The 57671-nt window shown below is 60.1% G+C and carries 44 protein-coding genes and 1 pseudogene (2 of these 45 cut by a window edge); 18 read left to right on the top strand and 27 right to left on the bottom strand.

The window, feature by feature from the left end; all coding sequences use genetic code 11:
- From ACIPZE_RS10245 to ACIPZE_RS10200, 10 genes are all read right to left on the bottom strand, one after another.
- On the bottom strand, window positions 1-890 hold the 5' end (the start) of the coding sequence (locus tag ACIPZE_RS10245) for a multidrug efflux RND transporter permease subunit (protein ID WP_129395301.1). 2146 nt of this gene lie to the left of the window's left edge; only the first 890 of its 3036 coding nucleotides appear in the window; it begins with the start codon at window positions 888-890; the stop codon falls past the left edge of the window.
- A 13-nt stretch (window positions 891-903) separates the two neighbouring features.
- Window positions 904-2052 (bottom strand): efflux RND transporter periplasmic adaptor subunit, encoded by a 1149-nt coding sequence (locus tag ACIPZE_RS10240; RefSeq protein ID WP_283439301.1) that lies wholly within the window; start codon window positions 2050-2052, stop codon window positions 904-906.
- Between the two features lie 264 nt (window positions 2053-2316).
- Window positions 2317-3417 (bottom strand): DUF1513 domain-containing protein, encoded by a 1101-nt coding sequence (locus tag ACIPZE_RS10235; RefSeq protein WP_283439300.1) that lies wholly within the window; start codon window positions 3415-3417, stop codon window positions 2317-2319.
- A 14-nt stretch (window positions 3418-3431) separates the two neighbouring features.
- Entirely contained in the window at window positions 3432-4496 is a 1065-nt protein-coding gene (locus ACIPZE_RS10230) for an imelysin family protein (RefSeq protein WP_129395298.1), read from the bottom strand.
- A 27-nt stretch (window positions 4497-4523) separates the two neighbouring features.
- Window positions 4524-5951, bottom strand: a complete 1428-nt coding sequence (locus tag ACIPZE_RS10225) for a di-heme oxidoredictase family protein (RefSeq protein ID WP_400772707.1) — start codon at window positions 5949-5951, stop codon at window positions 4524-4526.
- Window positions 5952-6270: 319 nt separating this feature from the next.
- Window positions 6271-7617, bottom strand: coding sequence for an imelysin family protein (locus ACIPZE_RS10220; RefSeq protein WP_400772705.1), 1347 nt, complete (start codon window positions 7615-7617; stop codon window positions 6271-6273).
- A 227-nt stretch (window positions 7618-7844) separates the two neighbouring features.
- Window positions 7845-9896 carry a bifunctional diguanylate cyclase/phosphodiesterase gene (locus ACIPZE_RS10215; RefSeq protein WP_283439297.1) on the bottom strand — a complete coding sequence of 684 codons (2052 nt, stop codon included), beginning with the start codon at window positions 9894-9896 and terminating at the stop codon, window positions 7845-7847.
- Window positions 9897-10332: 436 nt separating this feature from the next.
- A complete protein-coding gene (locus tag ACIPZE_RS10210) occupies window positions 10333-10929 on the bottom strand; it encodes a superoxide dismutase (RefSeq protein ID WP_400772704.1) in 597 nt (198 codons plus the stop codon).
- A gap of 176 nt (window positions 10930-11105) precedes the next feature.
- A complete protein-coding gene (locus ACIPZE_RS10205) occupies window positions 11106-11708 on the bottom strand; it encodes a LysE/ArgO family amino acid transporter (RefSeq protein ID WP_283439296.1) in 603 nt (200 codons plus the stop codon).
- A gap of 5 nt (window positions 11709-11713) precedes the next feature.
- On the bottom strand, window positions 11714-12115 hold the full coding sequence (locus ACIPZE_RS10200) for an ACT domain-containing protein (protein WP_129395292.1): 402 nt from the start codon (window positions 12113-12115) through the stop codon (window positions 11714-11716).
- A 96-nt stretch (window positions 12116-12211) separates the two neighbouring features.
- On the opposite strand from ACIPZE_RS10200, the gene ACIPZE_RS10195 reads away from it, so the two are divergent.
- The 4 genes from ACIPZE_RS10195 (at window position 12212) to ACIPZE_RS10180 (ending at window position 16289) form a co-directional block, all read left to right on the top strand.
- The gene (locus tag ACIPZE_RS10195; RefSeq protein WP_283439295.1) at window positions 12212-13111 is read left to right on the top strand and encodes a LysR family transcriptional regulator ArgP; all 900 of its coding nucleotides are present in this window, start codon (window positions 12212-12214) and stop codon (window positions 13109-13111) included.
- 97 nt (window positions 13112-13208) lie between these two features.
- On the top strand, window positions 13209-14201 hold the full coding sequence (locus ACIPZE_RS10190; RefSeq protein WP_283439294.1) for an NAD(P)-dependent oxidoreductase: 993 nt from the start codon (window positions 13209-13211) through the stop codon (window positions 14199-14201).
- Window positions 14202-14327: 126 nt separating this feature from the next.
- On the top strand, window positions 14328-15185 hold the full coding sequence (locus tag ACIPZE_RS10185) for an ATPase (RefSeq protein ID WP_400772701.1): 858 nt from the start codon (window positions 14328-14330) through the stop codon (window positions 15183-15185).
- A 255-nt stretch (window positions 15186-15440) separates the two neighbouring features.
- Window positions 15441-16289: a cache domain-containing protein gene (locus ACIPZE_RS10180; protein ID WP_400772699.1), complete on the top strand. Its 849-nt coding sequence runs from the start codon at window positions 15441-15443 to the stop codon at window positions 16287-16289.
- An 83-nt stretch (window positions 16290-16372) separates the two neighbouring features.
- Here ACIPZE_RS10180 and ACIPZE_RS10175 read toward each other — a convergent pair whose 3' ends face one another.
- Together ACIPZE_RS10175 and pobA are read right to left on the bottom strand one after the other, a co-directional pair.
- Entirely contained in the window at window positions 16373-17890 is a 1518-nt protein-coding gene (locus ACIPZE_RS10175) for an MDR family MFS transporter (RefSeq protein WP_283439291.1), read from the bottom strand.
- Window positions 17891-17969: 79 nt separating this feature from the next.
- Window positions 17970-19163, bottom strand: a complete 1194-nt coding sequence (gene pobA, locus ACIPZE_RS10170; protein ID WP_400772697.1) for a 4-hydroxybenzoate 3-monooxygenase — start codon at window positions 19161-19163, stop codon at window positions 17970-17972.
- Between the two features lie 177 nt (window positions 19164-19340).
- Here pobA and ACIPZE_RS10165 point away from each other — a divergent pair, with 177 nt between their 5' ends.
- Entirely contained in the window at window positions 19341-20225 is an 885-nt protein-coding gene (locus ACIPZE_RS10165) for a helix-turn-helix domain-containing protein (RefSeq protein ID WP_129395285.1), read from the top strand.
- A gap of 138 nt (window positions 20226-20363) precedes the next feature.
- On the opposite strand, the gene ACIPZE_RS10160 is transcribed toward ACIPZE_RS10165, so the two are convergent.
- Complete coding sequence (locus tag ACIPZE_RS10160) at window positions 20364-20540, bottom strand: hypothetical protein (protein ID WP_164979450.1); 177 nt, start codon at window positions 20538-20540, stop codon at window positions 20364-20366.
- A 106-nt stretch (window positions 20541-20646) separates the two neighbouring features.
- Window positions 20647-21552: a LysR family transcriptional regulator gene (locus ACIPZE_RS10155; RefSeq protein ID WP_283439289.1), complete on the bottom strand. Its 906-nt coding sequence runs from the start codon at window positions 21550-21552 to the stop codon at window positions 20647-20649.
- 114 nt (window positions 21553-21666) lie between these two features.
- On the opposite strand from ACIPZE_RS10155, the gene ACIPZE_RS10150 reads away from it, so the two are divergent.
- Window positions 21667-22545 (top strand): MBL fold metallo-hydrolase, encoded by an 879-nt coding sequence (locus ACIPZE_RS10150; RefSeq protein WP_400772695.1) that lies wholly within the window; start codon window positions 21667-21669, stop codon window positions 22543-22545.
- Between the two features lie 262 nt (window positions 22546-22807).
- A complete protein-coding gene (locus ACIPZE_RS10145) occupies window positions 22808-23422 on the top strand; it encodes an NAD(P)-dependent oxidoreductase (protein WP_283439287.1) in 615 nt (204 codons plus the stop codon).
- 113 nt (window positions 23423-23535) lie between these two features.
- On the opposite strand, the gene ACIPZE_RS10140 is transcribed toward ACIPZE_RS10145, so the two are convergent.
- A complete protein-coding gene (locus tag ACIPZE_RS10140) occupies window positions 23536-24417 on the bottom strand; it encodes a LysR substrate-binding domain-containing protein (RefSeq protein WP_283439286.1) in 882 nt (293 codons plus the stop codon).
- 229 nt (window positions 24418-24646) lie between these two features.
- Between ACIPZE_RS10140 and ACIPZE_RS10135 the strand changes: the two genes are divergently transcribed.
- Window positions 24647-26284: a 5-guanidino-2-oxopentanoate decarboxylase gene (locus tag ACIPZE_RS10135; protein WP_400772693.1), complete on the top strand. Its 1638-nt coding sequence runs from the start codon at window positions 24647-24649 to the stop codon at window positions 26282-26284.
- Window positions 26281-27732, top strand: a complete 1452-nt coding sequence (locus ACIPZE_RS10130; protein ID WP_400772691.1) for an aldehyde dehydrogenase family protein — start codon at window positions 26281-26283, stop codon at window positions 27730-27732. Before ACIPZE_RS10135 ends, ACIPZE_RS10130 begins: the two co-directional genes overlap by 4 nt.
- 194 nt (window positions 27733-27926) lie before the next feature.
- Here ACIPZE_RS10130 and ACIPZE_RS10125 read toward each other — a convergent pair whose 3' ends face one another.
- Window positions 27927-28856: an AraC family transcriptional regulator gene (locus ACIPZE_RS10125; RefSeq protein WP_129395279.1), complete on the bottom strand. Its 930-nt coding sequence runs from the start codon at window positions 28854-28856 to the stop codon at window positions 27927-27929.
- A gap of 370 nt (window positions 28857-29226) precedes the next feature.
- Between ACIPZE_RS10125 and ACIPZE_RS10120 the strand changes: the two genes are divergently transcribed.
- Window positions 29227-29580: an antibiotic biosynthesis monooxygenase family protein gene (locus ACIPZE_RS10120; RefSeq protein ID WP_129395278.1), complete on the top strand. Its 354-nt coding sequence runs from the start codon at window positions 29227-29229 to the stop codon at window positions 29578-29580.
- Between the two features lie 44 nt (window positions 29581-29624).
- Complete coding sequence (locus ACIPZE_RS10115; protein WP_129395277.1) at window positions 29625-29867, top strand: hypothetical protein; 243 nt, start codon at window positions 29625-29627, stop codon at window positions 29865-29867.
- 4 nt (window positions 29868-29871) lie between these two features.
- Here the strand turns inward: ACIPZE_RS10115 and ACIPZE_RS10110 are convergent, their stop codons facing one another.
- Window positions 29872-30501, bottom strand: a complete 630-nt coding sequence (locus ACIPZE_RS10110) for a flavin reductase family protein (RefSeq protein ID WP_129395276.1) — start codon at window positions 30499-30501, stop codon at window positions 29872-29874.
- 180 nt (window positions 30502-30681) lie between these two features.
- A complete protein-coding gene (locus ACIPZE_RS10105; RefSeq protein WP_400772687.1) occupies window positions 30682-30915 on the bottom strand; it encodes a hypothetical protein in 234 nt (77 codons plus the stop codon).
- Between the two features lie 352 nt (window positions 30916-31267).
- Between ACIPZE_RS10105 and ACIPZE_RS10100 the strand changes: the two genes are divergently transcribed.
- Window positions 31268-32023: a hypothetical protein gene (locus tag ACIPZE_RS10100; RefSeq protein ID WP_129395274.1), complete on the top strand. Its 756-nt coding sequence runs from the start codon at window positions 31268-31270 to the stop codon at window positions 32021-32023.
- A 149-nt stretch (window positions 32024-32172) separates the two neighbouring features.
- Here ACIPZE_RS10100 and ACIPZE_RS10095 read toward each other — a convergent pair whose 3' ends face one another.
- The 7 genes from ACIPZE_RS10095 to ACIPZE_RS10065 all read right to left on the bottom strand — a co-directional run bounded on the left by ACIPZE_RS10095 (window position 32173) and on the right by ACIPZE_RS10065 (window position 48861).
- On the bottom strand, window positions 32173-33492 hold the full coding sequence (locus ACIPZE_RS10095) for an MFS transporter (RefSeq protein WP_129395273.1): 1320 nt from the start codon (window positions 33490-33492) through the stop codon (window positions 32173-32175).
- Window positions 33493-33875: 383 nt separating this feature from the next.
- Window positions 33876-35204 (bottom strand): sigma-54-dependent transcriptional regulator, encoded by a 1329-nt coding sequence (locus tag ACIPZE_RS10090; protein WP_400772685.1) that lies wholly within the window; start codon window positions 35202-35204, stop codon window positions 33876-33878.
- Window positions 35204-36964 carry an ATP-binding protein gene (locus tag ACIPZE_RS10085; protein ID WP_400772683.1) on the bottom strand — a complete coding sequence of 587 codons (1761 nt, stop codon included), beginning with the start codon at window positions 36962-36964 and terminating at the stop codon, window positions 35204-35206. Before ACIPZE_RS10085 ends, ACIPZE_RS10090 begins: the two co-directional genes overlap by 1 nt.
- Window positions 36965-37042: 78 nt before the next feature.
- Window positions 37043-39874 (bottom strand): RHS repeat domain-containing protein, encoded by a 2832-nt coding sequence (locus ACIPZE_RS10080; RefSeq protein WP_400772681.1) that lies wholly within the window; start codon window positions 39872-39874, stop codon window positions 37043-37045.
- Between the two features lie 43 nt (window positions 39875-39917).
- Window positions 39918-42662: an RHS repeat-associated core domain-containing protein gene (locus ACIPZE_RS10075; RefSeq protein WP_400772679.1), complete on the bottom strand. Its 2745-nt coding sequence runs from the start codon at window positions 42660-42662 to the stop codon at window positions 39918-39920.
- Window positions 42659-47131: a SpvB/TcaC N-terminal domain-containing protein gene (locus ACIPZE_RS10070; RefSeq protein ID WP_400772677.1), complete on the bottom strand. Its 4473-nt coding sequence runs from the start codon at window positions 47129-47131 to the stop codon at window positions 42659-42661. The genes ACIPZE_RS10075 and ACIPZE_RS10070 overlap by 4 nt, the downstream gene beginning before the upstream one ends.
- Before the next feature lie 206 nt (window positions 47132-47337).
- A complete protein-coding gene (locus ACIPZE_RS10065) occupies window positions 47338-48861 on the bottom strand; it encodes a fumarate hydratase (RefSeq protein ID WP_034153454.1) in 1524 nt (507 codons plus the stop codon).
- Between the two features lie 662 nt (window positions 48862-49523).
- On the opposite strand from ACIPZE_RS10065, the gene ACIPZE_RS10060 reads away from it, so the two are divergent.
- From ACIPZE_RS10060 to ACIPZE_RS10050, 3 genes are all read left to right on the top strand, one after another.
- The gene (locus ACIPZE_RS10060) at window positions 49524-50630 is read left to right on the top strand and encodes a diguanylate cyclase domain-containing protein (protein WP_400772675.1); all 1107 of its coding nucleotides are present in this window, start codon (window positions 49524-49526) and stop codon (window positions 50628-50630) included.
- Complete coding sequence (locus ACIPZE_RS10055) at window positions 50623-51558, top strand: iron-sulfur-binding ferredoxin reductase (RefSeq protein ID WP_400772673.1); 936 nt, start codon at window positions 50623-50625, stop codon at window positions 51556-51558. The genes ACIPZE_RS10060 and ACIPZE_RS10055 overlap by 8 nt, the downstream gene beginning before the upstream one ends.
- A gap of 163 nt (window positions 51559-51721) precedes the next feature.
- Complete coding sequence (locus ACIPZE_RS10050) at window positions 51722-52471, top strand: enoyl-CoA hydratase-related protein (protein WP_400772671.1); 750 nt, start codon at window positions 51722-51724, stop codon at window positions 52469-52471.
- 263 nt (window positions 52472-52734) lie between these two features.
- On the opposite strand, the gene pyk is transcribed toward ACIPZE_RS10050, so the two are convergent.
- The gene (gene pyk, locus ACIPZE_RS10045) at window positions 52735-54186 is read right to left on the bottom strand and encodes a pyruvate kinase (RefSeq protein WP_400772669.1); all 1452 of its coding nucleotides are present in this window, start codon (window positions 54184-54186) and stop codon (window positions 52735-52737) included.
- Window positions 54187-54358: 172 nt separating this feature from the next.
- Here pyk and ACIPZE_RS10040 point away from each other — a divergent pair, with 172 nt between their 5' ends.
- Entirely contained in the window at window positions 54359-54745 is a 387-nt protein-coding gene (locus tag ACIPZE_RS10040) for a tol-pal system YbgF family protein (RefSeq protein WP_400772667.1), read from the top strand.
- A gap of 229 nt (window positions 54746-54974) precedes the next feature.
- Entirely contained in the window at window positions 54975-55334 is a 360-nt protein-coding gene (locus ACIPZE_RS10035) for a PilZ domain-containing protein (RefSeq protein WP_283439273.1), read from the top strand.
- Between the two features lie 113 nt (window positions 55335-55447).
- On the opposite strand, the pseudogene ACIPZE_RS10030 reads toward ACIPZE_RS10035, so the two are convergent.
- Window positions 55448-55639 (bottom strand): annotated as a pseudogene (locus tag ACIPZE_RS10030) (DUF6124 family protein); the annotation flags it as partial.
- Between the two features lie 287 nt (window positions 55640-55926).
- Here ACIPZE_RS10030 and ACIPZE_RS10025 point away from each other — a divergent pair.
- A protein-coding gene (locus ACIPZE_RS10025; protein ID WP_400772665.1) for a hypothetical protein crosses the window boundary here: on the top strand, window positions 55927-57671 show its 5' portion. It continues 1615 nt past the right edge of the window; the window shows 1745 of its 3360 coding nt (coding positions 1-1745); its start codon is at window positions 55927-55929; the stop codon falls past the right edge of the window.

Raw genomic sequence — 57671 nt, 5'->3', positions numbered from 1 at the left:
TTGATCACGTCCAGCGGGTTGGCGCCCGGTGTCGCCTTGATGCCGATGTACACCGACGGCGTGCCGCCGAACGAGCTGATCGAATCGTAGTTTTCCGCACCCATTTCCACCCGCGCGACATCGCTGAGCAGCACGCGGCTGTCGCCACTGACCTTGAGCGGAATCGCCGCAAAGGCTTCGGCGGATTTCAATTCGGTGTTGGCGTTGATGCTGGTGACGACGTACTCGCCTTTCACTTCGCCAGCGGCGGAGAGGAAGTTGTACTGGCGCACGGCGTTGGTCACGTCGCTGGCGCTGAGGCCGAAACCGGCGAGTTTTATCGGGTCGAGCCACAGGCGCATGGCGAACACCTGATTGCCGAGAATCTCCGCTTCGGCCATGCCCGGCAGGGTCGCCAGTTTTGGCTGGATCACCCGCGACAGGTAGTCGGTGATCTGCGGGTTGCTTAAGTCCTTGCTGAAGAAACTGATGTACATCAGCGCCGAAGCGTCAGCGGATTCCTTGCTCAGCACCGGGTCTTCGGCGTCCTGCGGCAGCTTGTTTTTGACCTCGTTGGCCTTGGCCAGCAACTCGGTGAACAAGCGGTCGGTGTTGGAGCCGATGCGCGCGTAGATCGAAATCACCGAGAAGTTCTGCCGGCTGACCGAGGTCATGTAGTCGATGCCCTCGGCGCTGGCCAGACTCTGCTGCATCGGCTGGGTGATGTAGCCCTGAATGGTTTCGGCGTTGGCCCCGGGATAAGCGGTGGTCACCGTGATCAGGGCGTTTTCCATTTGCGGGTATTGGCGCAGCGGCAACTTGCTCCAGGCCTGAAAGCCGAGCAACACAATCAACAGGCTGACCACAGTGGCGAGCACCGGGCGGCGGATGAACGGATCAGTAAAAGCCATGGGGATTCCTTGATCAGTCGGCGCGAGGCGGACTGTTCTGCTCGCCGAGGGTCTTGTCGTCGCTGATGGCAATGTGTGCGCCGTTGTCCAGTTTGATCTGGCCGGCCGTCACCACTTGTTCGCCGCTCTGCACGCCCTTGTTGATCATCACCAGGCCATCGCGGCGTTCACCGGTTTCGATGAAGCGGCGTTCAGCGATCAGCACCGGTTGGCCCTTGTCGTCTTTTTCGACGCTGCCGTCCTCGGCTTTTTTCTGCCCGACCACGTAGATCGAGTTGCCGTAGAGGGTGTAGGTGATCGCGCTTTCCGGCACGACGATGTGTTTCTGCGGATCGGGCAGCAGCACTTCAAGGCTGGTGAACATGCCCGGCAGCAGTTTGCCGTCGGGGTTGCCCAGGGTGGCGCGGATCAGAATGTTGCGCGTGGTGCTTTCGACGATCGGGTTGATCGCGCTGATCTTGCCGGCGAAGTTTTGCCCGGGGTAAGCCGAAACCGAGATCTGTACGGGTTGGCCGATGGCCAGTTTCGGCACCGATTGTTCGGGCAGGTAGAAGTCGGCGTAGAGGCTGCTCAAATCCTGCAACGTAGCGATTTTGGTGCCGCTGGCGAGGTAGTCGCCGATGTCGACCTGACGGATGCCGATGGTGCCGCTGAACGGCGCGAGAATGCGTTTTTTTGCCAGCGAGGCGTTGAGTTGATTGACCGTAGCTTTGTTCTTTTGCAGCACGGCGGAGAGGCGGTCGAATTCGCCTTTGGAGATGGCGCGGCTGTCGACCAGTTGCGCACCACGGCCGAAATCCAGTTGCGCCAGACCGAGGTCGGCTTTTGCGGTTTCGAGCAGGGCGGTCTCGACGGCGCTGTCGAGTTGCAGCAGCGGCTGGCCGGCCTTGACCTTCTGTCCGGATTCGAACTTGAGTTCGGTGACAGTGCCGGCCACTTCCAGGCTCAGCTCGACGCCTTGCAGCGCCTTCAGTGTGCCGACGGTGGGCAAACGCATCTGCCACGGTTGCTCGGTGGCATGGGCCACGGCGACGCTGATCGGCGGTTTCGGCTTGGAAAAGCCCTGGATCATCGTGTAGATCGAAAAGGCTTTGTACCCGCCCAGCACGAGGACGATCAGCAAAACAACACCCAACATGATCAGCATGCGGCGACGCAGCATATTTCCAGTTCCTTGGATAAATCAGGTGAGACAGGCGCGAACATTACTCCGAGACAGGCAGGGAATCCAACTGCCACTTTTTACACTTCAGACGACATGACCCCTGTGGCGAGGGGATTTATCCCCGTTGGGTGGCGAAGCCGCCCCAAAACCTGCGAACGCGGTCTGTCTGCTAAACCGCGTCGGATGGTTTTGCGACTGCTGCGCAGCCGAACGGGGATAAATCCCCTCGCCACGGGGACGGTGTTAACTTTGACTAGCGGTTCAGGCCATCAGGTGCAGATGGTTGTCCCAGAGCCCCGCCGGCAATTCCAGCGGCTTGGCCAGCAGCTCATCCTGACGGCAATCGTAGTAGCGGCAACGCCCTTGGCCGGACGTCACAACGAAACCGTCCTGCACCGCACCGACACCGGCGCAATCCGGCAACGGTGCATCAAGGCGCACTTCGCCGCTGTCCAGATCCCAGATAAAGAAGCGGTTGCCACGCGGCGCCGTCAGCGCGACCAGACGCAAATCGCTGTGCACCGCCACACTGGCGGTGTAATGCCCCATCGACTGCAACTGCTGCTCCGGTACCGGGAACGCCACGAACGGTTGCCCCGGACGCTTGATCGCCAGTAACTCCGAGCGCTCATGCGACGCGCCCATGAATTGCTGGCCGGCGACGATGGTGCCGTCGCTGGCGATACCCAGATGGCGCACGCTGTTCATCTGCTGGGCGAGGGTTTCCTTGCTCAGCAACGTACCGTCGCGCTGCATCAGCACCAGACTTGGCTCCATGGCACTGAGGTTCATCTCGACGCGGCTTTCCGCCTCGGTACGAATCCCGCCGTTGGCCACCACCAGCGTCTCGCCATCGGGCATCCACGACACCTGATGCGGGCCGAGGCCGTGGGTGGAAATCTCGCCCGTGTGCACCAGCCGCTCGCCTTCGAACTTGTACACACCGAGCAATCCACGGCCAGGGTCGGTGGTGTCGTTCTCGGTGGCGTACAGGTATTCGCCGTCCTTGTGCACCACGGCGTGCCCGTAGAAATGCCGGTTCGGCTGCGAGGTCAGCGTCTGCAGCAACGTGCCGTCGCGCAGGTCGATCAGGTAACTCTCGGTACCCGGACGACGCGCGACGAACAGTGCAATCGGCTGCGTCGGGTGGTTGATGATGTCGTGGCAACGCTGGCCGACTTCGGTGGCGAACACGCGCGTGCCGTCCAGCCGATAACCGACGGCGTAGTGCTTGCCGTCGGTGTCGTCGCGCGCCGACAGCAGCAGCGGGCTCTGATCCTTGCGTTTGAACAGCGTCCAGCCGCCCAGCGTCACTGCTCCCAGCAGCGCACTACCTAAAGCCAAAGCCTGGCGTCGCAGCATGGCACTTGCCCTCATCAGTCACCGTCGTTGGCGTTAAAGCCCAGTTGAATGCCCAGCGCCTTGGCCAGTTCGCCTTCGTGCAGGCGATGGACGACGTTGAGGCTGTCGTAGATGTCGTTGAGTTGTTGACGACCGGCGTCGTCTTCAAGCATTTCGCCGAGCGAACGCTGAGTGCTGCCGAACAGTTTCAGCGAAGCGGCATAAGCGGCATCGATCTTGTCGGCCAATGGCTTTTGCTCCGCTGGCAACAGACCTCGCAGGCCTTTGTTGTCGACGCCTTCCCACACGGTTTTGGCGGCGGCGAGACTGGCTTCCAGCGCGGTCAGGGACGACTGGCTGCGCCAGGCATCGGCCTGGAACGGCTGCGGCACGCCCTTGCTCTGGCGGCCCATTGGCGTGCCGAGTTTTTTCTTCAGGGTGTCCAGCGCGGTCACTTGCACACGCAGCAGATCGGCGATCGCTTCGTGGGAATCGGCGTAACGCTGGTTGGGGAACTTGGTCATCTGCGCAAGCATGCCGTCGCTGTTGTTCCAGCTCGCCAGAATCTCTTCGGCCAGTTGCTTCTGACGTTCGCCGATGGCGATCAGCAGAGGGCAGTACTTGGCTTTCTGCTCGGCGTTGGCGACGTCAGGCTTGGCGTCGAAGAGGATGTATTCGTAAGCCGACAGACCTTGCACGACGACGCTCGATTTGGCCAGACCGGCGGCATCGATTTGCGGCTGCGCGACCACCAATTGCTCGACCTGACGGCCGACGAGGTTTTTCTTGTCCGGCCAGAACTGCACCTGCCACGAGCGGTTGCCTTCAGCGAGCGGTCCGATCAGCAACGGCTGCAGCTCGGCCCAGGCTTTCTGCGCGTGCAGGAAGTCGGCGCGGGCAGTCTCCAGGGTTTCTTTGCCCTGGCAGTAGGCGAGGGCGCTGACCGCCAGTTGCTTGTCGGCCTCGACCCAACGGGTGTAGGTCGGCAGGATCACCGATTTGGCGATGGCCGCCGAGGTGACCGCTTGCGGATCCTGCGGCGAGCAGGCGCCAAGGGCGAGCGCGGCAAGGCTGGTGAACAGTAGCTTGGGACGGAACATGTCGGGCTCCCGATTCTTTATCAGTGTTTAAAGTGAGTTCAAAAACGCCAGCAGCGCGGCACGCTGCTCGGCGTTGAAAGCTAAAACCTGCTGCTGCGCGGATTTTGCTTCGCCGCCGTGCCAGAGCACCGCTTCGAGCAGATTGCGCGCGCGACCGTCATGCAAAAACTGGGTGTGACCGCTGACCGCTTGTGTCAGGCCAATCCCCCACAACGGCGGCGTGCGCCAATCGCGGCCGGAGGCCTGGAATTCCGTGCGGTGGTCGGCCAGACCGTCGCCCATGTCATGCAGCAACAGATCGCTGTACGGGCGAATCACTTGATTGGCCAGTTCAGGTTCGGCCGCGTTGGCGGCGGTGGTGTATTTCGGTGTGTGACACGAATCGCAGCCGGCCTGGAAAAACAGGTTCTTGCCGGCCAGTACCTGTTCATCGTTGATGCCACGACGCGCAGGTACGGCGAGGTTACGGCTGTAGAACAGCACCAGACGCAAAATGTTATCGCTGACTTCCGGTTCACCGTCCGGGCCATTGCCGTTTGGCGCCTGTTTGCAGGCGGTTTGCGCGTCGGTGCAGTCATCGAACGGTCTCAGGCTGGTCGTGAGGCCCATATCACCCGAAAACGCGTGAACATTCTGTTGATTGAGGTTCGGTTGCCCGGCCTTCCAGCCAAACCTGCCCATGACGGTTTTTTGCAATGCGTCATCCCAGACCTGATTGGGGCGACCATTGATACCGTTTTTCGCTTTGGCCTGTGCGGCGGCGTTGGCGAGGATCGCTTCTTCGGGGATCGCTTCGAGCAGGCCGAGGCCGATCATCGGCGGCGCGACGCGTGCGGAAAAACGCGTGTCCGGGTGCATCGGGCCGTAGCCGAGCTGAGTGATCTGCAACACCGGTTTGCGCAGTTCGACTTCGCTGCCGTCCTTGAACCGTACCGGCACCGGCGTGTAGTCGACGCGCACTTTGCCTTCCGGCGCGACGCCGGGCACGGCCATGTCCTGGAACTGGCCACCGTAGACTGGCTCTGGCACCACGCCGACTTGCTCGATGACTTTGGCAAATTCCGGCGCATCGGGAATCGACAACCGGACCAGCATCGACACCGCGTTGGCCGCATCCGGCGTTGGCGGATGACCGCGCCCGTCCTTGATGTGGCAGTTCTGGCAGGCGTTGGTGTTGAACAACGGGCCGAGGCCATCGCGCGCGGTGGTGGTCGACGGCGCGATCACCCACGGGCTGCGGAAGAAGCTGTTACCGACGCTGAAGTCCACCCGCCGCGACGGTGGCAGGTTCGCCGAGGGCAGCGAGAACGCATTCTGATCAGTCTTGCGCACGGTCGCCGCACCGCCGGAACGCGCTTCACCGGGCTCGGCCTTGGTGAAACGCGGGGCGTCATCGCAGGCACTCAGGCCCAGGGCCAGCAACAGTGCGGACAAGCGAAGAGGCAGCGAGGGCATCAGACATCCTGCGGACGGGCAAAAATAAAGGCGCAAAGTCTAACAGGGCTAGGGGGTTTGAATAAGAGGAATTATCGTTTGCTTGATTTGACGCAAGCCTTGAACACCATGGAAACCTTGTGGGAGCGAGCCTGCTCGCGAAAGCGGTGTCCGACGCGCTGAAAATGTGGCGGCCGATACAGCCTTCGCGAGCAGGCTCGCTCCCACAGGGATGGGTGGTGTACCTGATATCGAACACACCCTGAAGCAGGGGTTTGTGTTTGGCATGCATGAAAAAGGCGACCCGAAGGTCGCCTTTTTTTGAAGCGGACGTACGTGATCAGAACTCGTGATCAGCGTTGTCCGGGTTCAGGTCGCTGATGCCCAGTTTGCCGGCAGCGGCTTCGATCGAACCGGTCTGCTTGACCAAGGATGCGATGGCGTCGCGGACGATCTGGTTGCCAGCGGTGTTGCCCGCCGCGATCAACTGGTCGTAGTGCTCACCCTTGTTGGCGTGATCGACCATGACCTGGATCTTGGCTTCAGTGGCAGCCAGATCGGCTTTCAGCGCGGTGTCGGCAGCCGGATCAGCCTTGGCCACCAGCGACGACAGGCTGGCGCCGGTCATCTTGGTGCCGTCAACACGGGTGTACTCGCCCAGGTAAACGTTACGAATGCCTTTGGCATCGTAGAAGTGCGAGTTGTGCGTGTTGTCGCTGAAGCAATCCTGCTCGTCTTCAGGGGAGTTGGCTTCCAGGGACACCTTCATGCGCTCGCCCGCCAGTTCGCCCAGCGATAGGCTGCCCATGCCGAAGAGCATTTTGCGCAGACCGGTTTCGCCCGGCTCGGCTTCCAGAGTGGCGCGGTAGTTGTCAGCCACGTTCGGCTTCCAGTTGCCGACCATTTCTTCGAGGTCGCTGACCAGCAGTTGGGTCACGGACTTCAGGTAGGCACGACGACGATCGTTGTGACCGCCAGTAGCGCCGGCGCCTTCCAGATAGTCGGAAGCCGGACGGTTGCCAGCGCCCGGGCCGGTGCCGTTGAGGTCTTGGCCCCACAGGAGGAATTCGATGGCGTGGTAGCCGGTGGCGACGTTGGCTTCGGAGCCGCCCAGCTCGTTGAGGCTGGCAAGTTTTTCCGGAGTGATGTCCTTGACGTCGACCTTGTCTTCGCCGACCTGAACTTCGGTGTTGGCGATGATGTTGGCGGTGGCGCCCGGGTTACCCAGTGCGTGCTCGTAGGATTTGTCGACGTAGTCGATCAGACCCTCGTCCAATGGCCAGGCGTTAACCTGACCTTCCCAATCGTCGATGATGGTGTTGCCGAAGCGGAACACTTCGCTCTGCAGGTACGGAACGCGCGCGGCGACCCAGGCAGCCTTGGCGGCTTTCAAGGTGTCGGCGTTCGGCTTGGCGAGGAAGGCATCGACGGCGGTCTGCAGGGTTTTCGCGGTGGATTCGGCATCGCTGTAGACGGCGAAGACCATGTCGGCGTAATGCCCGACCACAGCCTTGGCGGCGGCTTCGTCGACTTTACCGGCAGCGGCAGGCGCAGCCGCAGGTGCGGTGGTGCTGGCGGCTGGAGTCGGTGCGGCCGGAGCGGCAGCCTTGTCTTTGCCTTCGCCGCAACCGGCGAGGGAAATAGCGATGGCCAGCAGACTGGCGGTAGCCAGAGGCATACGAATCATGGCGAACATCCTGCTTCGTTGATTGATTGACAGGCGCGGGGGTGCGCAAAGCTGCGACATAATGCAAATCTTTCGCATTATGTGTAAAGGGTTGTGGCTGGAAATATTTCTTATTTACGCAGATCAAAAGATCGCAGCCTCGTTTCACTCGACAGCTCCTACAGGGGAATGCGATTCATGTAGGAGCTGCCGCAGGCTCGGGCCGCGATCGGACGATCTTTTGACTTTTAAAGGATCGCCGCGTTACTGCGTTGTGCTTGTTTGAGATAGACGCTCAACTCGCGCGCCGGCAGCGGTTTGCTGTAGTGGTAACCCTGACCTTCGTGGCAGCCTTCGGAAATGATGTAGCTTTCCTGCTCGGCCGTTTCCACGCCCTCGGCAATTACCTGCATGCCAAGGCTCTTGCCCAGTTGAATGATCGCGCGAACGATCGTTGCATCGTCGTCGTCATCGAGCAGATCCTGAACGAAGCTCTTGTCGATCTTGATCTTGTCCAGTGGCAGGCTTTTCAGATAGCTCAACGATGAATAGCCGGTGCCGAAGTCATCGATGGCGATCAACGCTCCGGAGCGGCGCAGGCTGAGCAAGTGTTGGGCGGCGGTGCTGATGTCTTCCATCAGGCCGGTTTCAGTGACTTCCAGCTCCAGGCTGCGCGGCGGCAGGCGGTACATCTGCATCAGGTTGTTGACCACCCGTGGCAACTCGGCGTGGTGCAGTTGCACCGTCGACAGGTTGACCGCCATGCGCAAATCGGCAAAGCCCTGATCGTGCCATTCGCGCAATTGCTTGCAGGCCTGATCGAGCACCCATTCGCCGATGGCGATGATCGTGCCGTTCTGTTCCGCCAGCGGGATGAACAGGTCTGGCGGCACCAGACCGTGCTCCGGATGTTGCCAGCGAATCAGCGCTTCGACGCCGACCACGCGGTGGTCGCGATAGCTGATTTGCGGCTGATAGACGAGGTAGAACTGGTCGCGCAGCAAGGCATCGCGCAGGTCTTTTTCCAGTTCGCGGCGGCGACGCATCTCGCTGTCGACGCTGGCGATGTAGAACTGATAGCGGTTGCGCGAACGGGTCTTGGCCAGGGTCATGGTCTGCTCGGCCTTCTGCAACAGCTTCTCGGTGCTGTCGCCATCCTCCGGGAACAGGGTGATGCCGATGGTCGCGCGCAGGCGGATTTCCTGATGATCGAGGGCAAACGCCGCCTCGAGGTCATCAAGGATGCTTTGCGCCAGTTCTGCTGCTTCGTAAGGCTGTTCGATGTCGGCCTGCACCAGCGCAAACTGGTCACCGCCCAAGCGGGCGAGGGCACCTAAGCGGCCGCTGTGGGCGCGCAGACGATCAGCCAGCGCCAACAGCAATTGGTCGCCGGTCTGGTAGCTGAACTGTTCGTTGATGCCTTTGAAATCATCCAACCCCACGCACAACACCGCGACCCGGCGTTGCAGCTTGCCGGCGTCGACCAGAATCTTGTCCAGTTGCTGCTGCAATTGCTGGCGGTTGGGCAGACCAGTGAGGAAGTCGTACTGGGCCATGCGCAGCAGGCTGTTTTCCGCTTCGTGGCGCAGATGGGTGTTGCGTTCGATCGATTCGAGCAATTGATTGGCGGTGTTGATCCAGATCCCCAGTTCGTTTTTCTCGTGGCCCTTGAGCTGCGGAATCTTGTGTTCGCTGGGCCGGTCCGGATTGATCTCGGTGAGATGCTCGATGATCCGCGACAGCGGTTTGGTCAGCAGCCAGTGATAGACCAGATACAACACCAGGCCCATGGCCAGGGCACGCAGCACGCCGGAGATAAAGATGATCACCGAGCTGACGATAAAGCCTTCGCCATAGGTCGCGGTGTCGAGGGTGATGCTCAGGTCGCCGTAATACTCGCTGTACGGGCCGCGCCCCACCAGTTGGGTGGTGAAGGTGCGCTCCTGGCCGAGGATCAGGTCGGTCAGCCAGCGGCTGTTGGAATGCTGCAGATCGCGGGATTTCTGCGCGAGCATGGCTTCGTTGGGATGGCCGATGGAGGCCTGGCGCACGGCGTCGTCCTGGAACAGGCCTTCGATCACCTGCATGCCCATCTCCCGATCGAGGCTGTAAACCGCCTGGGTCGAGGGGTCGCGGAACATGTCGAGGATGCGTTCGGCGTCGCCGGCAACCGCCTGACGGGTTTTATAGGCATCGAAAACAATCTGCGCGCAGCTCAAGACTACGCCGACGATCAATGCCGACAGGAGCACGACCCGGAGCAACTTCACCGACAAGCTGTTCTTGAGTTCCAGCTTCAAAGGGTTATTCCTTAATCCGTGCGGGTAGCGTCAAGTTGCCATGAGTATTGGCAATCCCGTGTTGGCAGTCAAAGGGACAATCAGGCCCAGGATGAATTGCCTGTGGCGTTGGCCGAAATGCTGCTGTCTGGAGTATTAGCCCTATTTGTACTGTGTCGGTAGTTTTGGCCCTCAACTTGAGCGGTTCGCAGCTTTTTTTCCTCTTTTTGATGTTAGCCCGCTGTGGCATGGCGGCAAGCAGCGGCAGACAGCTTTAATCGTGAGAGAAACGCCATTGATCGTTCTCACGCTCAACGTGGGAATGCCGTTAGGGACGCTCTGCGTCCAGTGACGCGGAGCGTCACGGTATGCATTCCCACGCAGGAGCGTGGGAACGATCATCGAACGCCCATAAAAAAACCCGGCCAAAAGCCGGGTTTTTTGACTGGCGCGCAGCTTAAGCGGTGAAGGTTTTGCCTTCGAACTGCTCAGCAACGAACTTCCAGTTGACCAGGTTCCAGAACGCTTCGACATACTTCGGACGAACGTTGCGGTAGTCGATGTAGTAAGCGTGTTCCCAGACGTCGCAGGTCAGCAGCGGGGTGTCGCCGCTGGTCAGCGGGTTGCCGGCGCCGATGGTGCTGGCCAGAGCCAGGGAACCGTCAGCCTTTTTCACCAGCCAGCCCCAGCCGGAACCGAAGGTGCCGATTGAGGTTTTGCTGAACTCTTCCTTGAATTTGTCGAACGAACCGAAGGCTGCGTTGATGGCTTCAGCCAGCGCGCCGGTTGGTTGACCGCCGGCGTTTGGCGCCAGGCAGTTCCAGTAGAAAGTGTGGTTCCAGACCTGAGCGGCGTTGTTGAAGATACCGCCCGAGGAAGTCTTGACGATTTCTTCCAGGGTCGTGCCTTCGAACTCGGTGCCTGGCACCAGGTTGTTCAGGGTCACGACGTAGGTGGTGTGGTGCTTGTCGTGGTGGTATTCCAGGGTTTCCTTGGAAATGTGCGGCTGCAGGGCATCGTGTGCGTAAGGCAGCGGCGGCACTTCGAAAGCCATGATGATTCTCCTAATCAGGTCTGTTGCGGTGAGCGCAAGGCCGATCACGGGCGGCCAGAAATGCACCGGCGAGTTTTTACTCTTTGCGGCGCAGGGTTTCGATCATAGCACCGGGGTTGCGGCATAACCACGCAACAACTGTGTGGGATAGAGGTTCCAGAGCTGTTTGGAATAAATCAGGACGCCAATATCAGTTGTCCGGCGACCGTGAACATCATCAGCGCCACCACCAGATCAAGGATCCGCCAGGTACTCGGCCGGGCCAGCCACGGCGCCAACCACGCTGCACCCAATGCCAAGGTGAAAAACCACAACAGCGAAGCACTCGCAGCACCGACCACATAGGCCCCCGGCACCGATTGCTGCGCGCCGAGAGAGCCGATCAGCAACACCGTATCGAGATAAACGTGCGGGTTGAGCAAGGTCACTGCCAGCGCACTGAGCATCACCGCACGCAGCGAACGCACGGTCTGGTTTTCACCCTGATCCATGCTCTGTTTCGAACAGGCCCGGCGCAGTGCCTGGCTGCCGTACCAGATCAAAAATGTCGCGCCGCCCCAACGGGCAATCGCCAGCAGCGTCGGGTTCTGCGCCAGAACCGTCGCCAGGCCGAATACCCCGGCCGCGACCAGCAGCGCATCGCAGACCACGCACAATGCCGCCACCGGCAGGTGATGTTCACGGCGCAGGCTTTGCGCCAACACAAACGCGTTCTGCGTACCGATCGCCATGATCAGCCCGAACGCCACCAGCAAGCCGTTCACATAGCTTTGCCACATAAGAATTACTCCGCATTGGCTGCCAGGTCGCGCAGCACCTGCATGGCGCGCTCGGCATCGGCCTGGCCGACGAACAAATGGTCGTGGTAGTAACCGGCGATCACGTTGCAACTGATCCCGGCCTTGCCCAATGCCGTGGCGAATGCAGCGGTGAGGCCAACCGCCTCCAGCGCCGAATGGACGTTGAGGGTGATCCACGCGGCGACATAGTCGAAGCTGAATCCGGCCTGCTCGGCGTGGGCGCGTTCGACAATCACCGTCAGGCCTTCCTGTTCGCGGAAGCTGCCGACAATCTCCAGGCCACTGGGCAACTGGCCGTCGCGCAGGGTGCAGAACACGTATTCGCCGGCATTGAGTTGCGGGCTCATGCTGCGCAACAGGGTTGTGAGTGAGGTTTCGCCAGCCATTGAGGTGTTCCTTGATAAAGAGTGCTTGCTGGCTATTCTCCGGTCGAACGCTGTATAAGAAAAACCAATAGTGCTGATCGCTCATTAGGAAAACTGATGTTCGACTACAAATTACTTTCTGCTCTGGCCGCCGTGGTCGAGCAGGCTGGATTCGAACGTGCCGCGCAGGTACTGGGTTTGTCGCAATCGGCGATCTCGCAGCGGATCAAATTGCTCGAAGCGCGGGTCGGCCAACCGGTGCTGGTGCGCGGCACACCGCCGTCGCCGACCGAGATTGGCCGGCGGCTGCTTAACCATGTGCAGCAGGTGCGATTGCTTGAGCGTGACTTGCAAACGCTGGTGCCAGCGTTGGACGAAGAGGGCCTGCCGGAGCGTTTGCGTATCGCGCTCAACGCCGACAGCCTCGCCACGTGGTGGGCGCAAGCGGTGGGCGACTTCTGCGCAGAACAGCATTTGTTGCTGGATCTGATCGTCGAAGACCAGACCGTCGGCCTCAAACGCATGCGTGCCGGAGAAGTGGCCGCATGCCTTTGCGCCAGTGAACGGCCGGTGGCCGGCGCGCGCAGTGTGCTGCTCGGCGCGATGCGTTATCGCGCACTGGCCAGCCCGGCGTTCATCGAACGGCATTTCCCGGATGGCGTGCGCGCCGAACAATTGCCGCGCACCCCGGCGCTGGTGTTCGGCCCGGACGACTTCCTCCAGCATCGCTATCTGGCATCGCTGGGTGTCGATGGTGGTTTCGAGCACCATTTATGCCCGTCCTCGGAAGGTTTTATCCGTCTGACCGAAGCCGGACTCGGCTGGGGCCTGGTGCCGGAACTGCAAGTGCGCGAGCAGTTGCAGCGTGGCGAATTGCGCGAGCTGTTGCCAGATAAACCGATCGACGTGCCGTTGTACTGGCATCATTGGCGCAATGGCGGTCAGTTGCTGGGCTTGCTGACCGAGCAATTGGTGCGTGCTTCTGCGCAATGGCTAGTGCCTTTAAAACAGCCATAAGCGTCAAGCTGCGAGCGGCAAGTTCAGCGCTGCGCACCGTTTTAAACTTGCAGCTAAAAGCTCGATGCTTGCAGCTGTTTTTTTGTTGGAGCTCTACATGAAAATTCTGGTCACCGGCGCAAGCGGCTTCATTGGCGGACGCTTTGCGCGTTTCGCCCTGGAGCAGGGCCTGGACGTGCGGGTCAACGGTCGCCGGGCCGAGAGCGTCGAGCATCTGGTACGCCGTGGTGCCGAATTTGTGCCCGGCGATCTGACCGATCCCGAGTTGGTCCGCGAACTGTGTTCCGACGTCGAAGCTGTGGTGCATTGCGCTGGCGCCGTCGGGCTTTGGGGACGTTATCAGGACTTCCATCAGGGCAACGTGCAGGTCACCGAAAACGTCGTCGAAGCCTGCCTCAAGCAGCGCGTCCGGCGTTTGGTGCACCTGTCGTCGCCATCGATTTACTTCGATGGCCGCGACCATTTGGGCCTGACCGAAGAGCAAGTGCCCAAACGCTTCAAGCATCACTATGCCGCGACCAAGTACCTGGCTGAGCAAAAAGTCTTCGGTGCGCAGGAATTCGGTCTCGAAACCATCGCCCTGCGCCCGCGTTTCGTCACCGGTGCCGGCGACATGAGTATCTTCCCGCGCCTGCTCAACATGCAGCGCAAGGGTCGGCTGGCGATCATCGGCAACGGTCTGAACAAGGTCGATTTCACCAGCGTGCAGAACCTCAACGAAGCCATGCTCAGCAGTCTGCTGGCGGCGGGGTCTGCGCTGGGCAAGGCCTACAACATCAGCAACGGCGCGCCTGTGCCGCTGTGGGATGTGGTCAATTACGTGATGCGCAAGATGGAAGTCCCACAGGTCACCAAGTACCGTTCCTACGGATTGGCCTATAGCTTCGCGGCGCTCAACGAAGGTGCGTGCAAACTCTGGCCGGGCCGGCCGGAACCAACGCTGTCGCGCTTGGGCATGCAAGTGATGAAAAAAAATTTCACCCTCGACATCAGCCGCGCCCGGCATTATCTGGACTACGATCCGAAAGTCAGCCTGTGGTCGGCGCTGGATGAGTTCTGCGCATGGTGGAAAGCGCAGGACATTCGCTGAAACGCGTTGAAATGAATCGGCCGGCCGGCAATGAACCGCACCGCAGGTTGAGGGTCAATGCCTGCGGCTGCGCCGGTTATACTTCGCAGCATTTAGCCATCACCGCGTTTCACAAAGGTTGCCTCAATGTCCATGCGTAATGATGCCCACGACGATTTCGATGATGTCCCGAGCCTGCGTGCCGACACTTTCGACGACGATGACATTCCGACCACCGCGCGCACCTCCGTGCATTCGCGCACGCCGCCTGTGGTCAAGGTCAAGGCGGCCAGCACCGGGCCGCTGTGGGCACTGGTCGGCGCGTTGTTTTTTGCCTTCATCGGTCTGGCCTGGTGGAGTTTTCAGCAGATTTCCCTGATGGAGCAGCAACTGGTGGCGACCCAGGAAAGTTTTGCCCGCATCAGCGAAGAAGCGGCAGGGCGCCTGCAGGATATTTCCGGCAAGGTGGTGGCCAGTCAGAGCAACGTCACCAGTGACAGCGAAGCGTTGAAACTGCAGATCAAACAGCTGGAAGGCAAGTTGCTCGATCAGAGCAAAGAGCAGCAAGGCGTGGCCGGTCAGGCCAGCGATCTCGACAAGCGCCTGGCGAAGATGACCGCGCAGACCTCCGAGCAGCAGAACGCCAACAGCCAGTTGCAGGCGCAGGTCAAAGCCTTGAGTGCAGAATTGGCGACGCTGAAAAGCACCCCGGCGGATACCAGCAAGGTCGACACGCAGTTGAAGGCTTTCGATGCGCAGTTCAAAAGCCTCGGCGCCGATATCGCGGCGTTGAAGAAGCAAGGTAATCCGAGTGCCGCGATCGATCGGCTGGAGCAGGAAATCGTCGTACTCAAAAGCGAGCAGGACAACCGGCCGGCAGCGCCTCAGGGCGGCGCCGCGAATACCGCTGAGTTTGATGCGTTTCGCGGTCAGATGACCCGCAACCTCAACACCTTGCAGGCGCAGATCCAGAACTTGCAGCAGCAGATCAATTCCCGCCCGTAAACACCAATCTGTCGCCGAGTGGGCTTTTGTGGCGAGGGGATTTATCCCCGTTGGGTTGCGAAGCAGCCCCAAAGCCTGATAACTCGGTGTCACTGTAGAAATGCAGGGGAGCGCTTCGCACTCCAGCGGGGCGGTGCGACGTTTCGCTAAATCCCCTCGCCACAGTTTTGTAATCCCCTGCATCATTCTGAATATCCATACATCACCCCAAGCCGTCTACGCTCTTGAAACACCAACAAGAACGAGGGATGCGTCATGGGGTTTGTGCATAAATTCGCCTGTCTCTGTTTGCTGTTATTGGCCGGTTTCGGCCCGGCCAGCGCCGCGACCGCCGCCAAGGATGACAGCCAGGCGGCCATCGCTTTGCTGGAAAAGGCCTTGGCCTATTACCACGACAATGGCGACAAGGCGTTCGCCGCGTTCAGCCGCCAGGGCGAGTTTGTCGACAAGGATCGCTATGTATTCGTGGTCGACACCAAAGGCGTGATGCTCGCCAGCGGCGGGCCGTCGTCAGCGCTGATCGGGCGGGATGTCAGCGAAGTGCTCGGGCCGGACTTGCAGAAGGCGTTCAAGCAGGCGTTGCTGGTGCCTGAAGGCAACGGCATCCAGCAAGCCGAATACCGTTGGCAGAACCAGGCGGACGGCAAGGTCGAACGCAAGCATGTGTTTTATCAGCGCATCGGCCAGCGCATTCTGGCGGTCGGTTACTACTTGCCGCGCGCGTCGGCCGAGCAGGCCAAAGCCCTGCTGGATAAAGTGGCAGTTGATTTGGGCAAGGACGAGAAGGGCACGCTGACAGCGATCAATTCGCTCAAGGGCGGCTATCTGCAGGATGACTTGTATGTGTTCGTGGTCGATCTGAACACGCAGCGCTACGTTGCCCACGGCACCAACCTGCGGCTGGTCAATACCGATTTCGGCAAGGTCAGGGATCCGGAGGGCAAACCGGTCGGCGAGCCGATTCTGGCGCTGATCGGCAAGCAGGATGACGGTGAATACGAGTACCGCTGGAAGAACCCGGTGACCGGCAAGGTCGAGGACAAACATGCCTACCTGAAGAAGGCCGGGCATTTCCTCGTGGCCGTCGGTTACTACAGCCCTTGAAGATCAGAAGATCGCAGCCTGCGGCAGCTCCTACATGATTGTTCCCCTGTAGGAGCCGCCGCAGGCTGCGATCTTTTGCTGTTTTATTTGGCGCCGTGCTCGCGGCCGCGCAGCAGGCTGTTGGGCATCGCAATCGCCGCCGCCAGCCCGAGCAAAGACACCGCCGCACTCACCCACAACAAATGCCGGAACGTCACCAGCAACTCCGCTCGCAAGGCATTCTGTGCATCCCCCGGAGCGGCGTTCAGGCCATCCAGCAGCACGTTGCCCGAATGCCCCTCGCTGATCAGCGAACTGCTCGCCAGATGGGCGAAAGTGGAATCCTGCAGCAACGCCAGCAACAGCGCCGACATCAACGCCACACCCACCGCGCCGCCCAGCGAGCGGAACAGGTTGGTGGTGCTGGTGGCCACGCCGATGTCGCGTTGTTCCACCGAATTTTGCGTGCCGACCAGCGACGTCGGAAACTGCATACCGCTGGAAATGCCGCAAAGCAACATGAACAAGCCGCTGATCACGGTCGCCTCGGGCGGGCTGAACGCCATGCCAAGAATCGACATCGGCATGAGCATCGCGCCGGTCAGGATCTGCGGTTTGTAGCGCCCGGTGATCGAGGTGCGACGTCCGGCGAAATAGGCACCGATCGGCAGCCCCATCGCCAACGGCAGCAAATGCAATGCTGCGCTGTCGGCCCCGGCCCCGGTAACGCTCTGAAAGCGCAACGGCATCAGCACAATCAAGGAGATCGCCTGGAAACTGGTGAAGAAAATCGTGCACCAGCACAGCAAGGCGTTGCGGTTGGCGAACAGGTGCATCGGCAGCAACGGCTCCCGCGCCCGCCGCTCGTGCCAGACAAACACCGCCAGCACGACTACCGCACAAGCGAACAGGCCAAGCACTTCGCTGCTGCGCCAGGCATGACCCTGACCGACCTGAGTGATGCCCAATAGCAGCGCGGTCAGGCCGATGATCATCAACAGCGTGCCGAGGTAGTCGATGATCGGTTTGCGCTGCGGAATCGGTAGCCCGCGCAGATTGCGTCGCGCCACCCAATAAGCGCCAAGGCCTAGCGGCAGATTGATCAGAAACACCCAGCGCCACGACAGGTATTCGGTCATGTAGCCGCCGAGCACCGGGCCGGCGACGCTGGCCACCGCGTACATGCTGCTGAAGTAACCCTGGTAACGTCCGCGTTCGCGTGGCGGGACGATGTCGCCGATGATCGCCTGACTCACCGAAATCATCCCGCCGGCGCCGATGCCCTGAAGGATCCGCGCTAGCACCAGTTGCTCCATGCTTTGCGCCATGCCGCAGAACAGCGAGGCGAGGGTGAACAGGCCCATGCCGAACAGCATCAATTTGCGCCGCCCGTACAAATCACCCAGCTTGCCGTAGATCGGCACGGCCACGGTCATCGCGACCATGTAGCCGGAAATCACCCAGGCCAGCAGGCTGACGTCCTTGAACTGGGCGGAGATGGCCGGCATCGACACCGCGACGATGGTCTGGTCGAGAGCACCCAGAAAGATCGCCATCATCAAAGCAACGAGAACGCTGCGAATGGCCGGTTTGGGCGTTTCGGGGTGATTGAGATTGGTCACGGGCAGAACCTGCGGGCAGTTGAGATCCCGCAGATCGTCAGGCGAGCGGGGATGCTCGCCAGTGTAAGTCGGTAGGAAGCTATTCGATAGCCTCATAAGGAAGTCCGACGTAATTTTCTGCAATGGTTTTTCGTCCCGCTTCTGAACTGACAAAGTAGTCCAGTTCCGAGGCGCTGATGCGCTGGCTGAAGTCATCGTGGTCGTCAAAACGATGCAGCATCGAAGTCATCCACCAGGAAAACCGCTCGGCTTTCCACACGCGGCGCAGGCAGATTTCCGAGTATTTATCCAACAGCTCGGTGCGACCGTCGCGGTAAACCTTCAGCAGAATATTGAACAAGGTGCTGACATCGCTTGCCGCCAGATTAAGGCCTTTGGCGCCAGTCGGCGGCACGATGTGCGCCGCGTCACCGACGAGGAACATCCGCCCGTACTGCATCGGCTCGACGACAAAACTGCGCAGCGGCGCGATGCTTTTTTCGATGGACGGGCCGCTGACCAGTTTCTCCGCGAGATGCGCAGGCAGGCGGCTTTTCAGCTCGTCCCAGAAGCGCTGGTCGCTCCAGTCTTCGACGTTTTCATCGGCCCGCACTTGCAGGTAATAGCGCGTACGTGTCGCCGAACGCATGCTGCACAAAGCGAAACCGCGCTCATGGCGGGCATAGACCAATTCGTCATGCACCGGCGGTGTGTCGGCAAGAATGCCCAGCCAGCCAAACGGATAAACCCGCTCGAAGATCTTCAAACATTCAGGCGGAATCGACTGCCGGGCCACACCGTGGAAACCGTCGCAACCGGCGATGTAATCGCAATCGACACGCCAGGTTTCACCGTCCTTTTCGAAGGTGACAAAGGCTTCGTCGCTTTTCATTCCGTGGGGAACGACATTGCTCGCCTGGTAAATCGTCGCGGCTCCCGCCTCCCGACGAGCGGCCATCAGGTCCCGGGTGACTTCGGTCTGGCCGTAGATCATCACGGTCTTGCCGCCCGTCAGTGCCTGCAGATCGATATGCACCTGACGTCCGTCGAGGGCCAGATCGAAGCCACTGTGAACCAGACCTTCGGCGTCCATCCGCTGACTCACGCCGGCCTGACGCAACAGCTCTACCATGCCTTGTTCGAGGACGCCGGCGCGGATGCGGCCGAGGACATAATCAGGCGTCTGACGTTCGAGGATCAGGGTGTCGATGCCGGCGTTGTGCAGCAATTGACCGAGGAGCAAACCGGACGGACCGGCGCCGATGATGGCAACTTGGGTTTTCAGGGTTTTCATTGTTTTTATGACTCGCAAGCTTCACGCGGCAAATGCCGGCGAATGTTTTTTATGGATCGAGTGCTTGCATTTTTCCCTTGCGGGTCTGTCAATTGAAGGTGAAAACTGAGCCGATACCTGTACATTCTGCCAATCGGTGCGATTATCGCCCCACAACCCCGAGGCTGGATTGAAGTGATGAACAAGCCTGAGCTGTCCTCGATTCCGGTGTTCAAGCTCTACGGTGAAAGCCTGGACTGGCCGACCCCTGACTTGCTGCACTGTGAAACCATTTCCTCACGCAGCCGCGAACATCATTGGGAAATCAAACCCCACCGCCACGCCGATTTGTGCCAGTTGCTCTTCGTCTTCAAAGGTCAGGCAGAGCTTGAGATCGAAGGTCAGCGCACGCAACTCGACACTCCCGCCATTCAGGTCCTGCCACCGCTGTCGGTGCATGGCTTTCGTTTTTCCGAGGACGTCGAAGGCTTCATCGTCACCCTGGCCACGCCATTGATCAGTCACTTGCAGGCGCAATTGGGTGATTCGGTGCAGGCACTGGCCTGCGCGGACAGCTACCCGGCCGGCCACGACGGCGATTATCTCAACAGTCTGTTTTCGGCGTTGCAGGCCGAGTACAACGGCCATCAACCGGCGCGGGAAATGCTCATGCATTCGCTGGTCAGCGTGATCATGGTCTGGGTCAGTCGCCAAGCGATCGTCCGCCACAAAGCCAGCCAGCGGCCGCAACGTCAGCGCGAATACCTCAATGGCTTCATTCAGTTGGTCGAGGAGACTTATCGCCAACACGTCAAGGTCGAGGACCTGGCGCATCGACTGGGGATTTCGGTATCGCACCTCAACGGCACGTGCCGTGAGCTGGCCGGGCAACCGGCGTTGCAGATCATGCACGAGCGGCAGTTGCTGGAAGCCAAGCGTTTGCTGACGTACACCAGCATGACGATTTACGAGATGTCGGAATTGTTGGGGTTTTCCGATCCGACCAACTTCACGCGCCTGTTCCGGCGCCGGGTCGGAATCTCACCAAAAGCCTTCCGCGATCGCTTGAAGACCGAACAGTAACCTCAAAGCCGCTGCAAAAAATGTGGGAGCTGGCTTGCCAGCGATAGCGGTGGTTCAGTCACCTTAAATGCTGAATGTCAGACCGCAATCGCTGGCAAGCCAGCTCCCACAGATTTTGTGTCTGCCTCAGCCTCAAGGTCAGCGCAGTGCGTTCAGCGAAGCATTGTGCGGAATGCAGCGCTCGAAATTGCAGCTCGCGTATTCACGCGGCAGCTGGCGCAGTTGCTCGACCCGCCAGGCAGCGGTGCCGTACAGCGCCAGCGTGGCGGCGCAGGTGATGAAAATCGCGAAGTACCTTCTTGTTTTGATGTTCATGGCGTTCACCTCTGAACGAAATACCCTGCGGTATTACTTTCAGCATAGAACAAGATCAAAAGATCGCAGCCATGCAAGAGCTGCCACAGGCTGCGATCTTTTGATTTTAAAATCCCACGTCCCACACCGGGTTCTCGGGAAACCGCTGCACCAGAAAATCCAGCATGCTGCGCAGCGCCGCCGGCATGTGCTTGCGCGAGGCGTAGACCGCGTAGATGTTCATTTGCCGTGGCTCGGCATGAGGCAGCAGTCGGATCAGTTCACCGTTGTGAATATGCACCCCGGCCTGATAAGTCGGCAGCATCGCCACCCCCGCGCCGGCCAGCGTTGCGCGCAACAATGTACTGGCCTCGTTGGCGCTGATATTGCCCTGCACCGGCACCGATACCGGTTCGCCATCCTCTTCGAAATGCCACAGGCTCTTGCCGAAATACGAGTGGGTCAGGCAGTTATGCCGGCTGAGGTCTTCGACCCGCTGCGGCGGCGGGTTGTCGCCTATATATTCCGGGGCCGCGCACACCACCGAGCGACACACGGTCAAGCGCCGGGCGATCAGGTTTGGATCGAGATCATTGCTGGTGCGAATCGCCAGATCGATGCGCTCATCGACCAGATTCACCGTGCGATCGAGCATTTGCAGATCGATGCTCACACCCGGATAGCGTTTTACATACGCGGCCATCGCGTCGGCCAATTGCGCCTGGCCGAACGAAGTGCTGACGCTGATTCGCAGCAGGCCGCGCGGCGCATCGTGCGGTTCGCTGACGGCGGCCTGCATGTCGCTCGACAGTTCGATCATCTGCCGACAGCGCGGCAGAATTTCACTGCCGGCGGCGGTCAGGCTCAACTTGCGCGTGGTGCGGTGCATCAGCCGTGCGCCGACCCAGTCTTCCAGCTCCGCCAGATAACGCGACACCACCGGCCGTGACAGGTCGAGATGATCGGCGGCCGCCGACTGACTGCCCAGATCCACCACGGTGACAAACACCCGCATTGCTTGGAGACGATCCATGATTTGCCCGCTTTCAGAAACAAACTATGTCCAAGCATCGCATTTTTTGTACTGAGTCAGGCAACTAAGCTCTGTCCCATCGCCAAACACGGCATTCGGACACTGGAGCAACACATGATCGGCGTCACCCCATTCAAACGCATTCTGCTCGCCATCAGTGCACTGGGTTTTGCAGCCCACGCTGCCGCTGCCAATCTGACCCTCGATGTCTACAATCCGGGCACTAACGCCATCTTCCCGGTGACCTCGGTCCTGGTCAGCGGTGAAAAAGATGCGGTGCTGGTCGACGCACAATTCGGCAAGTCCCAGGCTGAGCAGGTCGTGGAAAAGATCCGCGCCAGCGGCAAGCACCTGACCACCATCTACATCAGCCACGGTGACCCGGATTACTATTTCGGCCTCGACACCCTGACCAAAGCTTTCCCGGACGCCAAGGTATTGGCCTCGCAGCCGACCGTCGATCACATCAACAAAACCGTTGCCGGCAAACTGGCGTTCTGGGGGCCGAAAATGGGCACCGATGTACCGGCGAAAACCATCGTGCCGGGTGTGCTCAAGGGCGACAGCCTGATGCTCGAAGGGCAGAAATTGCAGGTGGTCGGTCTTGAAGGCAAACAACCGGATCGCAGCTTTGTGTGGATTCCATCGCTCAAAGCCGTGGTCGGCGGCGTAGTGGTTGCCGAGAATATTCACGTGTGGATGGCCGATACCCAGACCGCACAATCCCACGCTGATTGGCTGGAGACCCTGCACTCGATCGAAACCCTGAAACCGAACACCGTGGTGCCGGGTCACTATCTGGGTGATAGCCGCCGTTCGCTGGCCAGCGTGAAATTCACCGCCGACTACATTAAGGCATTCGACGAGGAAACCGCGAAGGCCAAAGACTCCACCGCCCTGATCGCCGCGATGAAAAAGCGCTACCCGAAACTGGGTGAAGAAAGCTCGCTGGAACTGAGCGCGAAAGTCGCCAAGGCTGAGATGCAGTGGTAACCCGCTCTATCTGAATACTGAGGTCTCAAGGATTGCTGATTGCCTTTGTGGCGAGGGGATTTAGCGAATCGTCGCACCGCCCCGATCGGCTGCGCAGCAGTCGCAAATCCTGAGAGTGCGGTTTCACAGGAAAAAGCAGGGGAGCGCTTCGCACTCCATCGGGGATAAATCCCCTCGCCACAAAGTTTCCTCAGCACAGGGAATATCTTCACTCAATAGATATGTGCCTCATTTGAAACACTCAAGCCAATTGGAGAACGTCATGAGCAAGATCGCAATCATTGGTGCCACCGGCCGTGCCGGTAGCCAACTGCTGGAAGAAGCCCTGCGTCGCGGTCACAGCGTTACCGCCATCGCTCGCGATACCTCGAAGATCGGCGCGCGTGCCGGTGTAGTCAGCAAGAATGTCGACGTGCTCGATTCGGCGGCATTGCAGGAAGCGGTGGCCGGTCACGACGTGGTGATCACCGCTGCGCATTTCACCACGGTGCCAGCGTCGGCGATTGTCGGGCCGGTGAAGCAGGCCGGGGTCAAGCGTTTGCTGGTGGTCGGCGGTGCCGGTTCGTTGTTGCTGCCGGACGACACCCGAGTGATCGACAGCGCCGGTTTCCCGGCCGAGTACAAAACCGAGGCCAGTGCCGGTGCGGCGTTTCTTGATGCATTGCGTCAGGAGAAAGAGCTGGACTGGACGTTTTTGTCGCCATCGGCAGAGTTTGTTGAGGGTGAGCGCAGCGGCACATTCCGCATCGGCCAGGAGCACTTGCTGGTGAGCGTCGAAGGCCGTAGCTGGATCACCTTTGCCGACTACGCGATCACGCTGATCGACGAAGTGGAAACGCCAAAACACTCACGCCAACGCTACACCGTCGGCTACTGATACATCCCGTGTAGGAGCTGCCGCAGGCTGCGATCTTTTGATCTTGTTTTTGATTTTAAAAAACCAGGATCAAAAGATCGCAGCCTGCGGCAGCTCCTACAGGGGATTTGTGTTCAGCGGGTGTGGGCTTGTTCTGTGAGCCAGATCATTAGTTCTTCGAGCGGTGGCGACGGCTCGGTTCCTGGTGGCAACACCACGTAGTACGCCAATCCTGTTTTCACTTTCAAATCAAACGGCATCACCAGCCGTCCGGCGCGCAAGTCGTCGCCGATCAACGACCAGTCCCCAATCGCCACGCCCGTCCCGTGCGACGCCATCGACATCGCCTGATCCAGCGTTTCGAAATGCTGGCCGCTGCTGATGTTGTCCAGTTGCAGCCGCGCGGCGTTCAGCCACACCGACCAATCCTGAATATCGTGCGTCGGGTGCAGCAGCAGATGCTGTTGCAGATCCGCCGGAGCATTCAGTGCCGGTGAACCCTTGAGCAACAGCGGCGAGCACACTGGCGTCAGTTGCTCGTCGAACAGGTGCAAGGCCCCCGGCGAGTTGTCCGGTGGCGGGCCGTAAATTACCGCTGCATCGAATTGCTCACGCTGAAAATCCACGCCGTGTTGCAGCGACGCCGTGAGTTTCACCGGCACGTCCGGGCGTTCCTTCTGCCATTGGAGCAAGCGCGGCAACAGCCAGCGCATCACGCAGCTCGGTGCCTTGAGTTGCAGGGTCTGACGCTGCAGGCCGATCTGTTCGCTCGCTTCGCTGATCAATCCGAAGACTTTTTCCACGCGCGGTAGCCACTCGCGCCCTTCAGCGGTCAGCGCCAGGCCGCGAGCCAGACGAATGAACAGCGGATAACCGAGATGTTCTTCAAGTCCGGCGATCTGCCGGCTCACCGCGCCTTGGGTGATATGCAACTGTTCGGCGGCGCGAGTGAAGTTGCAGCACTGCGCGGTGATCAGAAACGTGTGCAGGGCGGGCAGGGGAGGCAGGCGCTTCATGGGGATCCAAGGTATGACGTGAGGACATGGCTAGTATGACTTTTAATCGATTGTTGCGGCTACCTGCCGACCGTTCAATGAAGCCATGAAGGGCTTTTATGTAGGAGTGAGCCTGCTCGCGATTGGGGTGAATCAGTCACCGCAATGGTGAATGAAAAGACGCCATCGCGAGCAGGCTCACTCCTACAGAAAAGCCTTGTGTATTCAGCGAACAAGAAGGGCAATCGACATGGCGACGTGTGGTGAAGTACTGGTCAAGTTACTCGAAGGTTACGGGGTCGAGCAGGTGTTCGGCATTCCCGGCGTGCACACCGTGGAGTTGTATCGCGGGCTCGCGCGTTCGAGCATTCGTCACGTCACCCCTCGGCATGAGCAGGGCGCCGGTTTCATGGCTGACGGCTACGCGCGCACCGCTGGCAAACCGGGTGTGTGCTTCATCATTACCGGCCCGGGCATGACCAACATCACCACCGCCATGGGCCAGGCGTATGCCGATTCGATCCCGATGCTGGTGATCTCCAGCGTGCAGTCGCGCAGTCAGTTGGGTGGCGGGCGCGGCAAGCTGCATGAGCTGCCGAACCAGAGCGCACTGGTTTCAGGTGTTGCGGCGTTCTCGCATACCTTGATGTCGGCGGCTGAATTGCCGGTGGTACTGGCGCGTGCATTCGCATTGTTTCAGGCCGGGCGTCCGCGTCCGGTGCACATCGAAATTCCGTTGGACGTGCTTGTAGAAAACGCCGACGACTTGCTCGCCAGTGTGCCGGTCAATATCGACCGCGCCGGGGCTGCGCCCACTGCCGTCAAACGCATGAGCGAATGGCTCGCCGAGGCCAAACGTCCGCTGATTCTGGCCGGTGGCGGTGCCATCGACGCCGCGCCGGAACTGACCAAACTCGCCGAGTTGCTCGACGCTCCGGTGGCGCTGACCATCAACGCCAAAGGCATGCTGCCGGGCAACCATCCGCTGCTGATCGGTTCGACCCAGACGCTGGTCGCCACCCGCGCGCTGGTCGCTGATGCCGATGTGGTTTTGGCCATCGGCACTGAACTCGCCGAGACCGATTACGACGTCACCTTCGCCGGCGGTTTCGAGATTCCCGGCAAACTGCTGCGCATCGATATCGACGCTGACCAGACCGTGCGCAACTACCCGCCGCACCTGGCGTTGGTGGCCGACGCGCGCAACGCCGCGCAAGCCTTGCTTAACGCCTTGTCGCAGGAAAAACTCGACGAGCGCAGCAGCGATTGGGGTCAGGTCCGCGCCGGAAAATTGCGTGCTGAACTGGCGGCGAGCTGGGATGTACCGACGCTGGCGCAAACCCGTTTCCTCGACACCGTTCTCGATGAGCTGCCAAACGCCGTGTTCGTCGGCGATTCCACGCAACCGGTGTACACCGGCAACCTCACGTTCAACCCCGATCACCCGCGCCGCTGGTTCAATGCCTCGACCGGTTACGGCACCCTCGGCTACGCCTTGCCGGCAGCGATTGGCGCCTGGCTCGGTGGTCAACTCGACCAGGGCGCGCGGCCTCCGGTGGTGTGCCTGATCGGCGACGGCGGCTTGCAATTCACCCTGCCGGAACTGGCCAGCGCCGTCGAAGCGCGGGTGCCGGTGATCGTCCTGCTGTGGAATAACCAGGGGTACGAAGAGATCAAGAAATACATGGTCAACCGCGCCATCGAACCGGTCGGCGTGGACATCTACACCCCGGACTTTGTCGCCGTGGCCAAGGGACTCGGTTGCGCGGCCGAAGCCATCAGCAGCATCGAACAACTGCGCAGCGCACTGCGTTGTGCAACCGATCGTCAGGGGCCGACCTTGATTGAAATCGACCAGAGCCAATGGATGAAGGCGGTGGCGCAATGAGCAATTTCCCAACCACACTCGACGGCCTCTACATCAACGGCCAATGGTCGGCGGGGCGTGAACATCTGCGGGTGATCAACCCGGCCACCGAAGCGCTGCTGACCACGGTCAATGGCGGAGATGAAAGCGCTGTCGATCAAGCCGTCACCGCTGCCAGCGAAGCGTTCAAGCGCTGGTCGCAAACCAGCGGCGCCGAACGTGGGGCGATCCTGCGCAACATCGCCAACGGCGTGCGCAGTGGCCGCGAGCATTTGATGAAATTGCAGTCGAGCAACAACGGCAAACCGCAATTCGAAGCGGCCATCGACGTCGATGACGTGATCGCTACCTTCGAGTATTACGCCGAACTCGCCGAAGCCTTCGACGCGCAACAGGACAGCAACGTGCCGCTGCCCAGCGATGATTTCAGCGCACGCCTGCGCCGCGAACCGTGCGGTGTGGTCGGACTGATCGTGCCGTGGAATTTCCCCATGGTCACCACCGCGTGGAAGCTTGCGCCAGCGTTGGCAGCGGGTTGCTGCGTGGTGCTCAAGCCTTCGGAAGTGACGCCGCTGCCGGAGCTGGAACTGGCGGCGATCATTGCTGAATCGGGTTTGCCCAACGGCGTGTTCAATCTGGTCTGCGGTACAGGTCTGGCGGTCGGTGCGCCGTTGTCGGCGGATCCGCGCATCGCCAGGATTTCCTTTACTGGCAGCAACGCGGTGGGCGTGCAGGTGATGCAGCGTGCGGCGGAAACGGTGAAGGGTGTGAGCCTGGAGCTGGGTGGCAAATCCTCGCTATTGGTGCTGGCGGATGCCGACATTGATCTGGCGGTCGAGCTGGCCTGTGGCGGTGCGTTTTTCAACGCCGGGCAGATGTGTTCGGCTACCAGTCGCGTGCTGGTCGCAGAGGAACTGGAGGAGGAGTTTCTCCGTCGTTTGCACAAGCGTGCGCAGGCGATTCGAGTGGCGGATCCGTTCGATCCTGAGGTGGAAATGGGCGCGCTGGTCAATCAGGCGCAGTACCAGCGAGTGCTCGGCCATATCGATCGTGGACTGAGTGCCGGTGCGCGTTTGCTCTGCGGCGGCAATCGTCCGGCGGATCTGCCGCGTGGCTACTTCCTGCAGCCGACGGTGTTCACCGACGTGCCGCTGGACAGCGCGCTGTGGCGTGAAGAGATTTTCGGGCCGGTGGTTTGCGTGCGCAGCTTCAGCAGTGAAGCCGAGGCAATTTCACTGGCCAACGACACGCAGTTCGGCTTGGTCGCAAGCGTGGTGACGAGCGATGCGGTTGCGGCGGATCGCGTCGCCAATGCGTTGCAGGCGGGGATGGTCTGGATCAATGCGCCGCAGGTGATTTTCCCGCAGGCGGCGTGGGGCGGGTACAAGCAGAGCAGCATTGGTCGAGAATTAGGGCCGTGGGGATTGGCGGCGTTTCAAGAGATCAAGCATGTGATTCGCGCGGTTTAAAAGCCTACCCTCACCCCAGCCCTCTCCCGGAGGGAGAGGGGGCCGACCGAGGTGTCTGGTGATGTCCATCGACCTGAAAAATCAAGTCGATTATGGATTCGGTGAAGCATTTTCAGGTCGGTGTATTTCCTGAATATCCCCCAATCAGTCCCCTCTCCCTCTGGGAGAGGGCTAGGGTGAGGGGCTTCCAGCGATTACACCGACAGCCGCAACCGCGCCAAATCCCGCAACGGCGGCGCCCCAAACAAGCGGCTGTACTCGCGGCTGAACTGCGACGGGCTCTCATACCCTACGCGATACCCCGCCGCCGACGCTTCCAGCCCTTCGGCCAGCATCAACCGCCGCGCCTCCTGCAAACGCAGTTGCTTCTGATACTGCAGCGGACTCATCGCCGTCATCGCCTTGAAGCGGTGATGCAGGGTCGACACGCTCAGATTCACTTCCTTGGCCAGATCATCGATGCGCAACGGCTGCTCGAAGTTGCCGTTGAGCCATTTGATCGCCTGGCTGATGCGGTGGCTCTGGCTGTTGGCAATCGCGATCTCATACAAACGATGACCCTGCGGACTGCGCAACAGGCGATAAAGAATCTCCCGACGAATCAGCGGCGCGAGCATGGCGATGTCTTTCGGCGCATCGAGCAGACGCGCCAGACGCAGCACGGCATCGAGCATCGAACTGTCGATCTGCTCGACATACAAACCGCGTCCGGTCGGCCGCGTCGGTACACCCATCGGGCCAGCGTCGGCGATCAGCGCGGTGATTTCCGCAGGATCGATATCGAGGCGCACGGCGAGGATCGGATTCTCCGGCGACACGTTGACCACACGCCCACTCAGCGGCATCGAAACCGAGACCACCAGATAATTCAGCGGGTCGTAATTGAAGTATTCATCGGCCAGCCGCACCTCTTTACGCCCCTGCGCCATGATGCACAGCGCCGGTTGCGCGAGCACCGGGGCAAAGTCGTGGGATTGGGTGTGGCGCGACATGAACAACGAACCGACGGCCGTGGCGTAGCTGCCATCGTCCGTGGTGTTGCGGCGGATGATCGCCGCCAGTTCCGCGCGCTGCTTTTCCATGTCAGCGGTGGGTTGGGCTTGGAAACGATCGAATGACGTCATGCACGGCATCCTCGGCAAGGGAGGTGGAATGGAGCAGAGCATATGTTTGTGCAAGCGCGAGCGGTAGACACATCCTGCGAAATGCTTGCCTGATTCTGCACCGCGCTATCCATCAACGCTGGACGAATGCTGACCTGTAGGAGCTGCCGCAGGCTGCGATCTTTTGATTGTTGTCTTTAAGGTCAAAAGAACGCAGCCTGCGGCAGCTCCTACAGGGGAGCGCGCATCAACGACGGTTCAGGCAAGTCTCGCAGGATTGTGCAACGCGGCGGCAGGAATCGACTAACGGCATGTGGCGCATGGCCCTTAACCTTGGATCCTGTCGCAGCCCGTCCCCCGGCTGCCACGCGACTCCCTGGGAGGGTTGAACATGTCCAAGCAGATTCCCGTCAGTCATATGGCCTTCGTTCGAGCGCGCGCCGGGCGTTCGGCGGAACTCGGTGTGCGCCTGAGCGCGTTGATCGATCCGTCCCGCGCTGCCCCCGGTTGCCTGAGTTTTGCCTTGCAGCATTCACAGTGTGATCCCGAGTTGTGGCTGGTCTGCGGGTTCTGGAGCAGCCAGCAAATGATGACCAACTACTTCAACAGTCCGTCGATGGAAATTTTCGCCGAGCTGGTGCAGGAACTGGTGGTCAACAGCCTCGACTTTCACACCTTCAAAGACGTGTCGGTCGCGCAAGCCCTCGGTCAATGCCCGGCGCCGGTACACAAACTCGCCGGTTGAGGGTTTAATGTCCGGCTTAATTTGTCTGAGCCGGGATGTGTGACATGGCACGTAAAGAGTTCGAACACTTCGAAGCAGTCTCCGCAGTCGTTCCCGTCGAGTTGGGCGGCAACAAGGGTTACCACGCGGCAATCGCGGTCAAGGCCCTGGTCGATGGCGGTGCACCACGCTTTCACAAACTGCTGAATGATCAGGTTTTTCCCGGCGCCATTGCTGCTGATGACGCGGCCATCAATGAGCTGGATAAACTCAAAGGCGTCACTGACGACGCCGAGTTGATCTGGTAACGCGTTATTTGTTTGCGCCCGGACGCCACATCTTGAACAGGGCTTCAGGCCCCAGCTGGAAATAATCCGCCGGCCCGCCGCCGCGCAGAATCGGTTCTGCCGCGGCGGTGTCGTAGATGCCATCCTTCAACAGCCACTTGGCGATGTGTACGGCGACCACTTCGCCGAGGATCAGCCAGCTCGGCACGGTTTCGCCATCGGCGCGCTGCAACTGAATGATCTGCGTGACCTTGCACTCGAAGGACACCGGGCTTTCGGCCACGCGCGGCACCGAAATCACCTTCGACGCCACGGTCGTCAATCCCGCCAAATCAAATTCGTTGACCTGCGGCGCAACCATCGCGCAGCTCTGGTTCATCTGCTCAGCCAGCGGACGGGTGGCGAGGTTCCAGGCAAATTCGCCGGTCTGCTCGATGTTGTTCAGGCTGTCTTTGCGCCCGACACTGGAAAAGCCAATGATCGGCGGAATGTAGTTGAAGGCGTTGAAGAAGCTGTACGGCGCGAGGTTCAACTGACCTTGGGCATCCTGCGAGGAAATCCAGCCGATGGGGCGCGGGCCGACGATGGCGTTGAACGGATCGTGGGGCAGGCCGTGGCCATTGGCGGGTTCGTAGAAGTGGATGTCATCGGGCATGGCGCAAGATCCTGAGGCTGCATTTCGAATGCAGCCATAGTGCAAGGACGCCCCGTATATTTCCACCCATACAAATCCCCTGTAGGAGCTGCCGAAGGCTGCGATCTGTTGATCCTGTCCTTAAAAAGCAAGATCAACAGATCGCAGCCTTCGGCAGCTCCTACAGGGGGAGCGTGTAGATCAGCTGATGGCTGCGGCAGTGCCAGTCTTGTCGAAGCCATCGGCAGCCACGGCTTTGCCAATATTGGTTTTATCAAAACCGTCAGCGGCATAGGTGCCGGTGTGGCTGGTTTCGACGGCAGCGCTGGCGCCGTTAATGAAGTCAGCGGATTTGGTTTTATCCGAGCCGTCGGCGGCGAAAGTGTTGGCGGCCAGTACGGACAGGGTCAGGGCGAGGATCAGTCGGGTTTTCATGATTGTTACTCCAGATTCGTTGGCGGTGTGCCTTGCATGGGTGTAATCCTACGCCAACTAAATTGATTAAAAAGCGCAAATTAATGCTAAAAACAATCGATTAACTTGATGTTAAGGGCGGCGCGTTGAATTCGCTTTCGTCGTCGGAGCGAGCGTCGCGCAGGTCATCGATCAGGTGATTGCAGAATGAGGGGGCAGCATTAATCAGCGATTAATCAGCGATTAATCGCTGTTTTGCCGTGTGTGACAGATTTTTCATACTTTGCCGACCGCTTTTTCACCGCCGCAACGCCAGTCTGCCTGAGGCCAGAAAACCAAGAACCGGCCGTCACACACTGGAGCTTTCCTTGCAATGAACAAACTTCCTCAAATCACCCTGGCTTTCTGGGTCATGAAAATCTGCGCGACGACCCTGGGGGAAACCGCGGGGGATTTGCTGTCGATGACGCTCAACGTCGGTTATGCGCTGAGCTCGCTGATTTTGATTAGCGTCTTTGTGCTGACGCTGATCACGCAGTTGATGGCCAAGACTTACAAGCCTCTGCTGTACTGGCTGGTGATCCTGTCGACCAGCACCGCCGGCACGACCATGTCGGACTTCATGGATCGCACCCTCGGGCTCGGTTATGCCACTGGCTCGATGATCCTCATCGCGATTCTGCTGGCGATCTTTGCCGCGTGGCGTCTGAGCGGTGATTCGCTTAACGTCAGCAAGGTGCAGACCTTCCGTGGCGAGATGTTCTACTGGATGGCGATTCTGTTTTCCAACACCCTCGGCACGGCACTGGGCGATTACCTTGCTGACGATTCAGGGTTGGGTTTTGCCGGTGGCGCGCTGCTGATCGGCTCGACCATCGCGGTGGTCGTGCTGCTGAAATATTTCACGAAGATTTCGACGGTGGTGTTGTTCTGGGTGGCGTTCGTGTTGACCAGGCCGTTCGGTGCGACCTTGGGTGACTTGATGACCAAACCCCATGAGAAGGGCGGGCTGGATTTCGGCACCATCGGTTCGTCGGCGGTATTGGCGGGGATTCTGCTGGTGATGATTGTCGGCGCTTCGTATGCGCAGAAGCGCTATGGCAGGCCGCATGTTGGCGAGTTGACTTGATACCGAGTCGCGGCATTCGCGAGCAAGCCCGCTCCCACAGGGGGAGTGTGGTGAACACAGGATTTGTGAACGCCACCGACCACTGTGGGAGCGAGCTTGCTCGCGAAGGGGCCCTCACAGCCACCATTGCGGTGGCTGTGAAAACCCGATCAGTCAGTGACGATGCGCGAATGTTTCTGGGTGTCTTTCATGGTCACGTAGACCAGCAACGACACCGCAATGCACGCCGTCACATACCAGTAGTAACCGGTTTCCATGCCGATGCTCTTGAACCACAGTGCGATGTATTCAGCGGTACCGCCGAAGATCGACACGGTCAGTGCATACGGCAGGCCGACGCCGAGGGCGCGGATTTCAGTCGGGAACAGTTCGGCCTTCACCACTGCGTTGATCGAGGTGTAGCCGCTGACGATGATCAGCGCTGCCATGATCAGGAAGAACGCGCCCCACCAGGTCTGGATGGTGTGCAGGGTCATCAGGATCGGTACGGTGAAAATCGTCCCCAGCACGCCGAAGGCGATCAGGATCGGACGACGACCGATCTTGTCCGAGAGGCCGCCGATGATCGGTTGCAGGCACATGAACAGAAACAGCGTGGCCGCCGAAATGGTGGTCGAGTCGGAGATGCTCATGCCGACGGTGTTCACCAGGTACTTCTGCATGTAGGTGGTGTAGGTATAGAACGCCAGCGTACCGCCCATGGTCAGGCCGACCACGGTCATCAATTCCTTTGGATGACGCATCAAGGTGCGCATGGCGCTTTCCTTGGACTTTTCTTTCTTGGTAAACGACTCGGTTTCTTCCATGCCGCGACGCAGGTACAGCGCAACGACTGCGCACAGTGCGCCGATGGCAAACGGAATACGCCAGCCCCACGCGTACAGCTGTTCAGTGGTCAGCACGTTTTGCAGAACGATCAATACCCCCAGCGCGATGAGCTGGCCCGAAATCAGGGTCACGTACTGGAAGCTGGAGAAGAAGCCGCGACGTTGCTTGGTCGCCATTTCCGACAGGTAGGTCGCCGAGGTGCCGTATTCGCCACCGACCGACAGGCCTTGCAGCAGACGGGCGAAGATCAGCAGGATCGGCGCGCCGATGCCGATGGTTTCATAGTTCGGGCTGAGGGCGATCAGCAGGGAGCCGAAGCACATCAGGTAGACCGAGGCCATCAGGGCTTTCTTGCGTCCGACCTTGTCAGCGTAGAGGCCCATCAACCACCCACCGATCGGACGCATCAGAAAGCCGACGGCGAAGATCGCTGCGGTGTTCATCAGTTGTGCGGTGGAAGAGCCGGCAGGGAAAAATGATTTAGCGAAGTACAGCGAGAAGGCGGCATACACGTACCAGTCGTACCACTCGACCATGTTACCGACGGAACCGCTGAAGATCGATTTGATCCGGCTGGCGGTGGTTCTTTCTTTGGCGGGCGCGGCAGCCGACCCAAGGGGCAGGGCATTGGAGTTATCCATTGAAGGATCCTTCGTTTAATTGTTTTTGTGGAGCGCGTTAAAACGCAGCCTGCGTGGGCTATAGCAGGAGCTATGCCAACGGCGAGAGGGCCGGTTTAGAGGGGGTAACAGGATTGGGTGAGCGGTTTTGTGCCTATTGAATTGATCTTGTGAGCGGATTTCCGCTTATTGGCGTGAAGATCAAAAGCCCCTCACCCTAGCCCTCCCGAAACGTCGGACCGGCCAGAGGGAGAGGTGACCGACCGAGTGGATTATCCGAGGTGCACCGACCTGAGACATTGAGTCGAACTCAGGTTTTGAATGGCACGAAGATCGGCTCCCTTTCCCCCTCTCCCCCTTGGGGGAGAGGGCTGTCCAGCCACACCGAAAATCCCAAGCTCGCCTCACTCGCTCAGAAACATCTCCCGACTCAACCCATGCCGCTGCAGCTTTTCATTGAACGTGCGGCGTGGCAGTTGCAGTTCTTCAAGCACCGCTTTGACGTCGCCCTTGTGCCGGGTCAGCGCTGCACGCAAACACTGCGCCTCGAACGCTTCCTGCTGCGCCGCCAGCGATTGCCCCGGATCGATCCCCGGTGCCGGCTCGTCCAGCCCCAGCACCTGCCGTTCGGCAACGTTCGCCAGCTCGCGGACATTGCCCGGCCAGTCATGGCTGAGCAGATGACTCAACTGTGCACCGCTCAGCGGCGGGAAGGTTCGGCCCAGGCGCTGCGCCGCACTCTGGGCGAAGGTTTCGAACAACAACGGAATGTCCTCGCGGCGCTCACGCAGCGGCGGTAAACGCAGTTCGGCGACATTCAGGCGATACGCCAGGTCTTCCCGAAAGCGCCCGGCCCGGGCTTCGTCGAGCAAGTCGGGTTTGGTTGCCGCAACAATGCGCAAGTCGACGCGAATGCTCTGGTTCGAACCCAGGCGTTCCAGTTTCTGCTCCTGCAACACCCGCAGCAATTTCACCTGCTGGGCGAGCGGCATGCTTTCGATTTCATCGAGAAACAGCGTGCCGCCCGATGCATATTCCAGTTTGCCGATGCGCTTGCCGGAGGCGCCGGTGAAGGCGCCGCTCTCATGCCCGAACAGCTCGGCCTCAAACAACTGCTCGGGGATCGCTGCGCAGTTCAGCGCCACGAAGGGCTTGTCGGCACGCGGGCCGAAATCGTGCAGGCAACGCGCAACCAGTTCTTTACCGCTGCCGGTTTCGCCACGGATCAATACGTTGACCGGCAGCGCCGCCAGATCCAGCACCTGCCGGCGCAAAGTCTGCAAGCCTTTCGACACGCCGAGCAACGTCGCATCGAGTTTCGCGCGGTGATCGGCCTGTTCGTGCAGCGCACGGTTTTCGAGGACCAGGCGTCGTTTATCCAGGGCGCGGCGCAAACTGTCGAGCAGGCTTTCCGGGCTGAACGGTTTTTCGAGGAAATCGTAGGCGCCGTCGCGCATCGCTTCGACCGCCATGGGGACATCGCCATGCCCGGTGAGCAGAATCACCGGCAGATCGGCGTCGCGGCGCTGCACTTCGGCGAGCAGTTGCAGCCCGCCCATGCCGGGCATGCGCACGTCGCTGAGAATCACCCCGGGGAAATGCGCGGGCAGGGCGGCGAGGCATTCTTCGGCGCGACTGAACAATTGCACCGCGAATCCCGACAGGCTCAACCACTGTTCGACGGCGCTGCGAATGCTGCTTTCGTCATCGACCACCATTACCGAATTGAGCATCAGATATGCGCCTCCAGATCGATCGGCAGAGTCAGGCTGAACACTGCGCCGCTGTCGCCATTCTCGGCGCTCAGGCGACCGCCGGATTCATGCACGATGGCAAAGGATACCGCCAGCCCGAGCCCCAGTCCGTCGCCCACCGGTTTAGTGGTGAAGAACGGGTCGAACACCTGGCTCAGGTGCTCTTCGGCGATCCCGCCGCCATTGTCGCTGACGCTCAGGCACCACAGTTGTTCGTCGGCTTCCAGGCGAATTTCCAGGCGTTTGCACGGTTTGCCGTGCATGGCATCGAGGGCGTTGCGCAGCAGATTGATCAGCACCTGTTCGAGACGAATCGCATCGCCGCGCACCCAGGCCGGACGCGCCAGGTGCAGCACCAGACTGATCTGTTCATCGCGCAGCCGGGCATCGAGCAGTTGCAGGGATTGATCGACCACCGTCGCCAGGTCCAGACGCTCGCGCAGGCCGCTGGGGCTTTTGCGCGCAAAGGTTTTCAAGTGACCGGTGAGGGAGGCCATGCGCGTGAGCATTTCGTCGACCGGTTTCAGGGCTTTATAGGCGTCGTCGACGCGGCCATGGTCGAGCAGCAGGCGCAGTGTCGCCAGCTGCATGCGCTGAGCGGTCAGCGGTTGATTGATTTCGTGGGCCAGCGCCGCAGACATCTGCCCCAGAGCGGCGAGTTTGGCCGACTGCACCAGACCGTCCTGCGCCGTGCGCAAATCGCGGGTGCGTTCCTCGACCAGTTGCTCGAGTTCTGCGCGGCTGCGCTGGCGCATTTTCGCCAGGCGCCAGCGCTGATTGAGGAACAGCAACAGAAACACCAACGCCAGCCATACGCCGGCGGCAGCGAGTCCGGCGTTGCGCAAATCTTCGAAGGCGACCTGTGGATGGCGGAGCAAATGCAGGGTCCAGCCCTCGGTGGTCAGCGGCAGCGATTCCCACAGGTAATCCGCCGTGCCTTGGGGGCCTTCGACGCGAGTCAGATCGCTGTTTTCATCGAAGCTGCGCAGCGACAGGTAGGTCAGCGGCAGCAGTGCCTGTTTGTCGTACTGACGCGTGCTGTGGATCTCGGCCATGTCGCTGGCGCTCAGCGGACGCAAGGCGCGGTAGCGCCAGCCCGGTTGATTGGCGATGAAGATGATTCCGCGTGCATCGCTGACCAGCAGTGTGTCGTTGCCCTGGCCCCATTCGCGTTCCAGTTCCGGAAATTCCAGCTTGACCACCATCGCCCCGAGGAACTCGTCGTGGTCGCCGAGCACCGCGCTGGAAAGGAAATAACCGGGGATGCCACTGGTCACGCCCACCGCATAAAAACGTCCAGTGCCTTGGGTGCGGGTCTGACTGAAGTAGGGGCGGAAACCGTAGTTGTGGCCGACGTAGCTGCTGGGCAAGCGCCAGTTGCTGGCCGCAACCGCGAGGCCAGTGTGATCGAGCAGCTCAAGGGTCGATGACTGCGCCGCACCGTTGATCTTTTCCAGCTTGAGATTTAGCCCCGCCTGCTCGTCAGCATCGACCGGACCTGCCAGTGCCGAGCGCAATTGCGGATCCAGCGCCAGCACGGCGGGGAGCGCGCGATAGCGATCAATCAGGGTGTGCAGGGAATTGGCATACAACGCCAGTTGCTGATTGGCGCGGGCCGCGTCCTCCTCCAGCGCCTGACGTTCGGCGTGGCGAATGGCAAGCGTCGCGGCAAGCGCCGCACCGGCGACAATCAGCAGGGTATACAACGACAGACGCAAGGTACGGGAAGTCGGCAGCATGCTGGGCTAATGGATAAAGGGACGGGCCGGCACGATAGCATGGGTCCGGCGATCCTTCTCGAATGACTCGTTACCCGATCAGACCTGAGTGAATTTGCGCGAGTGGGAGCGCAGCATGGTGCGCGCGTAGGTCAGTTCGCCGATCACTGAGCGAGTGGCCTGGGTCAGGCTTTCGACCGAGTCGCCAGCGTTCTCGCCAAAGAAACTGAAGGTGTTCATGGCGCTGACGCCAGTCATCTCAAACTGCGCGGTGATCGCGGCCAGATTGCTGTTCAATGCGCCGATCAGGTTTGTCAGGTTGCGATCGCCCTTGGCGATTTTCTCTGCCGAAAGTTCACCGCTCCCACCCACCATTTCATGAACTATTTCCACCGCGCCGAGCAAGCCACTGGCTGTAGCACTGACTTCACTCGCCACGTCGGGAGCAAATGATTTGGCTGCCAGTCCGACGGCCGTGCTGGCTCCTTCCTTGATGCCCTTCAATGCACCCTTTTGCGTGTCGGGAAGCATTTTTGAATATTTCTGCTGGATGTAGTTGATGGGCGACATGGTTTTGTACTCGGCTTTCAGGATGATTTTTTCCATCGATACCCGGCTGGCCTTGAACTTGATCGAAGCACTGGCTCCGGTGCGCTCTGCTGCATAATCCCATAAGGCACTGACGGTTTTTTTCGCGGCGAATCCCATGGCAACCCCCACCACGTTGCCCGCCCCCGGAGCGACGGCCCCCAAGGCCTGGGCGCCGATACCGACGGCTATTCCGGCACCGTAGGAAACGATTTGCCCGGTAAGGTGGACACCGCCTCGGCGCAAGGAAGACACCGCGAAGTCGGTGCTCGAACGGTGATTGAGAATCTGCTGTTGCGCATCGATGCCACGACGCAGCGAGATGGCGAGGATATTCAGGTGCCGATCAATCGCTTTTGAAAGTGATTGCCTGGCCAGGCCGGGAGCGTTGCGTTGGCGCCGGCGTTCGTCGCCCCTGAGGCTACTGGCGATGATCGCATCCAAGCCTTTGAGCCTTAGGGTTTCAGTGCCCCCAAGGTCAATATTGCCGAGCGGATCGTTGCCCACGAATGCATAAAAATTAAGTCCGTCGACATCCCCCGCCGGGTCGGCACTGATCCAGCGCTGCAGCCAGGGCGCGTAATAGCGCATGCCGTAGTAGTACAAACCGCTGACGTCCATTTCCTTGCCGCTGTAGCGCAGAGTCTTGTAGTCCACCGCCGTGCTTGAGCTGGGGAGCCACAGCGCCGTGCCGCCGAACGGATAGTAGGTTTCGCGGCTGATGAGCCGGCCGAGTTGATCGACCTCGATCAGGCTTGAGCCGAGATGATCATCGAGGCTGTAACGCAGCTGATTGTTTTCGACATGCGCGGGAGGTTTTTCCCGCCAGTGCAGACAACGCACGCTGCCGGGCAGGGTGATGACATGCAGTTCTTCGCCGTTGTCGCGGGTGCGAATTTCCAGACCTGGCAAATAACGCACCTGAAGATAATGCGTTGCACTTGCGGTATGGGTTTGGTGGCGTTTGCCGACGCGTTCGCCCTGACTGTAGACGTAGACTTCGCAGTCATCCGCCAGGCCGTTGTCATGTTCGAGCAATGTCACCTGACGCAACTGGTCGTGCGCGTTCCAGAACAGAGCAGCACCGTGCTGGAGTTTGCGCTGATTGCCGTTGGCGTCAAAAAATGCCGCGAAATCGGGTAGCGGATCTGCCTCTTTCCAGTGCAGCGCACGGTTGCTCGCAGGGTCGACGAGCATCTGCCGCGTGTAGCCGCCGACTTCGCGCGCGTGCACCAGTCGAGTCAGGTTATTGCCCTGATCGTAAACAAAGTGCTGGGTGTAATTGCGCAGGTTTTGCGGGTCACTGGGCAGCGGACGACCGGGCAGGTCACTGGTCGGGGAGGCGTCATGGCCGCTGGCGCGGGTCAGCCGGTAGAGTGAGTCATATTCGAAATGCCGCTCGCCATCGATCAGCTGGTTGGCGAAGTACACGGGCTGAAAGGTCAGGTCCTGGATATGCAATACGTTGCCGATACGGTCATAGCCATACACCAGATGCTGCTGCGCAGCCTGTCCGGGAATCGACGCTTGTGATCGGTTCAGCCGACCATCGCGCGGGTCGTAATGCCAGCGGCTGCGCATGTCATTGGCGGCATGCTGCTCGATAAGTTGTCCGGCGGCGTTGTACTGCATATCCAGCCAGACAGGTTGCAACTGGCTGGCACCGTGGCACATAAGTGTCACCTGCCTGAGTTGCCCGGCGAGGTCAAAGTGCAGGTTTTGTCGATGACCACCGGCATCGGTTTGCGTCAATGTCTGGTTAAGCGGGCTGTAGGTTTGTGCGCTCCGATGACTGATGCCATCGTCGAAGACCCGTATCTGAACCAGTGGTTGGCCGAGCAGGCTGAAGTTCGGCCAGTTGGAAATACCGGAAGAGTCCTGCAACGTCAGCAACTGCCCACGCAGATTGTCTCCGGCGTTGGCGTCGTTATCGCCATAGGTGAATTGTTCGTGCCGGGTTTGTTCATTCTCGACAATTTCAATCGGCCGCAACAGCGCGTCGTAGTGATAGCGCCAGTGGTTGCCGCGCTGGTCCCAGCGTTGCAGCACTTCATCTGCCAGCCCAGGCAGGGTCACGCGCCAGCCAGCATCGACGCTGTCGATTTTCAGCGGGCTGCCGGCCAAACCGTGAACGGTGTTGAGGTTGGCTTTCGGCGATGCGCCGAACAGACGCGGATCCCATTGTGCCGTTAACCGTGCGTTGAAGTCGTACACTTGGCGAGTGATGAGCGATTCACTGGTTTGACCCGCCGCAGTGCGCAAGTAGTCGACGACACGCACGGGCAATCCGCGGTTATCGATTACCTGCAACCGAGGCGTTCGAAAGTGGAGGTTGGCGCTCATCTCCGACGCTCCATTACCCGGGGTGACCTCAGGTCTGTGCAATTCATTTGCCCCGATACCGATTGCGAATGATCGGGACTTTTTGCTGATAGGTGTTGAGGAATTCTCGAGTGGTCCCGATATTATTACGGGCGAATCCCACAAGCTGCTTCGCATCAGACTGGCGTAACATTTTCGCCTTGGCTGTGCCTACCCGATTGAGTGCCAGGTCAACCAGGTAGCTGCGCATTCCGTTTTGTTCATCGTAAAACTCGTTAATTCCCAGTTCGGCAAACGCGGTGTTGGTCGATGCGGTCAATCGCGTGACCATCGCATCGAGTTCATCGAGAGTGCTGTGGATTTTTGCCAGTTTCAGCGATGACAGGCCTTCCTCGGCCTCATTGGCTTGCTGTGCAAGGCTGCCCAGGGCCATGGCCTCACCCACACCGGGCACATAGGCGCCGACGACTTTACTGATGCCATCCACCGCCAATTGTTGCAAACCCTCACGGCTGCGCACGTCGTACTTTTCGCGGGAGGGGAGCGCGGATGGGGGCTGCAGCTCTGCCGCAATGGCATCACGGTTGAAGGTAGAGGTGCGGGGGACAATCGGCGAGTTCAACGTCAGTTGTTCCACCAGCGTGTCATAAGTGCCAACGCTCCGGTCGGCGATGTTGTTGCCCAGTGTCAGGCCGATCAAATCAGCGGAAAGCCCGGGCATGGCTTCGGAGGCAAACGTGGCGGCATTGAACGAGGTAAACCAGCCGGTGGCGGCGCTGCCGACTTGATAAGCAACGTTCCTGGCCAGCGTCGTGCGCCATTTCCCTGGATGTTGCAGGTTGATCAGTTGGCCCTGAAGGGTACTCATTTTTTGATCTATGGAAGACAACGCCTGCATGTTCCAGCTGATCAGTCGCTTGAGTTCGTTGGGCGAGCGATTGAGCCCGGCGTCATCGAAATAGTTCATCGGGTTATTGCCGACGAATGCGTACAGGTTCAGCCCGTCGACATCGCCTCCAGGGTCCGCGCTGATCCAGCGTTGCAACCACGGCGCGTAATATCTTGCGCCATAGTAATAAAGGCCGCTGACGTCCATTTCCCGGCCTGAATAACGTACGGTCTTGTAACTGACCTCCAGCCCCGAGCGGGCGCGCAACCACGCGGTCGCCCCAAACGGGTAATAACCTTCGTGACTGATCAGACGCGCCTGCTGATCCAGTTCCATCAGGCTGGAACCGCAATGATCGTTGAGGGTGTAGCGCAATTGATCGTTATCGATTGTCGGCGGTTCGCCTGTCCAGTGCAGGCAACGCGCGTCGCCGAATCCGCTGGCGACAATGATGACGTGCAGTTCCTCGACATTGTCGCGGGTGCGGATTTCCAGGCCGGGCAGATAACGGACTTCGTCGAAGTGGCTGACGGACGTTGTGTGCCGCTCATGGCGCTTGTAGACCCGCACGCCCTGGCTGTAACCGTACTGCTCTTGATCATCGGCGCTGTTGTCGCGATGGATCAGAGTGATTCGAGCCAGTTGGTCGCGGGTGTTCCATTGCAGCGGCTGGCCGGGTTGCAAGGCCAGCAGATTACCGTGGCGGTCGAACAGGCTGGCGAAGTCCGGTAGCGGATCGCCCGCCTTCCAGCGCACGCCACGATTGCTGGCGGGGTCGATGCTCATCTCGCGCGTATGGCTGGCACCCGCGCGGACATGGCGGAGCCTGATCAGGTTGCCGCTGTGGTCGTAGGTATAAGTCTGTGTGTAATTGAGGCGGTTGTGCGGGTCGGTTGGCTGCGGCAAGCCGGGAATGTCCGAGGGCGGGCCATCGTCATAGCCGCTTGCGCTGTGCAAGCGGTCCAGCGAGTCATAGCTGAACAGGCGTTCGCCGTCGACCCGTTGGTTGGCGAAGTGACTGACACTGAAAACGTGATCGAGGATGCGCGTGCAATTGCCTTTCGCGTCATAGGCGTATTCAAGATCCTGCAGAGCCGGCTGCGTGCCGATAGCAGAGGATTGCCGACGCAGGCGGCCGTTCTCAGGTTCATAGAGCCATTGGCTGACCACTCCGTTGGCGGTCTGTTGTTCGGTGATCTGCCCTGCGGCGTCGTACTGGGCGTAGCGCAAAACCGGTTTCCAGTCGGGCTGGGCGTTGATTCGCAACTGGCTGAAGTTGAGCTGCCCGGCAACGTCGTAGCGCAGTCGCTGGCGATGTCCGCCGGCATCGGTGTGTTCCAGCAGGCGGCCTGCCGGGCTGTAGACCCGTTGACTGACAAACGCCATGTCGTCATGAAAGGTGCGGGTCTCGCGCAACGACTGACCGGCGAGGCTGAAACTTTCGAAGTCGCTGGAGCTTGACGCGTCCCTCAACGTGATCAATCGCCCTCGCAGGTTGAGGGCAGGGTCGGCGTTCGCGTCGGCATAGATGCAGGTTTCGATATCTGCCTGTGTGAGGTTTTCCTGCGTCAACAGGCGCAATTGTTCATCGAAGGTGGTTCGCCAATGGCTGCCGCGCTCATCCCAACGCTCGAGCGCCTCACCGGCCACCCCGGGCAATGTCAGACGCCAGCCGGCATCGACGCCGTGAACAGCGAGTGGTTCGCCACTCAAACCATACACGGTCACCTGACTGGCCATTGGCAGGCGCGGATCCCACTGCGCTACCGCTCTGCCTGCCGGGTCATGCTGGAAACGTGAAACCAGCACTTCGGCCGCGTCTGCGGCAAACGTGCGCAAATAGGCAACCTGCCGCACCGGCAAGCCGCGGCCATCACTGACGACGAGTGATGGCGTACGCCAGGCGACATTGGCGTTCATGCTCGGGACTCGTCGGTATCGTTGAAATCTTCACTGGTGTGATACCAAGGATGATAGGTCTCACGGGAAAAATGGCCCTGGGCATTGATCAGTTTGACCGGCCGGCCCATGGGGTCGTAGAACTGCTGATCGAAATAGCCGTGCTCGCGCAGGGAAACATCGTTGACGTAGCCATGGCTATCGGCAAAGAACGGCCGGAATTGCCGCACTGCCAGGCCTTTGTTGTTGTATTCGACCCGTTCGCTGATGCGCCAGCGCGACTCGGCAAAGACCTCGCGCAGCTCACCGCGATCAAGTGTCAGCGCGCCGTCGGCGCTCACCTCATACGCCTGGCCAGGAGCGACAAGCTGCTGGGTTTGCAGCGCCCGGCCGAAACCGTCCACACAAGCCTTGATGATCTGTATCTGTGCCGGGACGTCGTCATGGGGGTAGCGGTCGGCACTCAGCAAAACGCGGTACACCGGTTCACGGCGAGCACTGGCAATGCGCTGGCTCAAGACTTGTTCGGTGTGGGTCTTGAATGCGTTGCGATGCAGGCGCAGGCGTGCGCTGGCGCGAATATGTCCGCTGGGCAGGATGTAACCTTGTGCAATCCATTGGCTTGCCCCTTCTGTGTCAGGCGGGAGCTGGCCCATCCAGCTGAACAGATCCTTGCGCAAAGTGCTGGCGGCTTTTTGTACGGCGGCCGCCGGGTTGTCGATCGCTGCATCGGGGCGATAATCCACCGGGCGCAGGTATTCGCTCAGGGAATGGAAACCAACGGCAATACCGTTTTCGGTGCCGTGAAAACTGGTGGCCAGTGGTTGCCCGGACGGTTCGTAGAGGGCCTCGTAAATGTTTTCATTGGCATCGACGATGCGGGTCGGCTGCAACGCGTGATAGTCGTAGACGATGTGGGTGGTGCACTGGTCCGGCAGTTCGACGCGGTTGATTGCCAGGCAGTAATCATCGTATTGCGCCGTGGTCCAGCCGTGACTCAGGGTTTCACGGTACTTGAGGACTTTGTAGAAACGTTCGGGACCTGCGTATTGCGCGTAGCCGTAATGCGAGGACCAGAGATTCTCTTCTGCCTCCGGCAAGGGCGCAGGTTCGAACAGGGGCGTCATCGCCGTGTAGCCGATTTCCTTCAGTGCCGCGCGAATGTCGAAACCTGGCAGATCGCCGTAGGCGTCCAGTGCGGTCTTGTCCATCTGTGCCAGTTCCATCGGTGCGACCAGCGCTTGGAAATCACTCTGCCCCTCGGGCAGCGGCGACATGTCTGCACTCTTGAGATAACGCTGTATTGACTGCATCGTCAGTACTCGCCCGGTATTCCAGTGGGCTGAGTCCAGATGCGCGTTCAAAGCCTCGTAACCGATCTGTTGCGGGTCGAGGCCTGTGGGTAGCTCCCCTTTGGGCAATACCAGGGCATTGTTGCGTTGCTGCCACGGCATACCCAACCGCCATTGCTGCGGGTCTGCATCGAGGTCGATGTAGCGTGCGCGGGCCTCGCTCAGGTAGTAAGACTGCTGGGCCTGATCATGCGCGTCGAGCCACCATTGCTGTTCATCCGGGTCAGTAAAGGGCGGCGTATCCGTCGGGTCGCGGCGGCGTGCATAACTGACCGTGAGAGCGTGAGTCGGCAGGCCGTAACGGTTACGCCGCAAGGTGATCTCGTGCCGGCATTGCGGGTCGTCGATGAAGCGATCGTAGGCATAACTGATGTGTTCCAGTGCCAGCGGCAACAGCACGGCTGCGGGATCATGCTCACCTCGAGGGCGTACTTCACGCACCAGATAGCGATGCTCCTGGACGGTATATGGCAGGAGCGAATCATCGTCGGCGGCATAGGTTTCGCTGCGGATGATCGACCCCACCAGTGTGCGGGCAATTTCATATTCGGTATCGGCGTCGGGCGGGGTCACCGTCTCATCGTATTCATCACCGAGGTGATAGCGGCTGTACAAGGTGCCACCCAGTGCCACGGCCTCGGAGTCTTCCGTGAAGTAGCCTTCGCGGGGTGCGGTCATGGATTGCCCGGTGTGAAACCAGGTACACACCCGGACCGGTGCGGTGAAGCCGAGCTCGTCATTTCCCGTCGCGCTTTCGCTGTCGGTGTGCTGGATCCGGCCGAAACCGCGAAACTCGCGCTCCCGTCCGTCATAGACGCCGTGACGGTATTCGGTCATTTGCATTGTGCGGTTGCCGGTGATCTCGTCTTCCTGCAATTGCTGACTGACCACCTGCACGGGAAAAGGCAGATAGCAGGCTGGAGCGACCAGCGGTTGTTTTGCCAGTCGTTCGCTTTTTTCATCAAGCCATGCCTGTGCGGAACTGCGATAGCTGACACGAGTGCTGCAGCCCATGTTGTTATTGGTGGCATTGAGCAGATAAGGCTTGGCTGCGACAAAGTCATAACGCCAGTGCTGCGGTTCAATGTGCGTAACGCTCAGAATCAGACTGGCGCAGCCCAAGCCTTGTGCATCAGTCAGCGTCACTCGGGACAACTGGTCGTAACGAATGCCTTCCGGCCACGGAACAATCACGGGTGTTTGCTCCAGGCCATTACCACCGTGATTGCGGTAAATCTCGAAAGCGTCGGATTTCAGGTAGATCAGAGCCGGTGCGCCAGACCCGTCGAGATCGGCTATTCGCACCTGCGCCGCATTGAACCCGGCATACGTAAAGGGCAGGGCGCTGATCACCTGGCCTTTGCCGAACTTGCCGTGTCCCAGGTTGGGCCAGCATTTGATTTCGTTGTATCGAATCCGGCACAGCTCGCTCATGTCACTGCCGAGCATGTTGCCCAGAAACACCAGCTCGGTGGGTGAGTCACTGAACACTGGCAGGCGGTCACCATCGATTTCATGTTTGACGTCTTCCGCTCCGGCAAAGCCATCCTCACGTTGATTGGCGTACAGGCGCACGGCGCGTGGGCCGATCAGCGCGAGCGAACTGAGTCCGTCGCCGACCAGATCGCCCAGCTGTGCAAGGGTATCGGACAGCTCCACTGGAATCGCTTCGAACTGAACGAATGGGCCCCAGCTACGATCAGCCTTCAACGAGCGAAAACCGCTGTTGCCCGGTTGCGCGCTGACCCAGTCCAGACGTCCGTCACCCGTCAGGTCGGTCAGCCATTGCTGCGCCGGCTGCCGGCGATTGGCGACAGGCACTGCCGGCAGCGCTGTCCAAGGGCCGTAATCGATGGCTTCCGGGCTCGACTCGCCGCGTTGTGGTTCGCGGTAGTACCAGCACTGGTCGAACCGTGCGAGAAACCCTGGAACGCCTTCGCCGTACAGGTCGACACATTGATAGTTAGCGCCATCATCGATGCCAGGCATGGTGTCCGTTGCAAACAGGCGTGTCGCGGTCTTGTTGATCTCGAACGCTGTGTAATCGAACTCGACCGGTGGGGTATTTTCCACTCTGCCATCGGCATCCCAAGCCTGGTAATGGGCGGCGCTGATCTGGCTGTACGTCCATGCCGGTTCGACGTTGCGGTACTCCAGCAACAAGCGTCGGACGAGTGTCGGGCGGGGACCGGTTTCTTGCGCAAAGTGATGAAACATCAACATTTGTTGGCAAGTCCTGCGGGTGCCGATTTCAAAACCCTGGCCGTACGTCGAGAACGGATCACCGCGTTGCAGCCAGGGTCGCAATTCGATGCCGTCATACACGGGTTTTTCGCTCATGTCGCGACTGCGCTCGCCGTAGTCGAACAGCAGGTGGAAATGCCAGTGCAGGTCAGCGGGATCGTCGTTGCTCCACGCATACAAGTTTGCGCTGGCGCTGGCGTTACCGTAGAGCACCCGGTGCAGATAGCGCTGGGCGCGGTAGTCATGCACCGGGTCGGCGTCATCATCGTCGCTCAGGTACTCAAAGCAGATGTGCTCGCCGTGGGCGTTCATGCTCTCGCAGAGTAACCAACTGCTCACTCGCATTGGATTGTCGGGATCCGCGCGGCGGCTGGCGGCGGTTTTCCCGTAAACGTGCAATGAGCCATCAGCCCCGTGTACCAACCAGAACGGCGGCATTTGCGGTTCTGCTTGCCAGCGTTCGCGCAGAGCAATATCGCTTTCGACCCGCGGCCAGTAACGCACGACCGTGTGCGGGCCGATCGCCATCCCGTTGTAACTCGACTCTGCACGCGACTTCAGTTCGCCGTCTTCGTCCAGTTCGGGCATCCACACCTCGCCGTCGTGGCCGATGATTTCGTCGTGATCGGTATAACGCGGTACACCTTTATGGGTGCGACGGCTGATTTGGCCGACGCCCAGGTTCCAGCCGATACCGAATGGCCCGTTACCGGCCTGGCTGCTGTAGGTCAATGACAGTTGTGGGTCCCAACCACGCCCGGCGGACGCAGGGACAGGCAGCTCAAACGACGCCGCACCGGTCGGACCTACCGCGCCCCAGCTTTTTCCGATGGTAGCGATCGTCGAACTCTTCTCGATCGATGGGGTAACGATGCTCAACTCTTGATCGGCCATGATCTGATCCAATGCACAATGCGGGGGCGCAGTTGGACAGACGCTATCAAGATAAAGGGGATGGGTAACCTGTCAGATCTGACAGGTGTTTTATGCCGAAAAGTATGACTTTCAGCAGGTGTTATCGCCGATCTTTTTGCTGATGAATACAAAAAAGGGCCGACCTGTCGTGTGACAGGCCGGCCCTTTTTACAACAGCGAAGCGCTTACTGCACTTCTACCGCCAGGCTTTCGCTGATCTTCTGTTGCCAGATCGCAGGCCCGGTGATGTGTACCGACTCACCTTTGCTGTCCACCGCAACGGTGACCGGCATGTCCTTGACCTCGAACTCGTAGATCGCTTCCATGCCCAGTTCGGCAAACGCCAGCACTTGCGACTTCTTGATCGCCTGAGCAACCAGGTAAGCCGCGCCGCCGACAGCCATCAGGTACACGGCTTTGTTGTCCTTGATCGCTTCGATGGCGGTCGGGCCGCGCTCGGATTTGCCGATCATGCCCAACAGGCCGGTTTGCTCGAGGATCTGCCGGGTGAACTTGTCCATCCGCGTCGCGGTGGTCGGGCCTGCCGGGCCAACCACTTCGTCACCGACCGGATCAACCGGGCCAACGTAGTAGATGAAGCGACCTTTGAGGTCGACCGGCAGGGTTTCACCCTTGTTCAGCATCTCGACCATGCGCTTGTGCGCGGCGTCGCGACCGGTGAGCATTTTGCCGTTGAGCAGGACGGTTTCGCCCGGCTTCCAGCTCTGCACGTCTTCCGGGGTCAGGGTGTCGAGGTTGACGCGACGGGCCGACGGGCCGGCTTCCCAGACGATTTCCGGGTAGGCGTCCAGCGGCGGCGCTTCCAGCGAGGCCGGGCCGGAACCATCAAGCACGAAATGCGCGTGACGGGTGGCGGCGCAGTTCGGGATCATGCACACCGGCAGCGAGGCTGCGTGAGTCGGGTAGTCCATGATCTTCACGTCGAGCACGGTGGTCAGGCCACCGAGGCCCTGGGCGCCGATGCCCAGTTGGTTGACCTTCTCGAACAGTTCCAGACGCATTTCTTCGATGCGGTTCTGTGGGCCACGGGCTTTCAGCTCGTGGATGTCGATGGATTCCATCAACACTTCTTTGGCCATCACCGCAGCTTTCTCGGCGGTGCCGCCGATGCCGATACCGAGCATGCCCGGTGGGCACCAGCCGGCGCCCATGGTCGGAACGGTCTTGAGTACCCAGTCAACGATCGAGTCGGACGGGTTGAGCATGGCCATTTTCGACTTGTTCTCGGAACCGCCGCCCTTGGCTGCCACGTCCACTTCCACGGTGTTGCCCGGGACGATGGAATAGTGGATGACCGCCGGCGTGTTGTCCTTGGTGTTTTTCCGAGCGCCAGCCGGATCGGCGAGGATCGAGGCACGCAGGACGTTTTCCGGCAGGTTGTAGGCGCGACGCACGCCTTCGTTGATCATGTCGTCCAGGCCCATGGTGGCGCCATCCCAACGCACGTCCATGCCGACGCGCACGAACACGGTGACGATACCGGTGTCCTGGCAGATCGGGCGGTGGCCGGTGGCGCACATGCGCGAGTTGATCAGGATTTGCGCCATCGAGTCACGGGCCGCTGGCGATTCTTCGCGCAGGTAGGCTTCGTGCATCGCCTGGATGAAATCCACGGGGTGGTAATAGGAAATGAACTGCAGGGCGTCGGCAACGCTCTGAATCAGGTCGTCTTGCTTGATCACGGTCATGAGTCGCGCTCCTCTAAAAGACGGGAACATTCAATAAGGTGCCTGCGGCTTGGGTGCATCGGTCGGTCGCAGACACCTTTCAAGGCACGCCGGGGCTGCTGGCGCGACGCTAAAAAGGCGCGGCAGTATACCGCGCCTCGGTGGGGCATACACGCGCCGGCAGTCATTCGTTGGTCGCATGGGTGGGCGAATATCGGACAGCGGGTTTGCACTTCAGCATTTACCCCCACCCCAACCCTCTCCCCCAAGGGGGCGAGGGGGAGAGGGAGCCGATCTTCGTGCTGTTCAGACCTGAGTTCAGCTCGGGAGAGGGAGCCGATCTTATGTGTTCTAACCTGAGTTCAGCTCGGGAGAGGGAGCCGATCTTATGTGTTCTAACCTGAGTTCAGCTCGGGAAAGGGAGCCGATCATATGTTGTTCTAACCTGAGTTCGGCTCGATATTTCAGGTCGGCGTATTGCCAACAAACGACTCGGTCAGTCCCCTCTCCCTCCGGGAGAGGGCTAGGGTGAGGGGCTTTTGACGGTTTACGCAGGCCACACTTTTGACGTCAATTTTCGAGCCTGAAAATCGGTGGTCATTTATCGACCGGGCCTCTAAAGTGGCAGCCGGTCTGTAGAGTAGGACACTCGGTCAGCCTCCTATCGCACGGTGAGTCAACGATTGACCCATAACGCCATTCAACGTCTTTTACTGAAACGTTTTGCCCTCGCTGCAGCCACCTACGGATTGGCTTTGCTGCTGCTGTGGCTGGCGTTTTTTACCGGGCATTACGACCAGACTCTGAGCTCTGTGGCCATTGGCAGCGCCCTCGTGGTGATCAGCCAGGCGAGCCTGTTCGTGCTGTTCTGGACCGGGCGTAACCAACGTTTTGCCGACCCCAGCCTGACCGAAGTGCAAGTGCTGCTGGGACTTGGCTGGCAAACCTGGCTGATCGCCCATCTGGATGAAGCGCGCGGGGCGTTTCTGGTCTTCTACGTGTTGATCCTGCTGTTCGGCCTGTTCCACCTCAGTCGACGCGCGTTCATTCGCTGCGCACTGCTGGTGTTCTTCAGTTTCTGCGCAATCACCCTGTGGGACGGCTACCACTTCCTGCTGCCCGAGCCTGCGCTCGCCGCTCTGCAGGTGTGCATTCTGGCGATGGTGCTGGGGTGGCTGGTGCTGTACGCGCGCTTTGTCCAGGTCTCGCGCCAACGCATGCGTCAACGCCGCTTTGCTTTGCAGGCGCATCAGGACACCCTGCGCGGGATGATGCGCCAGCTCGAAGACCTGGTGGCCACCGATGAGCTGACCGGGCTGTTCAATCGTCGGCATTTCCTGCGTCTGGCCTCGCGCGAACTGGGCGCGATGGACACGGGTGTGATGCACGGCCTGGCGCTGATCGACCTTGATCACTTCAAACGCATCAATGACCTGCACGGCCACGCCGCTGGCGATCAGGTGTTGCAGGCGTTCGCCGGCGTCGCTGGCGCCTGCCTGCGCGACGGCGATGTGCTGGCGCGCTATGGGGGTGAGGAGTTTGTCGTGCTGCTGCCCGATTGCGACGCTGAACGCCTGACCGCCTGTTGTGAGCGTCTGCGCATCGCGTTCACCGATGTCGAACTGATCGGCCTGAATGTGCGCAACCTCAGTCTGTCGGCGGGCATGACCCTGCTGGAACTGGGCGATGATCTCGACGACGCCTTGCAGCGTGCCGATCAGGCGCTGTACCGGGCCAAACGTGATGGACGCAATCGCTGCGCGGCAGCCTGGGAGAGCGTCGATGCCTGAACTACGCGTCGGTGAGCGGCACTGGTCGGTGGCGGCGGGTAGCAATCTGCTCGATGCCCTTAACCAGAACGGTGTCGCCGTGCCCTACAGTTGCCGCGCCGGCAGTTGCCATGCGTGCCTGGTGCAGTGTGTGAAAGGCCTGCCCGCCGATAGCCGGCCGGATGCGCTGAGTGCCGAGCAGCGTCAGCAAGGCTGGCGGCTGGCCTGTCAGTGCCAGGTCAGCGAAGATTTGCAGGTGCACACCTTTGACCCGCTTACCGATGGGCGGCCGGCAGTGGTCGAGGCGCTGGACTGGCTCAGCGACAACGTTCTGCGTTTGCGCCTGACCCCGCAACGGCCCTTGCGCTACAGCGCCGGGCAGCATCTGGTGCTGTGGCTCGAGCACATCGCCCGGCCGTATTCGTTGGCGAGCCTGCCGGAAGAAGAGCGCTTTCTCGAATTCCACCTCGATTGCCGGCAACCCGGCGAATTCAGCGATGCCGCGCGGCGCCTGCAGATCGGCGACCCGATCCGTCTCGGCGAGTTGCGCGGCGGTGCGCTGCATTACGACCCCGACTGGCATGACCGGCCGCTGTGGCTGCTGGCTGCCGGTACCGGTCTCGGCCCGTTGTTCGGTGTGCTGCGCGAAGCGTTGCAGCAGGATCATCAAGGCGCGATCCGCATCATTCACCTGGCTCATGACGATCGCGAACACTATCTGGCCAAACCCCTGGCAGCGCTGGCCGCACAGCGCGAAAACCTCAGCGTCGAACTGTGGACGACGGCCGAGTCAGCCGCCGCTTTGGCACAACTGCGTCTTGTCTCGCGGCAAACCGTGGCCTTAGTCTGCGGCTCGACGGTCAGTGTCGACGCTTTCGCCCGGCGTCTGTATCTGGCCGGATTACCGCGCAATCAACTGCTGGCCGACGTATTTTTGTCCCGTGGTTGAGCGCTGACTTTTTCCAGGGCTGCGACGTTTCCTGTGGCGAGGGAGCTTGCTCCCGCTTGAGTGCGCAGCGCTGATACATTTTTGGGACCGCTGCGCAGCCCAGCGGGAGCAAGCTCCCTCGCCACCGTTGATCTTCGTTAGCCCGACATCGTCGAGACACACCATGACCGAAGCCATCCTGCTGGAACGCGAGCGCGGTTTACTAACTTTGCGCCTCAATCGCCCGGACAAGAAAAATGCCCTGACCCGGGCGATGTACAGTCGTCTGGCAGAGGCGTTGCAGCAGGCGGATGCCGATCCAGAAATCAATGCCGTGCTGATCACCGGCAGCGCCGAGTGCTTCACCGCCGGCAACGACATCGCCGACTTCATCCAGCAACCGCCGAGCGATCTCGACAGCCCGGTGTTTCACTTCATGCTCAATCTGCTCGAATGCCGCAAACCGGTGATCGCCGCCGTGGCCGGTGCAGCGGTGGGTATCGGCACTACGCTGTTGCTGCACTGCGATCTGGTCTACGTCAGCCGCGATGCACGCCTGCGCATGCCATTCGTCAACCTTGGCCTGTGCCCGGAGTTCGGTTCCAGCCTGATCCTGCCGCGCTTGCTCGGGCAAGCCAAAGCGGCGGAATTGTTATTGCTGGGCGAGGGTTTTAGTGGCGAACAGGCGGCGCAGTGGGGCATTGCCACCGAAGCGCTAAGCAGCGGCGACGCGGCGTTGAGCAAGGCGCGGGAGATGGCCTTGCGCTTCGACGAGCTGCCGGCCGAAGCGGTGCGCATCAGCAAGCAATTGATGAAGGCACCGGATCGCGAGTTGATCCGTAAGGTGATCGAGGAGGAGGGCGGGTTATTCACCCAGCGCCTGCGTTCGCCAGAAGCAATGGCGGCGTTGACCGGATTTATCAAACGGCATTGAAAAGCCAACCCTCATCGGAACGCCGCCCGCCCAGCCCTCTCCCAGAGGGAGCCGACCGAGGTGTAATGCGCTATACATCGACTTGAAAGAACCGGTCGGATTCAGCGGAGAGCTATCAGGTCGGTGCAATTCTGCAATATCCCTCAATCGGTTCCCTCTCCCTCTGGGAGAGGGCTAGGGTGAGGGGCTTTCGATTCAACGCAGACAACAAAAAGCCCCGACACTCACATGCCGGGGCTTTTGTTTTTCGAACAACCGATCAATCAGACCTGTGGGTCGCCCACGTGCAGGATCTTCATGCCGTTGGTGCCGCCGGTGGTGTGGTAGCTGTCGCCCTTGGTCAGGATGACCCAGTCGCCTTTTTCCACAACGCCGCGCTTGACCAACTCGTCGATGGCCTTCTGGCTGACTTCGTGCGGTTCCAGCGAAGCCGGATCGAACGGTACGGTGTACACGCCACGGAACATCGCTGCGCGCGCCTGGGTTTCACGGTGCGGCGAAAACGCGTAGATCGGCACCGAAGAACGGATGCGCGACATGATCAGTGGGGTGTAGCCACTTTCGGTCAAGGCGATGATCGCTTTAACGCCCGGGAAGTGGTTGGCGGTGTACATGGTCGCCAGTGCGATGCTTTCGTCGCAACGGGTGAATTCGGTGCCGATGCGGTGGCCCGAAGTCTTGCCGGTCGGGTGCTTTTCAGCGCCGACGCAGATGCGCGCCATCGCCTGAACAGCTTCCAGCGGATACAGACCTGCAGCGGATTCAGCCGAGAGCATCACGGCGTCGGTGTAGTCGAGCACGGCGTTGGCCACGTCGGACACTTCGGCGCGGGTCGGCATCGGGTTCTGGATCATCGACTCCATCATCTGGGTCGCGACGATCACAGCCTTGTTGTGGCGGCGTGCGTGCAGAATGATTTTTTTCTGAATGCCGACCAGCTCGGCGTCGCCGATTTCCACACCCAAGTCACCACGAGCAACCATCACCGCGTCGGAAGCCTGGATCAGACCATCGAGGGTTTCGTCGTCGGCCACGGCTTCGGCGCGTTCGATCTTCGCCACCAGCCATGCAGTACCGCCGGCTTCGTCGCGCAGTTGACGGGCGTAGTTCATGTCGGCAGCGTCACGTGGGAAGGATACCGCGAGGTAGTCGACTTCCATTTCTGCAGCGAGCTTGATGTCGGCCTTGTCTTTTTCAGTCAGGGCCGGAGCGGTCAGGCCGCCACCGCGACGGTTGATGCCTTTGTGGTCGGACAGCGGGCCGCCGATGGTCACGGTGCAATGCAGTTCGGTGGCAGTGGCGGTATCAACGCGCATCACCACGCGGCCGTCGTCGAGCAGCAGCTCGTCGCCCACGCCGCAGTCCTTGACCAGATCCGGGTAGTCGATGCCGACCACTTGCTGGTTGCCTTCGGTCAACGGATGGCTGGTGGAGAAGGTGAACGGGTCACCGATCTTCAGCTCGATCTTCTTGTTGGCGAATTTGGCGATACGGATTTTCGGGCCTTGCAGGTCACCCAGCAGGGCGACGAAGCGACCGTGCTTGGCAGCCAGGTCACGCACCAGCTTCGCGCGAGCCTTGTGCTCGTCGGGGGTGCCGTGGGAGAAGTTCAGACGGGCAACGTCCAGGCCAGCCAGAATCAGCTGTTCGAGAACTTCCGGCGAGTTACTGGCCGGGCCAAGGGTAGCGACGATTTTGGTACGACGGACGGACATGCAAAGACTCCTGAGTTCAAGCGCTAGCGAAGGCTACTATGCTCTTGGGGTGTAGTCATTGTTCGAATGCACTACTTAATACTTTCTTTATTGAACGCGACAACTTTGGGACAAACGCGCCTGAAGATTTCCGACCCTGGGTCGATACATTGCTCAAGACAGGAGAACCCTCATGCGATTCGTACCCATTGCCGCCCTTGCCCTCAGCGTCCTCGCCGTCACGGGCTGCACCCGTTGGTCGATGAACCATCATTTGAACAACGCCTACAGCGCCTACGACCGCGGCAATTGCGAGCAAGTGATGCTCGAACTGTCCAAGGTCGAGCGTTCCAGCCGCGCCCGCCCGTACGTGTGGCCGGAAGTGTCGATGATGCGCGGCCAGTGCCTTGAGCGGCAGAAGATGTTTGTCGATGCCGCGCAGACCTATCAGTTCATCATGGCTTCTTACCCGAACAGCGAATACGCCTACCGTGCCCGCGCCCGTCTGGAGACCCTGGAAAGCCTGGGCCATTACCCGACCCGCAGTGCAGCAGCCGTGGTGCGCCCGACACGGTTCTGATGTTGGTTGTCATACAAACTCTGGCCGACTGTACAGGCTGAGCTATAGTCGAATGATCCGGTTCCAGCGCATTGGCGCTGATCCGGGGCAACACCTGCGACTGGCAAGTGGTCAAGTGACGGCGACGTAGCGACCGGCACACCGGAAGCGGGGAGAGCGAGCCTGCCCCACAGGTTTGTTCCGAAGCACAGCGCGGCTCTGTGATGGAGCCTTGCATGGCGAACTGCGCATGTTTACTGACCGCCGGATCGAACGGCATCAATTGCCGTATTTCCTCAGAGTGTTCAACAGCGTCACTGACAAACCCATCGGCTTTCTCGGCAACGTGTCCGAAGATGGACTGATGCTGATCAGCCAGTTGCCGATGATGATTGGTGTCGATTTCAGCCTGCGTCTCAAGCTCCCGTGCGGCGATGGCCTCCAGCAGGTGATCGACCTCACCGCGTGCTGCCTGTGGTGCCATGAAGACGCCACCCCGATGCATTACGACGCCGGCTTCAGCCTGCAGCGCCCACCGGCGGAATACGCGCAACTGGTCGAGGCGTTGCGCCAGTACTTCAGTTTTCAGCCATTGCCGGCCTCGGCCTGACTTCAAACCGCCAGAAGCTTCGCGAGCAAGCCCGCTCCCACAAGGATCGCTGGCGTACACAACTTTTGTGATCACTACTGGCTATTGTGGGAGCGGGCTTGCCCGCGAAAGCGTCAGTACAGACGCCCCGTCAGCGACACCTGGGCCACAGCAATCGCCGGCTCACTGTCCAGCGTCTTCTGCGCCAGCAACAAACCCCTCTCGCTCCACTGATAGATCGCCATCGCCATCGCCAGATGCCGGGGTTTGTCTTCCAGGCTGTCCGCCAGATCCCGCAGCAGAATGCTCACCGACGAAAACGTTTCTCGTATAACCCCGGGCGACTAAACCCGACCGCTGATTGGCGGCGGCACGGACCACGTTACGGGGCATCAGCAAAGCGCACAAGCCAGCGGATTCAGGCGGATCTGTAGGCAAAGGCGCAAGGCGTTGTAGCCTCCCGGCGTGCTGAAGAAGCACCACGAAATACACCGCCACGCAACGATACCGTTCGTCAGGACTGTCAGATTTTACAGGTAGGCGAGCGCTGTACCTCAGGGGTATCAAGTCATTGACAGCATCAATGACCATGACATCACCAGAGGGAGCTCTCATGGCAGACGATCACGAAAAGTCCGCTTCCGACACCGATCCGGTAGTTACGCCCGCAGCGGCTGATACTGACGCTGAAACAGATCAACTGTTGGCGCGGCCCACGCCCGTTTTTCGTCAGCCCTCCAGCTCAAATTACGCGCTGGTATCACCGGTGTATTTTCATATCGAGGCCGGCGAGTCAGGCACTTTCGAATATCAACTGGATGACCAGTACAGTAACCAGCGTTACACGGGAAATACCAATAGTGCTGGCGCGTTGTTCAGAAGCGTTACCGCCAGCAGTCGTGACGGTATGGGCCATTTCGGTTTCCGGGCGAGAATCAGGAACGAATGGCAGAACTGGGGTTTCGTGTCGTTTGTCATCGCAGCAAAACCGCTGATGACCTCTTTCCAGAGTGGCGATCAGTTGGGGCCCAGGCCAATTATCAGCGGCACCAAAGACCCTAGGGCGTCGGCGGTTGTTCACGTGTTTTTTGATGACGGCTCGAAGCAGGGGGTTACCGAGCCAGCCCCTGGCCAATGGCGTTATCAGCATGTTTCGGACTTGGTTCCGGGGCCGCACACCTTCTCTGTCCAGTACTACATCCCTTGGAGTGGGCAGGACTTCGGGCGTACGGATTACCGATTCACAGTGGCCTACACCCCGGCGCAGATCACTCGGCCTAACGCGAATGATGTGATACGTGAGCCCAGACCTCAGCTCTCTGGAACCGGGGCCAACGATGGTGTAGTGGTCACGATATACAGAGAGGGAGGGGGGGCATCCTATGGGGAAACAACTGTCAGAAACGGTACATGGACAGTCAACCTGAGCAAGGATCTGCCCGAAGGCCCTTTTGTCTTTCACGCCCAGTCAAGTTTCAACGGTAACCACGTCGGGTATTCAAACAAAGTGCCCGTGACGGTTCAGTTGCGGCCGACGATACCTGAAATTATCTCTCCGGCGGCTGCTTCACTGCAGGCAACGACCTTTACGGTGTCAGGTATCAAGGGCGAAGCAGGGGCTATCGTTTTTCTGTTCAAAGACTTGGGGTCTGTTCAGGTTGGCCAGAGCAGTGTCTTGACTGGAGCGCAATGGAGTGCTTCCGTCACGCTGCCTCCGGGGCCTGCTTCTCTGGTTGCCGAGCAAATCAAAAACGGTCTTGAGTCGGGCCGGAGCCTGTCGCGGTTGTTCAAAATCCGCCCTCCAGCACTGACCGCCGTCAGCGTCAGCTACCCAACCCTCACCACTGCCGGGTTTTCCGGCGCAGGTTTTACCGGCGCCACGGTCGAGATCACGATCGTCAAGGGCCCGACAGGCGCAACGCCGCCGCCCACCGTGAGCGTGCAGGGAGGACGCTGGACGACGACCTCACAGAACTGGCCCATCGGCGATTACGATCTGAAAGCCGTGCAGAAGGTTTCCGATAATGCCGGCGGCTGGATTCCTTCGCTGGAGTACCTGTTCAAGGTTTCATCGACATTGCCGCCGCCCACGGAGGTGGCCCACACCGTTGCCAATTACATCCCGACGTTCACCGGTAGAGGCGTTACCGGCGCATCGGTCGAGATCACGGACAAGGCGAACGGCAGCGCGGTCGCGCCACCGGCGACAGTCACGGCGCAAGGCTGGTCGAGCCGGGCGTCGCAGGCCTGGGCACCGGGTTCGACACGCACGGTGCAGGTGCGGCAGAAGCTGGGCATTGCCGTGTCGGAAGCGGTCGAACGGATCATCAATATCGACCGTTTTCCTGCGCCGACCGA

The organism is Pseudomonas sp. NPDC089741 (assembly GCF_044748825.1).
GTDB classification, from domain to species: Bacteria; Pseudomonadota; Gammaproteobacteria; order Pseudomonadales; family Pseudomonadaceae; genus Aquipseudomonas; species Aquipseudomonas helmanticensis.
The sequence above is the reverse complement of the archived record's forward strand: the minus strand, read 5'-3'. Positions and strand labels throughout refer to the sequence as shown.

Bases quoted from the DNA above. Each gene is read 5' to 3' on its own strand.
- ACIPZE_RS10090 (WP_400772685.1), bottom strand. From the start codon at position 35,204: ATGCTCAATTCGGTAATGGTGGTCGATGACGAAAGCAGCATTCGCAGC.
- ACIPZE_RS10230 (WP_129395298.1), bottom strand. From the start codon at position 4,496: ATGTTCCGTCCCAAGCTACTGTTCACCAGCCTTGCCGCGCTCGCCCTT.
- ACIPZE_RS10180 (WP_400772699.1), top strand. From the start codon at position 15,441: ATGGGGTTTGTGCATAAATTCGCCTGTCTCTGTTTGCTGTTATTGGCC.
- ACIPZE_RS10185 (WP_400772701.1), top strand. From the start codon at position 14,328: ATGTCCATGCGTAATGATGCCCACGACGATTTCGATGATGTCCCGAGC.
- ACIPZE_RS10145 (WP_283439287.1), top strand. From the start codon at position 22,808: ATGAGCAAGATCGCAATCATTGGTGCCACCGGCCGTGCCGGTAGCCAA.
- ACIPZE_RS10115 (WP_129395277.1), top strand. From the start codon at position 29,625: ATGGCACGTAAAGAGTTCGAACACTTCGAAGCAGTCTCCGCAGTCGTT.
- ACIPZE_RS10050 (WP_400772671.1), top strand. From the start codon at position 51,722: ATGACCGAAGCCATCCTGCTGGAACGCGAGCGCGGTTTACTAACTTTG.
- ACIPZE_RS10085 (WP_400772683.1), bottom strand. From the start codon at position 36,964: ATGCTGCCGACTTCCCGTACCTTGCGTCTGTCGTTGTATACCCTGCTG.
- ACIPZE_RS10105 (WP_400772687.1), bottom strand. From the start codon at position 30,915: ATGAAAACCCGACTGATCCTCGCCCTGACCCTGTCCGTACTGGCCGCC.
- ACIPZE_RS10075 (WP_400772679.1), bottom strand. From the start codon at position 42,662: ATGAACGCCAATGTCGCCTGGCGTACGCCATCACTCGTCGTCAGTGAT.
- ACIPZE_RS10120 (WP_129395278.1), top strand. From the start codon at position 29,227: ATGTCCAAGCAGATTCCCGTCAGTCATATGGCCTTCGTTCGAGCGCGC.
- ACIPZE_RS10110 (WP_129395276.1), bottom strand. From the start codon at position 30,501: ATGCCCGATGACATCCACTTCTACGAACCCGCCAATGGCCACGGCCTG.
- ACIPZE_RS10235 (WP_283439300.1), bottom strand. From the start codon at position 3,417: ATGCTGCGACGCCAGGCTTTGGCTTTAGGTAGTGCGCTGCTGGGAGCA.
- ACIPZE_RS10070 (WP_400772677.1), bottom strand. From the start codon at position 47,131: ATGGCCGATCAAGAGTTGAGCATCGTTACCCCATCGATCGAGAAGAGT.
- ACIPZE_RS10135 (WP_400772693.1), top strand. From the start codon at position 24,647: ATGGCGACGTGTGGTGAAGTACTGGTCAAGTTACTCGAAGGTTACGGG.
- ACIPZE_RS10240 (WP_283439301.1), bottom strand. From the start codon at position 2,052: ATGCTGCGTCGCCGCATGCTGATCATGTTGGGTGTTGTTTTGCTGATC.
- pyk (WP_400772669.1), bottom strand. From the start codon at position 54,186: ATGTCCGTCCGTCGTACCAAAATCGTCGCTACCCTTGGCCCGGCCAGT.
- ACIPZE_RS10140 (WP_283439286.1), bottom strand. From the start codon at position 24,417: ATGAAGCGCCTGCCTCCCCTGCCCGCCCTGCACACGTTTCTGATCACC.
- ACIPZE_RS10200 (WP_129395292.1), bottom strand. From the start codon at position 12,115: ATGGCTGGCGAAACCTCACTCACAACCCTGTTGCGCAGCATGAGCCCG.
- ACIPZE_RS10190 (WP_283439294.1), top strand. From the start codon at position 13,209: ATGAAAATTCTGGTCACCGGCGCAAGCGGCTTCATTGGCGGACGCTTT.
- ACIPZE_RS10065 (WP_034153454.1), bottom strand. From the start codon at position 48,861: ATGACCGTGATCAAGCAAGACGACCTGATTCAGAGCGTTGCCGACGCC.
- ACIPZE_RS10040 (WP_400772667.1), top strand. From the start codon at position 54,359: ATGCGATTCGTACCCATTGCCGCCCTTGCCCTCAGCGTCCTCGCCGTC.
- ACIPZE_RS10095 (WP_129395273.1), bottom strand. From the start codon at position 33,492: ATGGATAACTCCAATGCCCTGCCCCTTGGGTCGGCTGCCGCGCCCGCC.
- ACIPZE_RS10055 (WP_400772673.1), top strand. From the start codon at position 50,623: ATGCCTGAACTACGCGTCGGTGAGCGGCACTGGTCGGTGGCGGCGGGT.
- ACIPZE_RS10165 (WP_129395285.1), top strand. From the start codon at position 19,341: ATGAACAAGCCTGAGCTGTCCTCGATTCCGGTGTTCAAGCTCTACGGT.
- ACIPZE_RS10195 (WP_283439295.1), top strand. From the start codon at position 12,212: ATGTTCGACTACAAATTACTTTCTGCTCTGGCCGCCGTGGTCGAGCAG.
- pobA (WP_400772697.1), bottom strand. From the start codon at position 19,163: ATGAAAACCCTGAAAACCCAAGTTGCCATCATCGGCGCCGGTCCGTCC.
- ACIPZE_RS10220 (WP_400772705.1), bottom strand. From the start codon at position 7,617: ATGATTCGTATGCCTCTGGCTACCGCCAGTCTGCTGGCCATCGCTATT.
- ACIPZE_RS10100 (WP_129395274.1), top strand. From the start codon at position 31,268: ATGAACAAACTTCCTCAAATCACCCTGGCTTTCTGGGTCATGAAAATC.
- ACIPZE_RS10125 (WP_129395279.1), bottom strand. From the start codon at position 28,856: ATGACGTCATTCGATCGTTTCCAAGCCCAACCCACCGCTGACATGGAA.
- ACIPZE_RS10160 (WP_164979450.1), bottom strand. From the start codon at position 20,540: ATGAACATCAAAACAAGAAGGTACTTCGCGATTTTCATCACCTGCGCC.
- ACIPZE_RS10205 (WP_283439296.1), bottom strand. From the start codon at position 11,708: ATGTGGCAAAGCTATGTGAACGGCTTGCTGGTGGCGTTCGGGCTGATC.
- ACIPZE_RS10150 (WP_400772695.1), top strand. From the start codon at position 21,667: ATGATCGGCGTCACCCCATTCAAACGCATTCTGCTCGCCATCAGTGCA.
- ACIPZE_RS10080 (WP_400772681.1), bottom strand. From the start codon at position 39,874: ATGAGCGCCAACCTCCACTTTCGAACGCCTCGGTTGCAGGTAATCGAT.
- ACIPZE_RS10210 (WP_400772704.1), bottom strand. From the start codon at position 10,929: ATGGCTTTCGAAGTGCCGCCGCTGCCTTACGCACACGATGCCCTGCAG.
- ACIPZE_RS10130 (WP_400772691.1), top strand. From the start codon at position 26,281: ATGAGCAATTTCCCAACCACACTCGACGGCCTCTACATCAACGGCCAA.
- ACIPZE_RS10225 (WP_400772707.1), bottom strand. From the start codon at position 5,951: ATGCCCTCGCTGCCTCTTCGCTTGTCCGCACTGTTGCTGGCCCTGGGC.
- ACIPZE_RS10035 (WP_283439273.1), top strand. From the start codon at position 54,975: ATGTTTACTGACCGCCGGATCGAACGGCATCAATTGCCGTATTTCCTC.
- ACIPZE_RS10155 (WP_283439289.1), bottom strand. From the start codon at position 21,552: ATGGATCGTCTCCAAGCAATGCGGGTGTTTGTCACCGTGGTGGATCTG.